This window comes from Erwinia sp. Leaf53, from assembly GCF_001422605.1.
Lineage (GTDB): Bacteria > Pseudomonadota > Gammaproteobacteria > Enterobacterales > Enterobacteriaceae > Erwinia.
In genome coordinates this window covers 172,649-230,319 of the sequence record NZ_LMLK01000012.1, presented here as the reverse complement: position 1 = coordinate 230,319, position 57,671 = coordinate 172,649, and the positions used below count along the sequence as shown (strand labels likewise).

Below are 57,671 nucleotides of genomic sequence, written 5' to 3'. Positions count from 1 at the left end.
CGGATTCGTTTCACCGACCCGCGCGCCATTGCCAGGCGGTGATGCCCGTTCCCCACGTCACTGTTTTTAGGCAGGCTTTCCGTATCAAGATCGAACATCGCGGGGTGCCAGGCAGGAATATCCGCTGCCAGCGCCAGGCCACGCCAGTCGGTCCAGCTGGTGCCACCGGGGGTACGAACAGCCACGCCCGCCAGCCGTTCGCTCAACTCAATCATGCCGAAAGTCTGCCCGACCGGCTGGGGGGAGAACAGCAGATGGCTGCCGACCAGCGCCATGCCACCGCTGCCGCTGAGCGAGACATTTCCCGCCTGTTCGCTGTTCATGCTGGCGGCCAGCGCCATGCGCGTATAGTGCAGGTTGGCGGAAACGCTCCCCTGAACGGACTGCATGCGCGCCTGCATATCCCGGCCGGACGAGAGGTAATAGGTGCCGTTTTTCCCCAGCGCACCGTCGATCTGCGCACCCAACTGCCCACCGCTGCCTGAGCGGCGATAATAGCTGCTGAAATTCTGCCCGCCGAGCGGCAGGCTGAAGTTGACCGAGAGCTGCCGGTTACTGCTGTTGCCGCGGTTGCGGGAGACGTTAACCGACAGCATGGCCTTTCTGAAGGGGAGGCTCCATGACAGCATATCGTAACGGGAAATACCGTTATCCCCGAAGCGACTGCTGGCAGAGTAGCTGTAAGAGAAGTAGCCTGCCGACGGGCTGTTCCAGCCAGCCGAGAGCCTGTACTGCAGATTGTCGTTTTCATATCGCTCAGCAAGGCGGGCGCTGGCCGTGGCGAGGGATACAAATCCTGGCGTATTTTTACTGACGCTGGCATTGAAGGAGAGCGAGGACGTCAGGCTGTAGCTGCCTGACAGCGACAGCTGCATGCTGCTGGTATGCTGCTGCCTGTCATTCGCCGCAACAATTTGCGCGGCCAGCTGCGCCCCCTGTAGCACCGGCCCGGCCAGCGAGGCCCCCAGTGACTGATACATTTTCGTTAACAGCAGCCCGCTTTGCAGCGACAGGCGACGAACCTGCCAGTTCTGATTCAGAGTTAGCAGTGCCGGGACGCCGCTCCCCGACTCCCCGGCCTGGTTCAGCCGCCCGGCGGCGATTGACAGCCCCCGGTTTCCGGAAGGGTTAACCCGCATCGCGCTGGCGGGCACGGTGAAACGCTGCTGATGGCCATCGGTTTCCAGCACCGTGACGTCCAGGTCGCCGTTCAGATTGTGCAGTGGAATGCCGTTTAAATGAAACGGCCCCGCAGGCACCAGCGTGCTGAACACCAGTGCGCCATACTGACGGACCTCAACCCGGGCCTGCGAGGTGCCGGCAATGCCCTCAATGCTGCCGCTTTCGCTGCTGTCCTTTTCCAGCCCCCGATCCGGAATGACCTGGATACCGTCAATCTCTCCCAGCGAGAACAGCGTATTGCTGACGCCGATTTGCCCAAACTGAATCCGCTTGCGCCAGCCGGGAACGGGGCGTTCGGCATACAGCGTTCCCCGGTTAATATTTACCTTTCCCCGATCTTCATTCAACTGCTGACGGCCACGCAGCATCCAGTTGGCCATATTGATGCCATCTTCCAGCATCAGGTAGCTGTAGCGGCTCTGCCTGCCGCGCACGCGGCTGACGCCGCTGTAATAGTTATAGTTAAGCAGCGCGCCATGCCCCCCCATCTCCCCACTGTACTGTGGCTCATCCGCCAGCGCCTGCTGCGGTACCACAATACTGAGCGCCAGCTTTTGCGGGTCGGCTTTGAGGTTAAAACCGGGCTGCTGCGACAAATCAATACAGCCTGGATCAGCCAGCTGTGCGGGTTGCTTCAGCCCAAGCTGGTCAATTAAGTCGGGGGTAAAACAGATCTGCCCCTGTCGGCCAGTCATCACCCGCTGCGAACTTTTCAGCTCTCCGTTCACGCTGATATCCAGCAGGTTTTCACCCGCAGGCAAAGCGTTCGCCTGATTGAGGGAGCTGAGAATGTCAGGATCGATCCCACGGGCTCGCAGGATCTGCGCGGCTCTGGACTGTTTTTTTTCGTTTTCATCTGCAGCAACCTTTGCCGACAACAGCAGGCTCGCGACCAACAGCATCAGCTGACCGAGTCGCTTAAGCTGCCGGCATTGCAGGGCAGGCATCAATCAGCGGCCAGTGGCGATCGGCTGTTCCACCTCTCCGGCCTTAAAGCCATAATCAGACAGCGTTGCAAAGCGCACTTTACTGGCGGCCAGCGGCGCGTTTGCTGCAGCCAGGGAAAGAGTCAGCTTTTGCCCGGGCAGGAGATAGCCCTGCGGCAACTGCACGCTCTTCACGGCGGGCAGCACCGTGATATCCTGCCCCATTCTGACCACGTAAGCGCCGGGGTTGTGCACCGTTAATTGTCCGTTACTCAGGGACCAGTTCAGCGCTTTCCAGGGTTCTGGATTTTCCGGCAAGCCACGCGGATGAATAATCACCGGCAGGTTCTGGCGAATATTGACGTCAACGCGGTTTTGCCCGGCATCATCAACCAGCGGAATCCCCTCAAAGGTGACACGTTTCAGGTGTTCGGTGGTTAATGGCCCTTCGGTGGTCAAAATAAAACGTACCCGCTGTATACCCCCAGCGGCCACACGCACCACCGGCTGAGTCACCACCAGTCGGGGCTTTTTGTCATCCGCCAGGTCAATGACCTTAACGTAAAGTAACGCATCTTTGTCATCGGTATTGGTCACATTGATGCTGCCGCCACCGGCCGACTCATTAATTAACACCATCGACGTTTGCGGTTGCATTACTGCGCTGGCGGGGAACAGGCTGAAGAGGGTCAGCAGTGACAGAATCTGTGAGAGTGAAAAGCCGGGCATCTTATTCCTCCATGAGCGGTAAAAAAACCGGCATGAACTCAGTGAATCATGCCGGTGGTGGGAGTTACATATAAATAACTTCGAACGTGGTGCTGCCATTCAGATTAATACTGCTCTGCACGCCATTTTTGCCCACTGGCGCAATAGAAGGCTTAACCTCAAGCGAATAAACTTTGTTTGATACCGCTTTACGTTCCGTGTCACTGGCTAAGTCCATACCGGAAACAGGAACCAGCTGTGCGTTTTTGAAATAATAGCCGCTCTCATCAGTGACAAATTTCCAGATATTATCGGGCTGCAGCGAATACGCTTTCTGAACCTGCTGATCTTCCACGCTGCTGCTATCCCGGTCAAGCTTGATGGTGTAGACGCCGATAGCTTTACCATTCGCATCGTTACCGAGGCTAAACAGGGTCTCTTTGTTGGCACCCGGCTTTTCAGCCACCGCGCCACTGTTATCCACCGCGCGAATACCATAGTAGGATGCACCATCGCACCCAACGGTGACCCGGGTTTTTTCCGCTTTCAGATCGGTAAATTTGTCTTTACTTAGCGAGCCGGGGTTGATGTTATTGAATGAGAGAGCCCCCTCAAGGCTGATGTTACAGGAAGGCGGCAGAATGGTGCCCTGTACCTTCATGGTCGCTTTAGCACCGGTAACCATTCCCTCGGCCATTGCGGCTCCGGAAGCCATCATCCCGCCCATCAGCACCGCGATTAGCGTAATTTTTTTCATTGCATATTCCTTTATCTGATTAACGACGTAGCTTGCAGGGAAATAATTCCCTGTCAATACAGTCAGCTAAGATCCGGATCGACAACATGATAATATTGTTAACCCTGCTTATGTTCTGACACGTGCCTGCCAATATAAAAAGACAACAGGCATCCGCAGAATCCACAAGAATAATAAACACACCACACCGTAAAGCAATTGGATGTTTTGCTATTTATCAAAAGCAAACTAATAGCACAAAAGTCAGCGTAATTTAATAATTACAAATGTCGCATAAAAATATAATACAGATCAATATTCTGTTTTTTATTTTCAAAAGTAAAAATCTGCACTACTTACGACCGGGAGAGAGCGCCATAAAAAAAACACCGCACAAAGCGGTGTTTCCGTATTGTAACGACGTCTGACTACAGTCAGACGTTTTCCCGATCCCGCTGCAGCCAGTCGCCGCTACCGATGCGTTGCCTGCCCGCTACCGATCGCTGATAGACATACAGCCAGGCGCTGCCGTACGGCGTTTGCAGCAGCTCCCGTTTGTACTCCCCGCCCTTGCTGCGCAGCGCATCCAGCTCGCCCAGCGTTGACGCATCAATCCGGTAAACTTCGCAGTAAACCTGACCGTCCCCGGGAACCACCCCAGGGTAATGGCCCAGACTGTAAAGTTCGTAACCGTCGATCAGATGATCGCCCAGCCACTGCCCGTTCGTCATCCAGTGACTGTTGCCCTGCTTACGTCGCAGGCTGCCATAGACAATTATTCGCATTGCTAGAACTCGAACTGATAGAGCACATCCAGCGCCTGGTCGATACCAGACACGGCTTCCAAATAGAGTTTAGGCATCAGGCGATAACGTAACGTTAAGGTCGCCAGTGAATCAAAGATGCCAACACCGTATTTTACCTGTAGACCCGGCAGCACATAGCCGCTGACCTGCACCTGCTGGCTGTCGCCAACCCCTGCAGTGTCCAGCGCCAGATTGCTGACGCCGAAGGTCTCACCGATTTTACCCACAATCTGCCCACTTTGTGCAACCCCCAATCCCACTAATGCTGAGGTTAATGCATCGCTGTCGCTGCCGGAGGCGTTCAGCCCCTGGCCTCTGAGCAGATAAGAGAGCGCTTCCTGCTGCGACATCGCCGGATCAGAGAAGACTTCCGCCTTCGGCTCGTCGGCCAGCCCGGTGACACGCACCCCGGCGGTGACGTCATCTTCCGTCGCTTCCGGATTACGGATCGCCTCGATATTCAGGTAAGGCTGGTCCGGCGGCCCGGCAAACTGCAGCTCGCCTTTACGCACGATCAGGTCCTGACCGTACGCGTGGAAGCGGCCGGACGGGATGTTGATCTGGCCATTCAGCCCAAGCCCGCGCTTGTCCTGCACCAGCTTCAGGTCGCCGTTCAGCTTCGCTTTCAGGCCGAAAGCGCTCAGGCGTACGTCGTCACCCACATGGATAATCAGGTTGCTGTTGATCGGGATCGCCGTCGACTTCGGTGCGATCGGCTTCAGCTGCGGGTCCAGCAGCACTTCGTCGGCGGAGACGCCCACCGCGCTCTCCGGCACCTCCTGCACGGTGATGCGCGCCCAGGGGATATCCACCCGGCCGTCGAGGTTGAACAGCGACGGCGTGGCCTCAAACACCAGGTCCGGCGACACGTCCATGCGCACCATCGGCGGCACCGTGACGCGGATTTTCTGGCCTTTGGCCGCCACCCGCGCCCGCCAGTTATCCAGCTGGCTCCAGTCGGCGTCGCCGTTCAGCGCAATCTGCCCCTGAGAGGTCTGAATCACTCCTTCGAGCGTCGAGCTCATGCCATTAAACAGCATGCTCAGGTTAGCAGTGGTGAGATCCACCGGCATAAAGCTGCCTTCAACGTCGACGTTGCGCAGCCCCAGCTGGCCGAACACCTGCGGCCGCTGCAGGTTACCGCCCAGCCGCAGGTTGCTGTTCAGTACCCCGGCGACCTTCTCGCCGCGCATCAGCGCCGGATTGAGCATCGCCAGCGACAGGCTGGTGATATTGACGTTGCCGGAAAGGGCGCGCCGCCCCTGCGGATCGGCGATCTGCACGTTGCCGTCGAGCTGGCCGTTACCGGCGATGCGGATCAGCCAGTCGAGCTGCGCCTGGCCATTTTTCAGCGCGGCGTTAAGGTTCAGCGTATTAAAGGCCACCGGCAGCGTATTGCCCTGCACGTCCTGCGCCAGCTTCACGCCGTTGCCTTTCAGCGACACGCGCCCGGTTGGCAGCCTGCCGTCGGCGGTCCAGCTGACGTCGGCATCGCCACTGAAGCCGCCGTTGACCTGGGTGCCTTCCGGCATAAACGGCTTGATCATCGCCAGGTCGAAGCGTTCCAGCACCACGCGGGCGTGGCCGGACGGGCCGGCCTCCACCGTCTGCGGCACGCACAGCTGCGCATTGGGGTTCTGCCAGCAGTGCGGGCCGATCGACACCGTCTGCTTCGCGTTAAGGTAATCCAGCGCGATCGCGCGGGTCAGCCGCCACTCGCCCACCGGCGTATCGAAGCGGGTGTTGTTCAGTTGCCCCTGCCAGCGCTGGGCGGCACGGTCAAAACTGCCGCTTAAGGCCAGCTGACCGGAGACCGGCTCACCCTGCAGGTTCAGCTTCAGCTGGTGCTGTTTCTCGCTGCCGCTGGCGTCGAGGGTCAGCAGGTTCACCGCCAGCGCATCCTGCTTCAGCTGCTCCACGCGCAGTTTGAGCTTGCCCTGGATCTGTTCGCCGGAGCTGACGTCGCCGTCAAGCTTGATGCGGCCGACGCGCAGCGCCTGCCAGCGCAGCCCGCTGGCGGTGAGGTCCGCCAGCAGCTGCGGCGTTTTCAGATCGCCACGGGCGCGGATCGTCCCTTTCGCCACGCCACCAAGGCCCGGCAGCGCGTTATCCAGATGCTGCGCGTCGATGTCGGCGTCCAGATTCAGCTTATCGCCCAGCGAACCTTTCAGGCTGACGTTGTTGCGCCCCAGAATCAGCTTAATGCCGGGAATATCCCACTGGTTATAGCTGTTGCCGTACAGGGTGCCGTCGGCGCTCACCGCGTTATTACGCACGTTGCCGCGCAGCCTGAGCTCCGGGACGCGCATCTGCCAGCTGCCGCCGTACAGGCTGCCGCGGGTGGTGATTTTGCCCTCCAGCTTCGCCGGCCAGTCCGGGTACTGTTTCGCGGTATTGATGCCGTTCAGCTGCAGTTCGCTGCGCCAGCTGATGGCTTTACTCCAGTCCACCAGCGCGCTGAGATCGGCGGTGCCCTGCAGCGCCGCCAGCCGCAGCTTCTCAAGGTTAAACTGTTCGACGTTGCCTTTGCCGTTCAGCGTCACGGTGGCCGGTGGCAGCCCCTGTCCCTGCAGTGCCGCCTTCAGCGACAGCGCATAGTCCGTCACTTTGCCCTTAAAGCTGAAGCTGAAGTTATCCGCCGCCATCTGCGCCTCGCCGGCCAGCGGCCAGCGCAGCTGCGGGCTTTGCAGCGTCATATTCAGCGGCAGACCGGCTTCCGCCAGCCGGGTATCGGCATCCAGCTGCGCGCGCAGCGGGCCGGAGAGATTCAGCGCCAGCGTCAGCGTTTCACGCAGGTTGCCGTCAAGGGCCATTTTGATCTTCTGCCCTTTAATCGGATCAAAATTCAGCGCGCTGTTCAGATTAAAGCTGACCGGCCAGTTCCCGCTCAGCGTCGCCTTACCGCTGGCATTGAGCTGCCCCTGCGGTGAGTCGACGTCAAAGGTTTGCAGCTGCAGCTGGTCGTTAACGGTATCCGCCCTGACCAGCAGGCGGTTAACGGTGATATCGGTGTCGCCGGTCAGGCGCAGCTGCTCGCCGAGGATCTGCTGCACACTGAGATCCAGCGGCAGGCTGAACTGCGGCAGATCGGGCAGCAGCGGTTTGGCAAACATCGCCTGCAGCGTTTCGCCCAGCGGCTTTTCATCCGGCTGCGGGTTCTGCACCTTCGGCTGTACCACCTGCTCATCGGCAACGATCGCCGCCTTCGGCAGTGCGATCAGTAATCCCTGAATATGGGTTGGCGTCAGCGTCAGGGAGCGTCCCTGCCAGCTCATGCCACTGGTAAAATCGGCCAGTGACACCGCGGTATCGTCGATTTTGACGTTGATATTGTGCAGCGCGATGCGCTTCAGGCTCAGCGGGTACGGCGTGCTGAAGTCACCGCTGCTCTGCTGCTCTTCCGGCTGTTCTGCCGCCGGCGACAGCTTGCTGCTGTCCACCACCACGTTGACGTCTTTCAGCGACAGGTCGTTGATGCAGAAAGCGCTGTTCTTCAGGCAGCTGAGCTGCACGGCGAGGTGGAACTCCCCGGCGCTGACCGCCACGCCCGGCATCTCATACTTTACGCCTTTAAGCGTCAGGTTACGCCAGCCGCCGTCCACCTGCTGGATCGCCAGCCCCGGAACCCAGCGCGCCGCGGAATTCAGCACCAGATGTAAGCCACTGGTGGTGCCGATTAAGAACGCCACGCCGCCCAGCAGCAGTACGATAAAAATCAGAATGCCAGTCAGGCCCTTTTTCCACCACTTCATAGTTCAGGCCCCAGTCCAATGTAAAACTGAATGTCACGATCGTCCCTGTCACCGATTGGCCGGGCGATATCGACCTTAATCGGCCCCACCGGTGATTGCCAGCGCACGCCGAAGCCGGCACCGGTCTTAACGTTGCTCTGCTTGATATCGTTTACCGCTTCACCGGAATCGACAAACACCGCCCCCCACCACTTGCCGGTGACGTTGTACTGATACTCCAGCGAGCCGGTAGCCAGTTTGGAGGCACCGGTCAGCTTGCCTTCATCGTCACGCGGGGAGATGCCCTTGTATTTGTAGCCGCGAATGCTGCGATCGCCACCGGCGAAGAAACGCAGGTCCGGCGGCACTTTCTCGAAGTTGTTGGTCTCGATCCAGCCGAGATTGCCGCGCACCACAAAGCGGTGCTTCTCTTCCAGGGTGCGGATCCAGACGTTCTGCGCCTGCATCACCGCGAAATCGACGTCAGAGCCCCAGGTGGTGTCGGAGACGTCCAGCGAGTAGCGCTGCGAATCCCCCCAGTCCGGCATCAGCCCGCCGCGCGAGCGGGTACGGTTAACGCTGACGCCAGGGTAGATCAGCATGGTGGTGTTGGTGACTTTACCCTGGGTAAAGTGGTCGAGGCTCCAGCGCAGGTTAATGGCGCGCTGCCAGCCGCTGGAGCTGTCCCAGTAGCGTGAGCCGGCCAGGGTGGTGGAGTCGGATTTGGTGTCGTTGAGGTCGGTGCGTTTCACCCCGCCCTGCACCAGGTAGTACTGCTCAAGCGGGCTTTTACGCAGCGGCATTTTGTAGCTGAAATCCAGCTGCTGCTCGGGCGCAGAGATATTGGCGCTGGTGGAAAAGCTGTGACCACGATCGTTGACCCAGGGTTTTTTCCAGGTGGCCTTCACCCGCGGGCCGACGTCGGTGGAGTAGCCCACGCCGGTTTCAATGGTATTCTCGGTACGCGGCGACATCACGCCATGTAGCGGCAACACTTTGCTGTTACGCGCTTGTTTAAAGTCCGGTGCCACCACCACCGAGTTAAACCAGCCGGTGGCCGACAGGCGGCGGTTCATCTCCGCCAGATCGCGTGAGTTGTAGTAATCACCCTGCTTGAACGGCACCAGGTTTTGCAGATAGTCTTCGCGGATCTGCGACCCTTCAAAGGTCACTGCGCCAAAGCGGTAACGCTGCCCGCTGTCATAGTCGATATCCCAGAACGCTTCACGCCGTTCCACTGCCACGCCGAGCTGGCTCTTTTTAAAATCGCCGTCAAAGTAACCTTTGCGCAGAGCCATATTACTCAGCGAACTTTTAAACTTATCGTATTTGCCGTGGTTGAGGATGCTGCCGATGGCCGGTTTGCCGTCGCGTACCAGCTGCTGGTAGTCGCTGTCCGTCCGCGCATCACCGCGCAGGATGATGGTTTCTCCGGCGATCTTTACCGGTTCCCCGGCGCTGACTCTGGCCAGCAACACGGGACGGCCGCCTTTGGCCGGAGCGGGCAACAGTTCGAAGTCTATCTGCGGCTCATAGTAGCCCAGCGCCTTCAGCCCCTGTTTGATCGCGTCACTGACCCTTGCGCGAAAGCGACCGTCGGCGTTCACTTCATCGCTGCTGATGGTGGACAAACGTGCCCTGACGTTTTTTTGTAACTCTGCGGATAATCCGGTGACCTGCAAACGCACGTTGGCCGCCTGAGCGGCCGGTGCGGCGATCAGCAGGCCACAGATGCAATAGATTGGAAATCTCGGCACGCGTGCTCCCCTGTGTTATGCCAGCCCGCACTCCGCCGGGCCCACCCTGGTAACTATAAAGTAGCTTAATGTGCGCTACGGATTGGCAAAAATGACGATAAGTGATGAAAAAAAGCTGAGGATCGGCAATCCGGTTAAATTAACGCAAATTAGCTGAATATTGTCGGCGAAACCCCACAGGGTTACAACCCCGGTTAAGGTCAGCGATTAATGCCGCAATTGTAAGCATTCACCGGCAAGGCTATAATCACTGCCGGTGGCTGTTCAACAGCCCCGATAACCCTTCTGCCCCGGCGTTTCAGCCGAACTGGCGCAGACATTTTTGGCACGGATAGCCCTGTAAGCACCATCTATTGCCCGCAGAATCTCGCGCGCTGCCCAGGCCAAAAATGACAAGTACTTAACCCGGCCACGCGTTGCAGCGCAATTTCAATGCAGATTGACGATCGGCGCCGAGCCTTTGTATGGATGTTCTATGTTAGACAGCTTGCTTGTCATCTTACTGCTGATTGCCATCAGCTCATTCTTTTCACTGTCAGAAATCTCTCTGGCGGCCGCGCGTAAAATTAAGCTTAAGCTGCTGGCCGACGAAGGCAACGTCAACGCGCAGCGCGTGATGAAAATGCAGGAAACCCCGGGCATGTTCTTCACCGTGGTGCAGATCGGCCTGAACGCGGTGGCGATCCTTGGCGGTATCGTCGGCGATGCCGCCTTCACTCCGGCTTTTCGTTCCCTGTTTGAGCGCATCGTCGCACCGGAGCTGGCCGAGCGCCTGAGCTTTATCTGCTCATTTACCCTGGTCACCAGCCTGTTTATCCTGTTTGCCGATCTGTTCCCGAAACGTCTGGGCATGATTGCGCCGGAGTCCATGGCGCTGAGGATCATCAACCCGATGCGTTTCTGCCTGTTCCTGTTCACCCCGCTGGTGTGGTTCTTCAACGGCGGCGCCAACATCATCTTCCGCCTGTTTAAGATCCCGCTGGTGCGTAAAGACGATATCACCTCCGACGATATTTACGCGGTGGTGGAAGCCGGCGCGCTGGCCGGCGTGCTGCGTAAACAGGAGCACGCGCTGATTGAGAACGTGTTTGAGCTGGAGTCACGCACCGTGCCGTCGTCGATGACCTCACGCGAGAACGTGGTGTGGTTTGACCTGCATGAAGACGAAACCAGCCTGAAGCAGAAGATTGCCAGCCACCCGCACTCGCGTTTCCTGGTGTGTAACTCAGATATCGATCACGTGGTCGGCTACGTCGATTCAAAAGAGCTGCTGTTACGCGTGCTGGGCAATCAGAGTATGACCCTGAACAGCGGCGTGCAGATCCGTTCGGCGCTGATCGTGCCGGATACGCTGACGCTGTCAGAGGCGCTGGAAAGCTTTAAAGCGGCGGGTGAAGACTTCGCGGTGATTATGAACGAATACGCGCTGGTGGTCGGTATCATCACCCTCAACGACGTGATGACCACGCTGATGGGCGACCTGGTCGGCCCGGGGATGGAAGAGCAGATTGTCGCGCGTGACGAGAACTCGTGGCTGGTTGAGGGAGGAACGCCGATTGAAGACGTGATGCGCGCGCTGGATATCGATCAGTTCCCGCAGTCCGGCAACTATGAAACCATCGGTGGCTTTATGATGTTTATGCTGCGCAAAATCCCGAAGCGTACCGACTTCGTCAAGCTGCAGGGCTATAAGTTTGAGGTGGTGGATATTGATAACTACCGCATCGACCAGCTGCTGGTGACGCGAGTGGATGAGCGTCCGGCCGCGGCAATATTGCCGAAGGCGGCAGAGACCGAAAAGTAAAAGGCGGAAGATTGCGCCCGTAGCCGCACTGAGCGATCGATGCGGCCTGCAGCTGACTCTCTAAAAAGGCACCCACGGGTGCCTTTTTTCACTTTAGTTAAACTCAGACTGCAGACGCAGTACCTGACGGTTAACCTCTGACATCACGCTGTAATGTTGCTTGTCTTTAACACGCGGCACCAGGATTTTGCCCTTATCAAATTCAAATGCCCCGACGTCCTTGATATATAAACGGCCGCGGAACAGGATTTTGACGTACTTTGCCACCTGCAGTGGGTTGTAACGCTGGAAAATTTTCATTCTCTTTCTACTCCTGAATATTGAACGTACGCTTCGTCGCGGCCTAATCGGGCCAGCATCCGTGAAGCGCAAAGTACCTGTACTATAGAACACAGCCAGCGGCGAATGTTCCTAAAATTGAATTTTTTTACTGATTTTACACATCATGACAGAACTCTCTGTTGCCTGACGCTCTGCAACCAGTATAAACCTTCAGTTAAAAGGGATTTGTGCGGCAGCTAGCAAAGCTGACACTTCGCTGCGACAGGCGCATCATCCGCACTTATTATTGCAGTGATATGACCAACTGGTCGGATCACACAAACAGTGGAGCTTCCATGATGAGTGCATCGCGTTTTACCGCCCTTCTCTGCCTGTTACTGCCGCTCGGCGTTGCGGCCCACAACTTCCATACCGGCCAGCGCGTGGCCCCGGTCGGTATCGCCGATCGCGGAGAACTGCTGTGGCAACATGATAAGTTTAGCTATAAAAACTGGAACAGCGCGCAGTTACCCGGAAAAGTTCGCGTGCTTCAACATATTGCCGGCCGCTCTTCCGCTAAAGAGCAGAACGCCGCGTTGATCGAGGCGATTAAAGCGGCAAAGCTGCCGCACGATCGTTATCAGACCACCACCCTGGTCAACACCGATGACGCCATTCCCGGCACCGGCATGTTTGTGCGCAGCAGCATTGAGGGCAATAAGCAGCAGTTCCCCTGGTCACAGTTTATCGTCGACAGCAACGGTGCAGCCAGGCAGGCGTGGCAGCTGAATGAAGGCGGTTCGGCGATCGTGGTGCTGGATAAGCAGGGGCAGGTGCAGTTTGCCAAAGACGGCGCGCTGACTCAGGACGAGGTTAAGCAGGTGATGGCATTACTGCACAAACTGCTGGAATAAGAAGCCGCTGCTCTGAAAAGACGCTACTCCCGGAAGCTGCGGCAGAACGGGCAGGAATTACCCTCTGACGTTTGCTAAAATCAGCCACTGCGCAGAGGCTGCAGGGTGCTTAGCGCCGGGACTGAGTACCGCATCATCTCGCTGGCGATAAAGGCCAGGCGTTTCTGGCAGCCTGAATAAGGCCGCCAGAGGTATCCGATCGGTGCCAGTCAGAAGATCGACACGCGGAAGCCCGGATTGAGGAACGACTCGCGCGGGGTGTAATCCAGCGTGTTGCCCTGCCAGTCGGTGACGTGCGCCCCGGCGGCCAGCGCCACGGCGTGGCCGGCACCGGTATCCCAGATATTGGTCGGTCCGAAGCGCGGATAGAGCTGCGCTTCGCCTTCGGCCACCAGGCAGAACTTCAGAGACGAACCGATGGCGGTGGTCTGATGCTCGCCAAGCTGGCTGAGATACTCCTTCAGCTCCAGATCCTTGTCGGCGTGGGAACGGCTGATGACGACCAGCGGCGGATGCGCCTCACGCACCCGGATGCGCGTCTTCTCACCGTTGGCCTCTTTCCACGCGCTGCCCCCGGCCGCCGAGTACATCACGTCCGTCACCGGCGCATACACCACGCCCAGCACCGGCTTACCGCCCTCGATCAGCGCGATATTGACGGTGAACTCGCCGTTACGCTTGATAAACTCCTTGGTGCCGTCCAGCGGATCGACCAGCCAGTAGCGCTGCCAGTGCTGACGCACCTCCCAGCTCGCCGGATCCTCTTCTGACAGTACCGGCAGCTCCGGGGTCAGCGCCTGCAGCCCGGCCATAATCACCTGATGTGCGGCGATATCGGCGGCGGTTACCGGCGAATCATCCGACTTGTGCGCTACGTCCAGCGGCGCCTGGCCGTTATAGACCTGCATAATCGCCACGCCTGCGTCACGCGCCAGCTGGCAGATGTTATCTAACATGTTGACCTCCCGATAGCCTGATAGGATGCGGCATCATCGCCGTGCGCTCATCGATCGCGGGTGAGCCACTGGCCGGCGCAACGCTGCACGGCCTGCGCTTTGTGATGCCGTTAATTATCAACAGCATAACCCAGAACATGAGGCAGAGACATTTTTTCTGCCGTCATCCGCACTATGGCTTCAGCCGCCCGATGCAGATGAAAAACCTGCATTCCATCACGTTTTCCACTGACGACTCAACACAGTTTCACACTATTCTGCGATGGTTATACCAGTTTGCCGAATCACAAAAAGGGAGAAACCATGTTCAGACCTTGCATCACGCTCAGCGCTCTGCTGGTCAGCAGCACGCTGCACGCCGCCACGGTGGATTTTCGCATTATGGAAACCACCGATCTGCACAGCAATATGATGGATTTTGACTACTACAAGGACACCGCTACCGATAAGTATGGCCTGGTGCGCACCGCCACGCTAATCCACCAGGCGCGCGCGCAGGTGGCTAACAGCGTGCTGGTGGATAACGGCGATATCATCCAGGGCAGCCCGCTGGGCGACTACGTGGCGGCCAAAGGGCTGCATGAGGGTGAGGTGCATCCGGTGTATAAGGCGATGAATACGCTGGACTACCGCGTTGGCAACCTCGGGAATCACGAGTTCAACTACGGGCTGGATTACCTGCAAAAGGCCATTAAAGGCGCGCGCTTCCCCTATATCAACGCCAACGTGATTGATGCCGTCAGTAAAAAACCGCTGTTTACCCCGTATCTGATTGAGCCGCTAACGGTGCGGGACCGCGACGGCAAAACGCATACGTTGAAGGTCGGCTATATCGGCTTTGTGCCGCCGCAGATTATGACGTGGGATAAGGCCAACCTCAGCGGCAAGGTGACCGTTGATGATATCACCGCCACCGCGAAGAAGTGGGTGCCGGTAATGCGTGAACAGGGCGCGGATATCGTGATTGCCATCCCCCACTCCGGACTCTCCAGCGAGCCGTATCACGCGCTGGCGGAAAATTCCGTTTACTACCTGAGCCAGGTGCCAGGCATCGATGCGATTATGTTTGGCCACGCCCACGCGGTGTTCCCCGGTGAGGATTTCGCCGGCATCAAGGGCGCGGACGTTAAACAGGGCACGCTGAACGGCGTACCGGCTGTGATGCCCGGCATGTGGGGCGATCATCTTGGCGTGGTCGATCTGGTGCTGAACGATGACGCGGGCCGCTGGCAGGTCAGCTCGGCGCGGGCCGAAGCGCGGCCGATTTACGATCGCGCGGCGAAAAAATCGCTGGCGGCAGAAGATCCGGCGCTGGTGAAGGTGCTGGCCGCCGACCACGACGCCACGCGCCAGTTCGTCGGCCAGCCGATTGGCCGCTCGGCGGCGGTGATGGCCAGCTATCTGTCGCTGGTGCAGGATGACCCGACCGTGCAGATCGTCAACGATGCCCAGGCGGACTATACCCGCAAGGCTGTTCAGGGCGATCCGGACCTGGCGCGGCTGCCGGTACTTTCTGCCGCAGCGCCGTTCAAGGCCGGTGGCCGTAAAAACGATCCGGCCAGCTACGTTGAGGTCGACAAGGGTGCGCTGACCCTGCGCAACGCTGCCGACCTCTATCTCTACCCGAATACGCTGGTGGTGCTTAAGGTCAGCGGCGCGCAGGTCAAAGAGTGGCTGGAGTGCAGCGCCGGGCAGTTTAATCAGATCGATATTCACAACAGCCAGCCGCAGTCGCTGATTAACTGGGATTACCGCACCTACAACTTCGATACCATCGACGGGGTGAACTACCAGATCGACGTGACCCAGCCCGCACGCTACGATGCGGCGTGTCAGTTACGTGATAAGAACGCCTCGCGCATCCGTAATCTGACCTGGAACGGCAAACCCGTCGATCCGGCGGCCTCCTTCCTCGTTGCCACCAATAATTACCGCGCCTACGGCGGCAGCTTTGCCGGTACCGGCGAGCAGCAGGTGGCGTTTGCCTCGCCGGATGAAAACCGTTCGGTGGTGGCCGCCTATATCAGCGCGCAGACTAAAGCCCACGGCGAGGTAAAACCGCAGGCGGATAATAACTGGAAGCTGGCACCGATCGTCAGCAGCACGCCGCTGGATATCCGCTTTGAGACCGCGCCGGGGGAAAAGGCTGCCACCTTTATTAAGAGCCACGCGCAGTATCCGCTGCAGCAGGTGGGCAGCGATCAAAACGGCTTTGCTATTTACCGCATTACGCTGAACTGAGCCTGCACTCCCCCGGACGGGGTAACAACCGGCCCCGTCCCACCTGAAGCCACAGGCCGGTAACCCGGTCAGGCTGCAGACGTGACCGGATGGGGATCCCGCCGGGGATTATCAGAATGGCAGCCGCCGGTAATAAAAAAGCCATCACCGTGAAGACGGTGATGGCTTTTATTTTGCCCGGGCGGCGATCGCACCGCCCGCCGCAAAGCGGCTTACAGAATTTCCAGCAGCTCGACTTCAAATACCAGGGTGCTGAACGGCGGGATCGAGGCACCGGCGCCGCGCTCGCCGTAGGCGAGGTTGTGTGGGATCACCAGCTGCCATTTAGAACCGACCGGCATCAGGGTCAGCGCTTCGATCCAGCCTGGGATCACGCCGCTCACCGGGAACTCAGCCGGCTCGCCGCGCTGTACGGAACTGTCGAACACGCTGCCGTCGATCAGTTTACCGGTGTAGTGCACGCGCACGCGGTCCTGACGGGACGGGATCGCACCTTCACCCTGGGTCAGCACGCTGAACTGCAGACCGGTTTCGGTGCTGTTCACGCCTTCACGCTGGGCGTTCTCTTCGAGGAATTTCTGACCTTCTACGGCCAGCGCCTGCTGGCGCTCGCTGCGCACCACTTCTGCACGCTCGTGGACTTCGCGCAGCGCACGGTGTACCACGTCAACCGGGACAGCAGGAGCATTCCCTTCCAGCGCGTCGCGCAGGCCCGCTAACAGCGCTTCGGGCTGCAGACCCTGCAGGCCGGATTCCTGTAACTGCTGACCGACCTGTAAGCCGATACCGTAACTTGCTTGCGCTTCAACACTGTCAAAAGAAGGGGTAGACATGAATTTTCCTTTCATCATTGATAAAAACCAGCCCGAAGCATAACAGCGCAGCGAACGGGCGTAAAATCTCATCTTCCGCAGGTGACTTTTGTACCGGAAAAAGAAACAATATCATTACCAATTTTAAGCCTTGCCTGATTGTCGCCGGGCAAAAAATCCGATCTGATGCGAAATGCGTGAAAAAACGCGTCGTGTGAGATGAAGATGACCAACAAAGTTTCCCGGCCAAGAGTGGTTCAGCTACAGTGTACTCAGAGGTATTAATGGGCCAGATTGCCCGCAGGAAACGCAGGAGCCCGCCGCTTGCCGCTTCCTGGTTGAAGATCAGCACGATCAAAAACTCACTGACTGCGCGTTTTTCGCGTCAGAAGGAGAACGACATGCCAGGAGCATTCCGCGCGCTGCGCGCCCCCGAATGGCTGATCCGGCTCTGGCACCTGCCGGATCGGATCAGCTGGATGGATCCGCTGCCACTACCGCACCGTCGCGGCATTATCATTGCCGTGCTGGTGATTTTACTGGCCTTTTTATGGCCGTCCGCCGCACCGCAGCGCGCGGTGGAAACCCCGTTACAGAACGGCTCCGCGCCGCGAGAGGTGCCGCTGCAGGCTACGATCGAAGGCGATTTAAACGCCCCGGCCACCGCCCAGCGTGATACTCAGGGGCAGTGGAGCAGCTACACTATCTCTTCCGGCCAGACGCTGGCACAGCTGTTCCGCGACAATAATCTGCCGGTCAACGACGTGTTTTCGATGGCACAGGTAGAGGGGGCGGATCGTCCGCTGAGTACCTTACGTAGCGGTCAGCAGGTCAAAATTCGTCAGAACGCGCAGGGGGTGGTGAACGGCTTAACGCTGCAGGGGGCCAGCGGTGAGATCCTGTTTACCCGTCAGCCGGACGGCAGTTTTATCCGGGCACAGTAACCGGCGCATCGCCGCCGGCAGCAGGAAGAACGCCCGCTGCCGGCAGAAATAAAAACGCCGGCGCGAGGCCGGCGTTTTTACTGCGCTGGGAGCAATTACGCGCCAGCGACTACTTTCACGATCAGCTTAGCGAAGACTTCGCTGTGAACCTGGAAGTCCACTTCGTGCTCACCGGTAGTACGCAGAACGCCGTTCGGCAGACGAACTTCGCTCTTAGCCACTTCAACGCCAGCTGCAGTTACAGCGTCAGCGATGTCGCGGGTACCGATAGAACCGAACAGCCGGCCTTCGTCGCCTGCTTTAGACACGATGGTAACGGTGCCCAGTGCACTGATGGTCTCAGCACGTGCGTTAGCTGCAGACAGAACGTCAGCCAGTTTGGCTTCCAGTTCTGCACGGCGGCCTTCGAAGAACTCAACGTTTTTCTTGGTAGCAGGAACAGCTTTGCCCTGTGGTACCAGGAAGTTACGAGCGTAGCCCGCTTTAACGTTGACCTGGTCGCCCAGGGTTCCCAGGTTTGCTACTTTATCAAGCAGAATAACTTGCATTACCTTATCCTCTTTAAGTCGTTAATAGACGGCGGCCGTATTACTGATGACGATCAGTATATGGCAGCAGGGACAGGTAGCGGGCGCGCTTGATGCAGCGAGCCAGCTGGCGCTGGTATTTTGCACGAGTACCGGTAATACGGCTCGGGACAATTTTACCGCTTTCGGTAATGTAGTTTTTCAGCGTAGCGATGTCTTTGTAATCAATCTCTACAACGCCTTCCGCGGTGAAACGGCAGAACTTGCGACGACGGAAATAACGTGCCATTAGGCTAGTCTCCAGAATCTATCAATTCAATCTGCTCGGCATGCAGTACCATTTTGTTCAGACCGTTGCGCCCTTGATGGCTGCAAATAAAGCCCTGAACGGTAAGCTGCGTACCGACCGTTATACTTTGAGTAATGGCCTGATGGGCTTTGCCGCTGATAATCACCGGCATCCGGCACCAGGCCTGCCGGTTAAAACCGGCTTCCACCTGTTCAGAACGGTGCTCAAGCACGAACTGACAGTGTGGAATTCCTGACGGGCTTATTTTTCGCACTGGCGTCTTGCACACGGTACCAGACAGCATCAGGCGATTGACCGTCACGGACAATTACTCTTCAGAATCCCCAGCATCTGCATCATCAGAGGTTTCGTTAACGAAATCTTCACGACGCTCACGGCGCTCGTCTTTCGCTTTAACCATCGGAGATGCTTCAGTTACGGCGTGCTTAACGCGCATAACCATGCTGCGGATAACGGCGTCGTTGAAGCGGAAGTTAGTTTCCAGCTCATCGATCGCTTCCTGCGGGGCTTCCACGTTCAGCAGAACGTAGTGAGCTTTGTGCAGTTTGTTGATCGGGTAAGCCAGCTGACGGCGGCCCCAGTCTTCCAGGCGGTGGATCGTACCCTGAGCACCAGTGATGGTTGCAGAGTAACGCTCGATCATGCCAGGAACCTGTTCGCTCTGGTCAGGATGAACCATAAAAACGATTTCGTAATGACGCATCGTATTTTGCTCCTTACGGATTATTCAGCCTCCTGTCAGGGTCAACCGTGGCCCATGGAAGCAAGGAACGTGTTTGTGAACGGCTGAAAAATTGACGCGTAATCATACTGGCGATAGGGGGTTAACTCAAGGTAAAGATCGAAGAAGCCGTAAATAACTCGCGCGCGGCGCAAGGCGAGCGGATGCGAATGCAGATTAACAGGAGATCGCTACGGCAGACCCGCCCGTAACAGGCCCCGGCCAGGCCGGCAGGGGCGCTCAACCGGTTGCGCAAGACAGGGTTAACCCGGCATCACGCAGGCGGGGCCAGTACGCCATCAGATCGGTACTGGCCCCGCCGGACGATTACAGGTGATGCGTAAAGAACGCTGTCAGCGCCGTCAGCGCCGGAGGCGTGATGCGATGCCCGATGCCGGTTTCGGTCAGATACGTCAGGTTATCGTTCAGACCGGCCTCGCGCAGATCTTTCTCCAGCCGCACGCTTTCGGCAACCGGCACCACCTCATCAGCATCGCCGTGCCACACCAGCAGCGGGCGACTGGCAATCTTCGCCAGCTGATGGCTGACCTCGTACTCCGCCAGCGGGGCCAGCCGGGCGGCCAGCTGCGCCTTTTGTTCCGGCGAGCGGGCCACCAGCGGCGGGAACAGCGTCTGCCCCAGCTGGCTGAAGTAGCCGGAGCCCATCAGGCTGGCACCGCTGGTCAGCTGCGGATAACGCGCCAGCGCCCCCAGCGCGGTCATACCGCCCTGCGACGCCCCGGCGACCGCCAGCCGGCTGCCCGCGATCAGCTGCTGCTCACGCAGCGCCTGCTCAATCTGCGGCAGTTCATCGATATTGCTGCGCAGGATCTCCCAGAAATGGCTGAGCCGGTGCTCTGTATCACCGTTATAGCGTGAGCCATGTTGATCGGCATCAGGCAGGATGGCGCGGAAACCGGCCTGCGCCAGCGCCACCGCGAAGTAAGCATAAACCTCTTTGGAGGAGGTAAAACCATGATAAAACAGAACCGTCGGCAGCGGTTGTTCACGCTTACCGGCCGGCGCAGCATGCAGGCACTCGATGCCCGCGAAGGTTTCGGTATTCAACTCAATCATCGGCTCTCCTGGTAAAATCAGCCGCGGCAGCAAGCGGCAATGTAAAACGCGACAACGCGACAACGCGACAACGCGACAACGCGACAACGCGACAACGCGACAACGCGACAACGCGACAACGCGACAACGCTCAACAGTGTAAGCGGGATAAATTAATCCTGCGCACAGAAACGTCCAGGGTAAACCCGATTATTTTTCATATCCATAGCCTAAACTTAAACAAAAGATGAGGAGAGTGGGTCAACTATGCGCAACGTCCTTCTGATTACCGCGCTGCTGCTCGGCGGCTGCAGCGTATTCACCACCACGCCGCAGCCACCGCCGCCGCCAACCGGCCAGCCGCAGGAGATCAACCGTGCGCAGAGCGCTGGCCTGAGCAGAATCGGCAGCACCACCGTCACCGTGCGCGGCTCACCGGATGACGCCGAACGGGCGCTGGCCGCTAAAGCGCAGGCGGCGGGGGCAACGTATTATCAGATTCAGTTAGTAAGAGAGACGGTCGCACCTGGCATGTGGTACGCCTCGGCGCTGCTGTATCGCCCGGCGGAAGGCGTGCAGTAACGCGGGTCGGCAGACAGAGGATAAACGGGGCGCGAACGCGCCCCGGAATACTTATTTCGCGCGCTGACGTACCGCTTCAAACAGACAGACGCCGGTGGCGACCGAAACGTTAAGCGAGGAGACGCTGCCCGCCATCGGAATGCTGATCAGTTCGTCACAGTGCTCGCGGGTCAGGCGACGCATGCCTTCACCCTCGGCACCCATCACCAGCGCCAGCGGGCCGGTCATTTTGCTCTGATAGACGTCGTGATCGGCTTCCCCTGCGGTGCCGACGATCCATACGTTGGCTTCCTGCAGCACGCGCATGGTGCGCGCCAGGTTAGTCACACGGATCAGCGGAATATGCTCCGCCGCGCCGCTGGCCACTTTTTTAGCCGTCGCGTTAAGCGCCGCAGAACGATCCTTCGGCACGATGATCGCGTGTACGCCGGCCGCATCCGCGCTGCGCATGCAGGCGCCGAGGTTGTGCGGATCGGTAACGCCGTCGAGGATCAGCAGGAACGGATTCTCCAGGCTGGCCAGCAGGTCCGGGATATCCCCTTCCTGATACTGACGCCCCGGCTTCACGCGGGCAATGATGCCCTGGTGGGACGCCTCTTCGGATTTGTTATCCAGCACCTGCTTGCTCGCCACCTGGATGACGATGCCCTGCGCTTCCAGCGCCTTTACCAGCGTGGTCAGGCGGCGGTCATCGCGGCCCTTCTGGATAAACACTTCCTGGAAACGCTGCGGATCGCTGTCCAGCAGCGCCTGCACGGCGTGAATACCAAATACAATTTCACTCATCTCATCAATCCGGTGGTTCGTTAATTATGCTGCCGGGGCGCAGACAAGCTGCGCCCCGGACGTTAAGAGCAACGGGCGACACGCGCCGCCCGGCAGGCGCTACTGCTCGCTGCCGCTGTTTTTCTTGCTGCGTTTTGCCCGGGTGGCTGCAGCAATTTTGCGGGTTTTATCAGACGGTTTGCGCGGCTTTTTCTCCGCTTTATCACCCGGCGCGGCTGCCTGCTCTTTCGGCGCACGGGCGCTGCTGTCACGCTCGGCACTGGCACCTTTACGCGGCGCACGACGGCGGCTGCCGCTGTTTTTCGCACCGCCACGCTTCTCACGCTCGCGCTCGGTTTTACCTTCGCCACGTGGTTTACGGGCGCTGGAGATCAGCGCAAAGTCGATTTTGCGCTCGTCCATATGCACCGCGTTAACCCGTACTTCAACCGTATCGCCGAGGCGATAGCTGCGCCCGCCGGATTCGCCGATCAGGCGCTGGCCGACGGCGTCAAACCGGTAGTAGTCATTATCCAGCGAGGAGACGTGCACCAGGCCATCGATAAACAGGTCGTTCAGGCGCACGAAGAAGCCAAAACCGGTCACGCTGGAGATCACGCCGGTAAAGGCTTCGCCGACCTGGTCCTGCATAAAGTCACACTTCAGCCAGTCCGCTACGTCGCGGGTGGCTTCATCCGCCCGGCGTTCGGTCATCGAACAGTGCTGGCCGAAATGCAGCATCTGCTGCAGATCGTAGTGGTAGCCACCGGTCGGCGTGGTGTTGGCCTCACTGCCGTTCTCTTTTGCCAGCAGGTACTTAATCGCACGGTGCAGCAGCAGGTCCGGGTAGCGGCGGATGGGTGAAGTGAAGTGGGCGTAGGAGGCCAGCGCCAGGCCGAAGTGGCCACGGTTTTCCGGATCGTACACCGCCTGCTTCATTGAGCGCAGCAGCATGGTCTGCAGCATTTCGTGATCCGGACGGCCGGCGATCTGCTTCAGCAGGTCGGCGTAGTCCAGCGGCTGTGGCTTCGTTCCACCCGGCAGCGTCAGGCCCAGCTCGTTCAGCACCGAGCGGAAGCTCTTGATGTTCTCATCGCTTGGGCGATCGTGGTCGCGGAACAGCGCCGGTTCGTTGTTCTTCTCAACAAAGCGCGCCGAGGCGATGTTCGCCAGGATCATGCACTCTTCAATCAGCTTGTGGGCATCGTTACGCGCCACCAGCTCAACGCGCTCGATGCGGCGATCGGCGTTGAAGACAAACTTGGCTTCATCCGTTTCGAACGAGATGCCGCCGCGCTGCTCGCGGGATTTCTCCAGCGCCAGGTACATGCGGTGCAGTTCTTCCAGGTCCTGTACCAGCGGCTCGTACTGCTGACGCAGCTCCTGATTGCCCTGCAGGATGTTCCACACCTTGTTGTAGGTCAGGCGGGCAAAGGAGTTCATTACCGCTTCGTAGTGCTTGTAGCCGGTCAGCTTACCGGTAGACGAGATAGTCATCTCGCACACCATACACAGGCGGTCTACTTCCGGGTTCAGCGAGCACAGGCCGTTAGACAGCACTTCCGGCAGCATCGGTACCACCTGTGAAGGGAAGTAGACCGAGGTGCCGCGGTTGACCGCTTCATCATCCAGCGGAGTCCCCGGGCGCACGTAGTAGCTGACGTCAGCAATCGCTACCCACAGCCGCCAGCCGCCGCCGCGTTTACGTTCGCAGAACACTGCGTCATCGAAGTCACGGGCGTCTTCGCCGTCGATGGTCACCAGCGGCAGGTCGCGCAGGTCAACACGACCGCGTTTCGCCTCTTCCGGCACCTCTTCGCTCAGGCCGGCAATCTGTTTTTCCAGCGCTTCCGGCCAGACGTGCGGAATATCATGGGTGCGCAGCGCCATATCGACGGCCATGCTGGTGCCCATATTGTCGCCCAGCACTTCCACCACTTTACCGACGGCTTTGCTGCGGCGGGTCGGACGCTGGGTCAGCTCCACCACCACCACATAACCCATGCGCGCGCCCATCAGCTCTTCGGCCGGCACCAGGATATCGAAGCTCAGGCGGCTGTCGTCCGGGACTACAAAGCCCACACCGCTCTCGGTGAAGTAGCGACCAACGATCTGGCCATTGCGCGGCTCAACCACGCGCACCATACGTGCTTCACGGCGGCCCTTGCGGTCGGCGCCCATCGCCTGCGCGAGGATCACGTCGCCATGCATACACATTTTCATCTGTTCGGCAGAGAGGTAGAGATCGTCCTTGCTGCCTTCAATACGCAGGAAGCCAAAGCCGTCGCGGTGGCCGATCACTTTGCCTTTCAGCAGGTCGAGGCGTTCCGGCAGCGCGTAGCACTGGCGGCGGGTAAACACCAGCTGACCATCGCGTTCCATGGCGCGCAGGCGGCGGCGCAGCGCTTCAGTCTGCTCCTCGCCGCTAATGGCGAGTTCGTCTGCCAGCTCTTCACGGCTGGCCGGGCTCGTCCGTTTATCCAGATGAGCAAGAATAAATTCGCGGCTGGGAATCGGGTTTTCGTATTTCTCAGCTTCGCGGTCCTGAAAAGGATCTTTTGACATCGAGGTTCCTCCGTTGTCAGCTGCTGAGTGAAGGTCGTTCAGTCAGCAAAATTTTGTAGAGCGGATGGTTGTCTTCAACCAGATCGGCCAGAGTGTAATTATCCAGTTCGCGCAGAAAACTCTGCACGGCGTCATACAGCGCCTTCTTCAGGCGGCAGGCGGAGGTAATATGGCAAAACTCCACGCTGCAGTTGACCAGCTGCAGTGGCTCCATATCGCGCACCACCTGGCCGACAACGATATCGCTGGCTGGTTTACCCAGACGAATACCGCCGTTTTTACCCCGCACGGCAGCGACATAACCGTTACGGCTAAGTTGATTGATAACTTTGACCATATGATTACGCGACACGCCGTAGGTGTCGGTAACTTCGCTAATGCTGGTCATCTTCCCCTCCGGCAGAGAGGCAAGGAAGATCAGCGCGCGTAAACCGTAATCGGTGAAGCTGGTTAGCTGCACAGTGACCTCAGAGAGACAGCCTGAACTCATGCCGTCATCCGCTTAAAACAGGAATTAACAATGATAATAAACCAGCCACTGCTAAAGCGGGCTATTTTATTTATTGCGGGAAAAATCATGGTGGCACAGCAGACGGGAACGGCAGGAAACCGGTGCGGGAACGGCAGGAAACCGGTGCGGGAGAATAACTGACCGGGCAATGCCCGGCCAGTATACACGTCATCCTTCAAGCTGCCTCTGCGTTGGCTGCTCTCGTTCACCCCAGTCACATAGTTTTCTATGTTCCCGGGGATTCACTCCTTTGCCGCCTTGATGCATCTTGAATGATTTTGTGTAGAGCATAATTATGCGTCAAACGGGTCGCGCAGAATCATGGTTTCGCTACGGTCAGGTCCGGTTGAGATAATATCAATCGGCACACCGGTCACTTCTTCAACGCGCTTGATGTAGTCCAGCGCAGCCTGCGGCAGACCTTCCAGCGTTTTCACGCCGAAGGTGGTCTCAGACCAGCCAGGCAGGGTTTCGTAAATCGGCTCAATGCCTTCCCAGCCTTCTGCTGCCAGCGGCGTGGTAGTCACTTCACGGCCGTCAGGCATACGGTAAGCCACACAGATCTTAACCTCTTTCAGGCCATCCAGCACGTCCAGTTTGGTCATGCAGAAACCTGACAGGGAGTTGATCTGTACGGCGCGGCGCACGGCAACCGCATCCAGCCAGCCGGTACGACGACGGCGGCCGGTGGTAGCGCCGAACTCGTTACCCTGCTTGCAGAGGAACTCGCCGGTTTCGTCGAACAGTTCGGTCGGGAACGGGCCTGCACCCACGCGGGTAGAGTAGGCTTTGACGATACCCAGCACGTAGTCAACGTAACGCGGACCGATACCGGAACCGGTCGCTACGCCACCGGCGGTGGTGTTAGACGAGGTGACATACGGATAGGTACCGTGGTCGATGTCCAGCAGGGTGCCCTGGGCGCCTTCGAACATGATCAGGTCACCGCGCTGACGCGCACCGTCCAGCACTTCTGAAACGTCAACCACCATACCGGTGAGGATATCGGCAATCGCCAGCGTATCCGCCAGCACTTTGTCGTAATCCACCGCATCGGTTTTGTAGTAGTTAACCAGCGCGAAGTTATGGTATTCCATCACTTCTTTCAGCTTCTGTGCGAAGGTCTCTTTGTTGAACAGATCGCCAACGCGCAGGCCACGACGGGCCACTTTATCTTCGTAAGCCGGGCCGATACCACGACCGGTGGTGCCGATCGCTTTCGCGCCACGCGCTTTCTCACGTGCCACGTCCAGCGCCACGTGATATTCCAGAATCAGCGGGCAGGCTTCAGAAATGAACAGACGCTCACGTACCGGGAAGCCGCGATCTTCCAGACCTTTCATCTCTTTCATCAGCGCAGCCGGAGACAGCACCACACCGTTGCCGATGATGCTGGTGACGTTTTCACGCAGAATGCCTGATGGAATTAAATGGAGGACGGTTTTCTCACCGTTGATGACTAGCGTATGGCCAGCGTTATGGCCGCCCTGATAGCGCACTACGTATTTAGCACGTTCCGTCAGGAGGTCAACGATCTTACCTTTACCTTCGTCACCCCATTGGGTGCCCAGTACGACAACGTTCTTACCCATTTCTCAAAATCACCGATTGCTTAAAAATGGATTCTACCATCGTCATTTTCGTCTTTCAGCTGTTTTAGCATACGATTGCGTACTTTTTTGCCGGAGCCGCGCCACAGCGCGCTACAGCTCACACTTAACCGCCGTTGCCCCGGCTGACCATGTAGAAAATTACGGCCCCGGCCACCGCCAGCCCGCCGCCAATACGCCGCAGTAAACTGTCAGGCAGCTGTGCCATCGACAGGATCATCCGCCGCCACAGGCGCGGTACCAGCATCGGCCCCAGTCCTTCCAGCACCAGTACCAGCCCCACCGCCATCCATACCGCTGTATTCATTGAAATGCGTCTCGTAGGTTCACATGATGAGTGGCGAATGTCGCCCATAAAAAAAGGCCGGAAAATCCGGCCTCTGGCAGTCACAGCAAAGGATTAGCGGGCGGTAGCGGACGGATTCTTCATAAAGCGGAAGAAGTCACTGTCAGGGCTCATCACCATCACGTCCTGATTGCTCTTAAAGCTGTTTTCATAGGCGCGCAGGCTACGGATGAAAGCGTAGAAATCCGGATCCTGGCTAAAGGCGTTGGCAAACAGCTTGGCCGCTTCCGCATCACCTTCACCCTGAGTGATCAGCGCCTGACGACGGGCCTCAGCCAGCGTGCGCTCAACCTCGTAATCGGCCTGAGCACGAACCTTGGCCGCTTCTTCCGCACCCTGGGCGCGCTGACTACGCGCGACGGACTCACGCTCGGCACGCATACGGGCATAGATCGCGTCGGAGACTTCGGTCGGCAGGTTGATCTGCTTGATCCGCACGTCCACCACCTGAATACCCAGCGCGGCCATACTGTTCGGGTTGATCGACGGCTCGTTGCCGGTGGTTTCACGCTCTACGCGCGCCGCCACTGAGGCAATCGCATCATCCGCTGCCGGCGTGGCAACTTCATCATCCTGACCGGCACTACCGGTGTTCAGCGCATCACGCACGTCGGTGGTCAGACGGCCGCGGGAATCGGTGACGATATCCTTCACGTCCAGACGGCCAATCTCAGAACGCAGACGGTCACTGAACTTACGCTTCAGCAGCACTTCGGCCTGAGAAACATCACCACCGCCGGTGGCGAGGTAGTAACGGCTGAAGTCGCTGATCCGCCATTTGATGTAGGAATCGACGATCAGATCTTTCTTCTCTTTGGTCACGAAGCGGTCGGCCTGGTTATCCATGGTCTGGATACGGGCGTCGAGGGTCTTCACTGACTCAAGGAACGGGATCTTGAAGTGCAGGCCCGGTGCATACACCAGCGGCTTGTTCTCATCGTCACGCAGAACTTTGCCGAAGCGCATCACGATGCCACGCTGCCCTTCCTGAACCACAAACAGTGACGCGTACAGCACCACCAGCACAACAATCAATAATACGATTAATGGCTTACGCATCGTTTACTCTCTCCCTTCGCGCTGGGTATCGGTACGCTGAGCGTTCACCCGGCGCTGATCCATAATGTCGTCCGGACTGAACGACGTACTGCCCGTGGCGCGATCGTTACTGCCTGAAGATGTCGGCAGACGAGACAGGGGGTTGCTCCCTTCGCGACTGCTGGTCGCTCCGCCGGCCTGTCCACGCATCAGTTGATCCAGCGGCAGCACCATCAGGCTGTTGCCTTTATCGTTAACCAGCACCTTGCGGGTGTGGCCAAGCACGCGTTCCATGGTCTCGATATAGAGACGCTCACGGGTAATCTGCGGTGCCGCTTTGTATTCCGGCAGAATACGCGCAAAGCTGTCGACTTCACCCTGCGCTTCCAGCGTTACGCGGGACTTGTAAGCACGGGCTTTTTCGAGAATACCCTGCGCATCACCACGCGCACGCGGCAGCTTATCGTTGGCGTAGGCTTCCGCTTCACGGACTGCCTGCTCGCGGTTTTCACGCGCGGCGATCGCATCATCGAAGGAGGCCTTCACATCTTCCGGTGGACGCGCGGTCTGGAAGTTGACGTCCAGCAGGGTGATACCCATATCGTACGGGCGCACGGTCTCTTCCAGCTCACGCTGGGTTTCGCTACGCACCACGGTACGCCCTTCGGTCAGGATACGATCCATCGTTGAGCGGCCAATCACGCCGCGCAGCGCGCTGTCGGTGGCCTGACGCAGGCTGTCGTCTGCGCTGGTGACGGCGAACAGATAGCGTTCCGGGTTAGTGACGCGGTACTGCACGTTCATCTCAACGCGGACCACGTTCTCATCGGAGGTCAGCATGGTGCCGGAAGCTGACAGCTCGCGTACCGCCTCTACGTTCACCGCGCGAACCTGGTCGATAAAGGTCGGCTTCCAGTTAAGGCCCGGCTCAACCAGATGGCTGAACTTACCAAAGCGTGTCACCACGCCACGTTCTGCTTCTTTGATGGTGTAGAAACCGCTGGCGGCCCAAATCACCACCGCCGCAACGCCGACAATCCCGACCAGACGCCCGCCGTTACCCGGCCTGCGCTGACCACCGTCACCGTTATCACTATTCTTGTTACCACCGCCCAGGCCACCGAGCTTGCTGCTCAGCTTACGGAAGATATCATCAAGATCGGGAGGCCCCTTATCGCGCCCTCCCTTATTTCCCCCAGAGTTGCCGCCTTGATTATTGCTGCTTCCCCACGGGTCGCGGTCCTGTCCGTTATTCCCGGGCTGATTCCACGCCATGTTTATACTCCATTAATTGTGTGTGCGGTGGTACCCCAGGCCGGGATACGCGTGTCAGGCAAAATCAGTTAACAATGTAATTCGCCAGCGTCGGTTCCTGTTTACACAGACGTCGCCAGTCGACGATCGGCATACGCACGTGCATTCCCACGCTGCCATCCTCTTCGTTCCACTCTTTTTCTATCGCGTGAAGCTGATAAAAACGGCTGCGCAGCCGCCCCGCTTCCGGCGGCAGACGTAAATCAACCTGAGCGATCTCGCCGGCCAGCCGCTCGGTCAGCGCCTGGAACAGCAGCGGCAACCCGACGCCGGTTTGGGCAGAGAGCCAGACCCGAATGGGCCGGTTCTCTTCATCGCGATCGATACGCGGCTCAAAACCGTCCAGCATATCGATTTTATTCATCACCAGCAGGCTGGGGATCTGATCGGACTCAATCTCTTCCAGCACCACGTTAACCGCCTCGATATTTTCCTCAAGGCGCACGTCGGCGGCGTCAATCACGTGCAACAGCAGCGTTGCCTCGCGCGTCTCCTGCAGCGTGGCCTTAAACGCGGCCACGAGGTCGTGTGGCAAATGGCGAATAAAGCCGACGGTATCGGCCAGCACCACTTCACCGACGTCGGCGACGTCCACCCGGCGCAGGGTCGGGTCGAGGGTGGCAAACAGCTGGTCTGCCGCATAAACGTCGGCAGAGGTTAAGCGGTTAAACAGGGTGGATTTACCGGCGTTGGTATAGCCCACCAGAGACACGGTCGGCACATCGGCCTTGTTACGCGCCTGCCTGCCCTGCTCACGCTGTTTTTCAACGCGGGACAGGCGGGAAAGAATCAGGGTAATGCGGTTACGCAGTAAACGACGGTCGGTTTCCAGCTGAGTTTCCCCTGGGCCACGTAAACCAATACCGCCTTTCTGGCGCTCAAGGTGCGTCCAGCCGCGAACCAGACGGGTGGCAAGGTGGCGCAGCTGCGCGAGCTCTACCTGCAGTTTACCTTCGTGGGTGCGCGCGCGCTGGGCGAAGATATCAAGGATCAGTCCGGTACGGTCAATTACCCGGCACTGACACAGCGCTTCCAGATTACGCTCCTGCGCCGGCGTTAAGGCATGATCGAACAGTACCACCGTGGCACCGCTCTCTTTTACCGCCTCGGCAATTTCAGCCGCTTTACCTTCACCCACAAAATATTTCGGGAGGGGCGCTTTGCGGCTGCCGGTTACGACACGCAACGCTTCCACGCCGGCGGAAGAGACCAGAGATTCAAACTCCTGGAGGTCTTCCATATCCCGATCCTGGGTAAAGTAGATGTGAACCAGTACGGCGTGCTCACCGGCATCATAACGGTCAAACAATATTGCAACCTCTCGGAACCCTGTGAAACCTGATGCGCGATGGCCTTACGGCGTCAAATTCAGATTAATTTGCGCGTTCGGCTCGGCGAACGGCTTGTATGCGCGATTTCGCTCCGCTCCGGGCGAATGAGGAAACCGGCTTAACGTCTTTGCCAGGACGGGGTGTCTGCTGGCTGGCAGAGCCCCGTCATGGTGGGACAGTGACTTACTTACTCAGCGTCGTCATTGTCTTGTGCAGGCTGGGAAGACCCACCCTGATTGCTACCGCCGTGATGATAGTTGCTGCTTCCGCCACCCGCATTGTTGCTGTGGTGGGAGACCGGACGGGACGGGACAACGGTAGAGATCGCGTGCTTATACACCATCTGGCTAACCGTGTTTTTCAGCAAAATAACAAACTGGTCAAACGACTCGATCTGCCCCTGCAGTTTAATGCCGTTGACCAAATAAATTGAAACCGGAACACGTTCGCGACGCAGTGCGTTCAAGAACGGATCTTGCAAAGATTGCCCCTTAGCCATTCTATCTTTTCCTTATATGCTTGTTGTTTATAACTTTAAGAACCTTGCAGTTCGAAATACGACCTAAAAAATTTGCGCACGATAACAAACCAATTGTACACAATCACCCATGCTTAGCACTAAGAACCTGTAGCACGCTGGCATACGCCGCCTCAGGATGTTCGCTGTCAAGCCAGTGAACGTTTTCCCAACCGCGTAACCAGGTTATCTGGCGCTTAGCCAACTGCCGGGTCGCGCAAATTCCCCGATAAACCATTTCATCGTAATCAATTTCGCCCGACAAAAATAACCACATCTGGCGATAACCAACACAACGAATGGAAGGCATATCCGTATGCAAATCACCTCGTGCAAACAGTGCCCGAGCCTCCGCTTCAAACCCTGACGCCAGCATCTGATGAAAGCGCTGCTCAATACGCTGATGGATTAGCTCGCGATTCGCGGGTGCGATAGCAAACTGGGCCACATCATAAGGCAGAGCTTCACCGGATGTTTTCGTCAGTTCCGTTAAAGTTTTACCCGAAATAAAAAAAACTTCCAGTGCTCGCGAGAGTCTCTGGGGATCATTCGGATGAATACGAGCGCCAGCAACGGGATCTATGTCACATAACTGACCGTGCAGCGCTTCCCAGCCCTGCTCACTCGCCATCTGCTCTATACGCTGACGCACTTCAGGATCCGCCGGGGGCAACGGCGACAATCCTTCCAGCAACGCCTTGTAGTAGAGCATGGTGCCACCAACAAGCAGCGGGATGTTGCCCCGCGCGGTAATCTCCGCCATTTCAGCCAGCGCATCACGACGGAATTCGGCGGCGGAATAGCTTTCTGCCGGATCGCGGATGTCCAGCAAACGATGGGGTGCCAACGCCAGCTCATCACTGGTGGGCTTAGCGGTTCCGATATCCATCCCGCGGTAGATCAGCGCAGAGTCCACGCTAATCAGTTCAACCGGCAGGGTCTGGCGTAGCGCCATGGCCAGAGCCGTTTTACCCGAGGCCGTTGGCCCCATCAAAAATATCGCCTTCGGCAGGCCAGCCTTAGATTGTTCACTCATTGCTTCAGGGCGTTCATCGCCATTGTGATATCAACGTCTTGCAATAATCCGGAAGGTGGCGATTTAACCAGCTGCGGGCAGAGACGTTCCACGTCGGCCAGCAGAGCAATCGCCTGCGAGTGATTCCAGTGCGCATGTTCAGAAACCGACTGGCGCGCTAACCACTGCGCCGTCTGGCTGGCTGAAACATCCTCCTGCCGGGCTAAGTAGCCTAACAGTTCTGGAATCAAGTTTTGTAAATTTTGTTGGCGTAATGGTAAAGGCACGGCGCGCAGCATCACCCGCTGCGCGTCGTTGTGCAGATCGATACCCAGCTGGTTGAGCAACCCGGCACAGCGGTTGAGGGTGGCCACTTCGGCCTTATCCAGCTGCAACCGCACCGGGATCAGCAGCGGCTGTGGCTTGAGCCCTTCACTTCCCGGCTCCAGCTGGGCCTGCTTCAGCCAGCGCTCGGCCACGGTCAGCGACAGCAGCGCAAGGTGCTGTTTATTTTCCAGCAGCGCATACTGCTGTTGTACCACCGTCAACACGCGGCCAAAGCTCTGAGAATGGCCGCTTAACGGGGCGTCGACCGCTGCCGTGGTACGCGGCGCAGTGGCGGCGGGCGGGGAAGGAACATCAGCCTGCGGATAAGGCTGCTTCGGCTCTTCTCCACGCCCCGCCGCCGGCGTGGTCATCAGCTGGCGGTACAACGCTCCTTCGCGCTGCTGATACTGCGGCAGCTGGCCGGGCCAGCCCGCCTCCGTGGCGGCGGCAGCCCCGGCGCGGCTGCCGTTGTCTGCATGTGTCGTTGGGTAGGTTCGTGCCTGTATGCCTGCCTCAGCACCTGTGTCTGCGCCTGCATTTGTGCCCGCATCTGAATTTGTGTCTGCAGTTGTGCCTGTACCTGCATTTGTACCGGCACCCACATTTGCGGCTGAACCTGGCCTGGTGTCTGTTCCGGTAGCGGCATCGGGCGCGGGTGCGGCGAACCCGCCCCGTTCTGTATCACCGCGGTTTCGCCCGGCGGCCGGTGATGCAAAGTGATTCTCTCCCGCCGCCTGACGGTTTTCCGGCTGCCAGCGTTCGGACGACTGCGCAGCAACGTCTGGCAGCGTGGGCGCTTCACAGGCCTGCAGCACGCTGATCACGCCCTGGTAAATAAAATCGTGCACCAGCCGCGACTGATGGAAGCGCACCTCATGCTTGGCCGGATGCACGTTGACGTCAACCTGGTGCGGGTCGATCTCCAGATAGAGCACATAGGCCGGTTGATGGCCATCGCCGAGCTTGTCCTGATAGGCCTGGCGAATCGCATGGCCGATGAGCCGGTCGCGCATCATGCGGCCGTTGACATAGCAGTACTGCAGCTCGCTCAGCGCCTTCGACCCGACCGGATCGGCCACCCAGCCCTGCAGGATCAGATCGCCATGCTGCCATTCAATGCGCAGCGCATGGCTGATAAAGGTGGATCCGCAGATCGCCGCCAGCCGCCGTTCACGCTGCGTGGGATCGCTGGCACCGCGATACTGACGCACCAGCTTGCCGTTGTGGCTGAGGGAGAAAGCCACGTCGAAGCGCGCCAGCGCAATACGGCGGATCACTTCATCAATATGGGTAAATTCGGTTTTCTCGGTGCGCATAAACTTGCGCCGCGCCGGGGTGTTGTAGAACAGGTCCAGCACTTCCAGCGTGGTGCCCTGCGGGTGGGCGGCCGGTTTCAGGGTTACCGCCTGGTCACGCCCTTCGGCGTAAGCCTGCCAGGCTTCGCTCTGCTCCGCCGTACGCGAGGTCAGCAGCAGGCGCGACACCGAGCTGATGCTGGCCAGCGCCTCACCGCGAAAACCGAGGCTGGCGATCGCTTCCAGATCGTCGAGAGTGCTGATTTTACTGGTGGCATGACGCGCCAGCGCCATTGCCAGCTCCTCTTTACCGATGCCGCAGCCGTTATCGCGAATGCGGATCAGCTTAGCCCCCCCCTTCTCGATATCGATATCGATGCGGGTCGCGCCGGCATCCAGGCAGTTTTCCACCAGCTCTTTCACCACCGACGCCGGGCGCTCAACCACCTCACCGGCGGCAATCTGATTGGCAAGCTGGGGGGGTAAGATCTGAATGGGCATCATCACTCCTCAATTATTCCATCGCGGCATTGACCGGCAGTACGCGGTGCTTAAGCCAGCGTGCGTCTCCGGCCGGGCGGCTGCAAGGGGGCCAGCCCGGAACCCGGCCAGGAAACCGGCGGCAGAAACCGGCTACCGCCACCTTCAGCCGCTCAGGAGGCCGGAATGGTCAGCGTCTGACCCAGCATCACGTTTTGCGACTTCATCTTATTCGCCTGCTGGATCGACTGCGGGCTGACGCCGTAATGCACCGCGATCGCCGTCAGCGAGTCACCGCGCACCACCTTATGCCGCTGCGCGCGTTTCGGTTTGGCGCGGTTTGCTGCCTGGGTTACCACGGGTTTGGCCACGCGGGCCGTCTGCGCCCCCGCCGGCACCTTCAGCCGCTGACCAACCCATACCACATCTTTCTTCAGCGTATTCATACCGCGCAGGGTGGCCATGCTGGCACCGTACTGCGCGGCGATACCGGACAAGGTTTCCCCGCGCTTAACCACGTGACGCTGCACGGCACCGGTGTAGACGGTGCCAGCCGGGGCCGGTTCAGGCTCTGCGTTAACCGCCGCTGCGGACTGCAACGGTCGGTTTTCCTCCTTTGGGACGGATTGTAGCGGGTGCGCCAGGAAGTAGTTGCGCAAGCCTTTATAGATCGACTCGGCAATCTTCTGCTGGTATGCGCTACTGCCAAGCAGTCGCTCCTCCGAAGGGTTGCTGATAAAGCCGGTTTCCACCAGCAGGGAAGGAATATCCGGCGAGCGCAGGACGCCCAGGCTGGCATGTTCCGGTCGGCGCTTGTGCAGCGCGCCGACGCGCTGCAGCTGAGCAATCACTTTTACCGCCACGTCGTAGCCTACACGCTGTGAGTGGCCGAACTGCAGGTCGAGCACCGCCTGGCTGAGGTACGGGTCTGCCTGGCTGTTGGCCAGCAGGTCGCCGGCACCGCCCAGCAGTTCGGACTGTTTCTCGTGCTGTTCCAGCCAGCCGGCCATTTCGCTGTTGGCGCGACGGTTAGACAGCACCCACACTGAGGCACCTGACGCGCTGCGGCTGGGGGCGGCATCGGCATGGATCGACACCAGAAGATTCGCATTCTGCTTGCGCGCCACGTCGGAACGCCCCATCACCGAGATAAAGTAGTCGCCGTCGCGGGTCATCACCCCCTTAAACATCGGGTCGGCGTTCAGCAGCTCTTTCAGCTTGCGGGCGATGGCGATGGTAACATTTTTCTCTTTTAGCCCGCTGGGCCCGATGGCACCCGGGTCCTGACCGCCGTGGCCGGCATCAATCGCCACGATCGCCACATCGCTGCTGCTGGCACGGGAGGTACGCGGACGTGCAACCTGGTTACCGCTGGTGACGGTGGTCACCGGATTTGCGCCAAACGGATTTTTCGCCGGTTCACTGCTGACCGGTGCCGGACGTGAGGTACCCGCACTGCTGACCGGGGCCGGACGTGCGGCCGGTTTCGCCGGCTGGCGGCTGCTGATGGTAAACACCACGTTATAAGTGCTGCCGTTGCGCTGGGTTACCGCGCGGGTTTTACCGGCTTCCGTCAGCTCAAACACCAGACGGATGCTCTGGCTGTCTTTCGCCTCGCTGGAGCGGATGCGTTTAACCAGGTTCTCGCCGCTAAATTCGAGCGGTAGCCCCTTCACCACGCCGCTCTGGCGGATATCCAGCACCACCCGCTCCGGGTTATGCAACGGGAAAAAGGCGTACACCGGCTGCCCGGCAAAGCTGAGTTTTACCGTGGCTTCGTTGCTGCCGTTAGCCACCTGAATATCCGAAAGATTGGCCGCCAGCGTACTGAAGGTGCAGCACAGCAGCGCCAGCATCAGCCAGGACTTCACCTGCCTCATGCTTCCCCCTCCGCGCGCGCGAACTGCTGCAGCATCTGCTCACCGTTAGCCGAGCGGGCACGCAGCTCGGCCTGCCGCGCGTGGCCCTGGTAGCTGAGATGCAGTTCGAGATCGGGTTCAGGCAGCACGCCGGTGCCCTGCTGCGGCCACTCGACCAGACAGATACTGTCGTCACCGAAGTAGTCACGGATACCCATAAATTCCAGCTCTTCCGGATCGGCAAGGCGGTACAGGTCAAAATGATAGACGCGGCGATCGGGCAGCACGTAGGGCTCCACCAGCGTATAGGTCGGGCTTTTTACGTTGCCCTGATGCCCCAGCGCCTGCAGGAATCCACGGCTGAAGGTGGTTTTTCCTGCACCGAGATCGCCATAAAGATAGAGGGTCGCCGCGCCATCACAGGCGCGGGCCAGCCGGGCACCCATTGCGAGAGTTGCTGCCTCATCGGGCAACGCGATTACACAGGTCATCATTCTTTTATATTCGACATCTCAGGATTAACAAACAGATACAGCCAGGAGAACAGATCGGTTGCCAGCATACCACGCGTACCATAGCGCCGTGCTACCGCGTCTGCCGCTGCGCCGTGCGCGACACAGCCCGCGCAGGCTGCGTCAAACAGTGAGAGCCCTTGCCCCGCCAGGCTGGCAATAATACCGGATAACACATCGCCCATGCCGCCGCTGGCCATGCCGGCATTGCCGACATCGGCAATCGCCAGCGCCCCCTGCGGCCCGGCAATCAGTGTGCCGGCACCTTTCAGCACCACCACGCCGCCATAGCGTTTTGCCAGGCGCTGTGCCGCAAGTAAGCGGTCACTCTCAATTTCGCTAACGTTACTGTTCAGCAAACGCGCCGCTTCACCCGGATGTGGCGTAATAATGCGATTTTGACGTTTATCGGGGCTGATTGCCAGCAGGTTAAGCGCATCGGCATCCCAAAGCATCGGTTTGTTTGAGTTTTCGACCTTCTTTAAGGCCTTTTTACCCCAGTCGCGCTGTCCCAGTCCCGGACCGATGACGATCGTATCGGCCCATTCCAGGCCGTCATCCAGCGTCTGTGCGTCCAGCTCCTGCACCATCAGCTCCGGGCGGGCGGTCAGCAGCGGCGCCACATTATCTTTGTGAGTAAGTACTCGCACCAGGCCTGATCCTGCGCGCAGCGCCGCTTCAGCGGCCATACGTATAGCACCCGCCGTACCGTGATCGCCGCCGATTACCAGCAGCTTACCGTGATCGCCTTTGTGTGAGGTGGCTTTGCGCGGCTGCAGCCAGCGCGTGAGGTGCGTTGCGTCAAAGCGGGCGATGGCGGGAGGCTGACTGGCCAGGAATGCTTCCAGTCCCAGCGCGTGATAATGCAGCCGGCCCCGGTAGTCGCGCGCTTTTCCGGTCAGTAGCCCGGGCTTAAGGGCGATAAAGCTTAGCGTATGCGTAGCGATAATCGCCGCACCGGGCGTTGTACCGGTAGTGGCCGCTAACCCTGAGGGCACATCCACGGCAAATACCGGGGCCGGATGGCCGTTTGCCCGCTCAATCAGCCGCGCGTAAGGTTCAGCAGGGGCGCGGTTCAGCCCACTACCGAGCAGCGCATCGACGATAACGTCCACACTCTGCGGCCAGGCCGCCGATGCTGCGTGGATCACACCGCCCGCCGCCCGCCAGGCTTCCCGTGCCTGCCGGGCTTCCTCGGGCTGCGACGTATCACTCTCCACCGCCAGCAGCGTCACGCTGATGCCCGCTGCCTGCGCCAGCCGCGCCACCACATAGCCGTCGCCACCGTTATTACCGTGGCCACACAGCACCAGCCAGTGACGGCTATCGGGCCACAGGCGCTGCAGTGCGCTGAACGCCGCCTGCCCGGCGCGCTGCATCAGTTCATACAGCGTCAAACCCTGGCTGTCCGCCCCTTCGCGCTCCAGCCGGGCAATCGCCTCCACAGGCCAGACAGATTCAGGTAAACTTAACGGGTCTTCCAGCTGGTTCAGGTTATTCATGTCGCATCCTCTCGATCTCCATCAACTCGCCCGGGATATTAAACAGTGGGGGCTTGAACTCGGCTTTCAGCAGGTCGGTATCACCGATACCGATTTAACGCTGGAGGAGCCGCGCCTGCAGGCGTGGCTGGATAAACAATACCACGGCGAGATGGACTGGATGGCGCGCCACGGTATGATGCGCGCCCGCCCCCACGAACTGCTGCCCGGCACCCTGCGGGTGATCAGCGTTCGTATGAACTATCTGCCGGCCAAAGCCGCCTTTGCCAGCACGCTGAAAAACCCCCGTCTGGGCTACGTCAGCCGCTACGCGCTGGGCCGCGACTACCACAAAGTATTGCGCAATCGCCTGAAAAAGCTCGGTGATATGATCCTTGAGCGCTGCGGCGACGCGCAGTTCCGGCCGTTTGTTGACTCGGCCCCGCTGCTGGAGCGCCCGCTGGCGGCCAAAGCCGGGCTGGGCTGGACCGGTAAACACTCGCTGATCTTAAACCGTGAAGCCGGATCGTGGTTTTTCTTAGGGGAACTGCTGATCGACCTGCCGCTGCCGATTGACAGTCCGGTGGAGGAAAACTGCGGTCGCTGCGTCGCCTGCATCACTACCTGTCCGACCGGTGCCATCGTCGAACCTTACACGGTAGACGCGCGTCGCTGCATCTCCTATCTGACCATTGAGCTGGAAGGGGCGATCCCGGAAGAGTTTCGCCCGCTGATTGGCAACCGCATCTACGGCTGCGACGACTGCCAGCTGATCTGCCCGTGGAACCGTTACGGCCAGCTGACCGATGAGGATGATTTCAGCCCGCGCGCGGTGCTGCACGCGCCACCGCTGACCGAGCTGTTTGCCTGGGATGAGGCCAAATTTCTGCGCATCACCGAAGGCTCGGCCATTCGCCGGATTGGTCATCTGCGCTGGTTGCGCAATATTGCCGTCGCCCTGGGTAACGCACCGTGGGATGAACACCACCTGCAGGCGCTGGAAAACCGCCGCGGCGAAAACACGCTGCTGGATGAGCATATTGCGTGGGCTATCGCCCAACAGCTGGCCCGCCGGGAGGAAAATGCGGTAGAGGTGCAAACCAGCCAGCAAAAACGCCTGGTACGGGTAATAGAGAAAGGATTACCCCGTGATGCTTAATTGCGCAAGGTGACGAATTTCAGCCACGCGAAAACTATCCACACGCTGTGAATAAAATTAAAAAAGCGTTGTCATTCAACCGGGACAAAAAGCACAAGCGATCTGCATAACAGAATGAAACATTAACAATAATAATAAAAACAGTATGTTACGCAGAATATGTAAGAATTTACTGAGATCGTGGAAAAAACCACTGCCAGCGTAAGCTGTGGATAACTCTGTTTACGATTTTTCACTATCCGGATCGACAAGACCACCGCACGGCGCCCGGCGCTGTGGATAATTATGCTGCGTATTGAGAAAGTTTATTATCTGGAGCGGGAAACGAGACTCGAACTCGCGACCCCGACCTTGGCAAGGTCGTGCTCTACCAACTGAGCTATTCCCGCTTAGAAGTGATGCTGCTTTACTGCGCAAATCAACGTGTAACTTATTGATTTTTATAACTTTTACCTCTCCATTCCGGAGAGGAGGTCGCTATTATGGACCTCTTTGGCTGGAGTGGCAAGCGGAGTTTTGAAAAAATATCGTGTTGCGCAAAAATCTGGCGATCCAGGGCAACAGTTTGCTCATCAGAGTTAGATGATTCCACATTTTCTCCGCATCTGTCTCTGCAATCGGCTCGCGTAAAGCACCACTCAGTGCCCGGCTTCACGAAAACACAGCAGGCCGGGGAATGTCGGCAGCAAAGAGAATGAGGCGAAGGATAAGCATCATGCAGAAACGAAAAAAGGACCCGAAGGTCCTTTTTTCACTCGCCTGCCGGCGTAACCGACGGCGAAAAATTTGGAGCGGGAAACGAGACTCGAACTCGCGACCCCGACCTTGGCAAGGTCGTGCTCTACCAACTGAGCTATTCCCGCTTGGGTGGTGCAATCAAACATTTGGTAATTCTTTGATTCGATTCATCTTTTAATTCCTGAATCAGGAATGGGCGCTATTATGGCGTGCCGGGGCGGCGCTGGCAAGCCCTGATAACGGCTTTTTTCACCGATCCGTGCTGACTGCTATAAAAACCTCCAGTTTCGCCATGTTACGGCGAAAATCTCGCCATTTTCGCCCGGTTTACCTGGGCGCTGTACATCCTGAATGAAATCCGTATTATTTATTGAGAACGATTATCAATTACACTTACATAGGATGTGACTATATGCCTCTCTCACGTTTGACCCGTGCCTGTCTCGCCAGCTGCCTGTTACTGACCGCCGGTGCCGGTTTCACCACTATCGCCACCGCCGCCACTCCTTCTGCTGCTTCCGACAGCGTAGCAATTACCGACAGCATCAATACCCAGACCATTAAGAAGAACCCGAAGAACGTGGTGGTCTACGATCTGGCAATACTGGAGATCCTCGATGTGCTGGACGTGAAGGTTTCCGGCCTGTCGCTGCCACAGAAAAAAGGCAGCTTCCCGCCGTTCCTCAGCCAGTATGAGTCCGGCCCTTACTACAACGCCGGTAATCCGTTTAAGCCGGACTTCGAGGCGTTGCGTAAAGAGAAGCCGGACCTGATCATCGGCGGTGAGCGCGCCTTTGAGTCAACCGACAAGTTCCGTGAAATTGCGCCGACGCTGGATCTGACCATCGACCACCCGCATCTGCTGCAGAGCCTCTCACAGCGCACTCGCTCGCTGGGTGAACTGTTTGATAAGCAACCGCAGGCTACAGCTGCGATTAAGGCGCTGGAAGACGATGTGAATAAGGTGCGCCCGCTGGCGGAGAAGGCCGGGACCGCGATGACCATCCTCACCACCGGCGATAAGCTGATGGGCTACGGCAGCGGCGGCAAGTATGGCTTTATCGCCGACTTTATCGGCTTTAAGGATGCGACGCCGTTAACCCATAACAGCCGCTTCGGCGAAGTGATCGACAGCGCCCGTATCGCCAAAGCCAATCCGCAGTGGATCTTCGTTATTGACCGCGACTCGGTGCTCGGCAAAAGCCCGGACTACAGCAACGCGAAAAAGCTGCTGGATAATGCCGATGTTAAAGGCACCGATGCCGCCAAAAACAACCGCATCATCTACCTGAACGCGCAGGAAATTTACGGCTCCGGCGGTATCACCACCTACCGCAACCAGGCGCAGCGGATTTACCAGCTGCTGAAAGACGCGAAATAAGCGCAGGCGTTACAGAAAGGGCGGTGGCAGCATCGCCCGCTTAGCCACGTCATGACCTGAATGCGTCGTTACGCCAGTGCCTGATGCACGCAGATAGCGGATGGCACAGCGCTGTGGCTGAGAAACAAAAAAAGGCCCCCGAAGGGACCTTCTTTCGCATCCGGCAGACTACAATCTACCGGATTAATCTGGAGCGGGAAACGAGACTCGAACTCGCGACCCCGACCTTGGCAAGGTCGTGCTCTACCAACTGAGCTATTCCCGCAGGGGTCGTAACGATGAATTTTCTCACCGGTACGGGGAGCGCATTATACGGAGTTTCCTTACCCCTGCAACCCCTCGTGCAAAAAAAATTTCATAAAACCGTTCGGTCGGCTGTTTTTCCACCATCCTGAGTCATTTTCTGACTCAGGATGAATGAAGCGCGGCACGCGCCAGTCAGTCCGGGCCTTACGCCGCCACCTCCCTCGCTACGCGCGCCCGTCAGCCTTGCGCTGCACGGCCGCTTACAGCTGAATAAAGTGCTCGCGGTAGTAAGCCAGTTCGGCCACCGACTCGCGGATGTCGTCCATCGCCTGGTGGCTGCCCTGCTTTTTAAAACCGGGCAGGATCTCCGGCTTCCAGCGGCGCGCCAGCTCTTTCAGCGTGCTCACGTCCAGATAGCGATAATGGAAGTACGCTTCCAGCTCCGGCATATATTTGAACAGGAAACGGCGATCCTGGCCGATGCTGTTGCCACAGATCGGGGAGGTATTGGCCGGTGCCCACTGTTTGAGGAACTCAATGGTCGCCAGCTCGGCGGCGCGGTCGTCAAACTGGCTGGCCTTAACCCGCTCAACCAGGCCGCTGTTGGTGTGGGTACGTACGTTCCACTCGTCCATCAGCGCCAGCTGAGCGTCCGACTGATGCACGGCAAACACCGGCCCCTCCGCGAGAATGTTCAGGTCGGCATCGGTCACCAGAGTGGCGATCTCAATAATACGATCCTGCTCCGGGTCCAGCCCGGTCATCTCAAGATCGATCCAAATCAGATTATTTGCATTAGCAGTCATAGTGCGTCTCACGGTAGCCAGAGCGGCATTGTCTCAATTTAGCGTGTATGATAGACGTTTTGCCCGCGAAGGGCGAAATATGCCGTAACCGTGTGAGGAACAGTGACTAAAAACAAACTATCCAAAGGTCAGCAACGTCGCGTGAGTGCCAACCACGATCGTCGCCTGAAGCAGCGTGCCGATAAACCCGAGCCGGATGACAGCCTGTTTGGTGAAGCACGTGATGGCGTGGTGATCAGCCGTTTTGGTATGCATGCCGACGTTGAAGACGCGGACGGTTCGGTGCACCGCTGTAATATCCGCCGGACCATTCGTTCGCTGGTCACCGGCGACCGCGTGCTGTGGCGCCCCGGCGTTGAGGGCGGTGCCACGGTCAAAGGCATTGTTGAAGCCGTACACGAGCGCACCTCGGTGCTGACCCGCCCCGACTTCTACGACGGCGTAAAACCGATTGCCGCCAACATTAACCAGATTGTGGTGGTGTCGGCGATTCTGCCGGAGCTGTCGCTGAACATTATCGACAGGTATCTGGTGGCCTGCGAAACGCTGGGCGTCGAACCGCTGCTGGTGCTGAATAAAACCGACCTGCTGGACGACGAAGCCCGCGCCTTTGTCGACGAGCAGATGAATATCTACCGCCATATCGGCTACCCGGTGCTGATGGTATCGAGCTACCGCAAAGAGGGCCTGGCCGAGCTGGAGCAGGCGCTGGCTGGCCGTATCAGCATCTTTGCCGGCCAGTCCGGCGTCGGTAAATCCAGCCTGCTGAACGCGCTGCTGGGGCTGGAGCTGGGTAACAATGAGATCCTGACCAACGACGTGTCAGACGTCTCCGGCCTCGGCCAGCACACCACCACCGCTTCGCGCCTGTATCACTTCCCGCACGGTGGTGACGTGATCGACTCCCCTGGCGTGCGTGAATTCGGTTTATGGCACCTGGAGCCGGAACAAATCACCCGTGGATTTGTCGAATTCCGTGACTATCTGGGTGGTTGTAAATTCCGCGACTGCAAGCACGACACCGATCCAGGCTGTGCCATTCGCGAAGCGGTGGATAAAGGCGAGATCGACGAGTCCCGCTTCGTCAACTATCACCAGATTCTGGAAACGATGGCTGAAGTGCAGGCAAAAACCCGCCGCAATTTCACCAGCGACAAAGACTGACGGCGCTGCCGGGGCGACCATAGCCTTAACCCCCCGGCGCTGCTACAATCCGCCCCCTTTTCTCTTTTGCTGTCTTAAGCCAGGAGGCTCACGTGTTAGATCGTATTAAACTCGGCCTGAATAACTTACTGCCGAAACAAGCCCTGACTGAACTGGCCGGCTGGGGAGCCAGCAAACGCGCCGGCTGGCTGACGAAAGCGGTGATCGACGCTTTCGTCTGGTTCTATAAGGTCGATATGAAAGAGGCGCAGAAGCCGGATACCGCCAGCTATCGCACGTTTAACGACTTTTTCGTCCGCCCGCTGCGCGACGATGCCCGCCCGCTGAATACCGATCCTAACCAGCTGATCCTGCCGGCAGACGGTGCCATCAGCCAGCTGGGCCGCATTGAAGGCGACCAGATTTTCCAGGCCAAAGGCCATACCTACTCGCTGGAAGCGCTGCTGGCCGGTCAGGCCGCGATGGTGGATCTGTTCCGTGACGGCGAGTTCGTTACCACCTATCTGGCACCGCGCGACTACCACCGCGTGCATATGCCGTGCAACGGCATCCTGCGCGAGATGATCTACGTGCCGGGCGATCTCTACTCGGTGAATCCGTTGACCGCGCAGAACATCCCGAACCTGTTTGCCCGTAACGAGCGTGTCATCTGCCTGTTCGATACTGAGTTCGGTCCGCTGGCGCAGATCCTGGTCGGTGCCACCATCGTCGGCAGCATTGAGACCGTCTGGGCCGGTACCGTCACCCCACCGCGTGAAGGCGTGATCAAACGCTGGAGCTGGCCGGGTGCCGAAGAAGAGGGCTCCGTGGTGCTGCTGAAAGGCCAGGAGATGGGCCGCTTCAAGCTCGGTTCTACGGTGATTAACCTGTTCGCCGCGGGCAAAGTCCAGCTGGCAGAAAGCCTGGCGGCGGAGAGCAAAACCCGCCTCGGCGAACCGCTGGCCATTGCACTGCAAAAAGAGAGTGCGGAAGATGTTCTCCACCACCCATAGCAGGCCGCCATGTTACGTCTGATCCCTGCCCTGTTACTCGGCTGGAGCCTGCTCCAGCCGGTGTACGCCGCCAGCCTGCCCGATGCTACACAGGTCGGGCAGCAGCTTGAAGAAGCCAAAGCCGATAAATCCGCCGCCGGCCAGACCGATCGGGTCGAAGCGCTGCAGTCCACCCTTAACGCGCTGGACGAGCGTAAGCAGTCGCTGGCGCGTACTGCCGAATACCAGCAGGTTATCGACGACTTCCCGAAACTGACCCGCGAACTGCGTCAGCAGATTGCCGGACTGACCGACGGCAGTAAAGCGCCCCGCGCCAGTATGAGCGCCGCCGAGCTGGATCAGGAGATCCTGCAGGTGAGCAGCCAGCTGCTGGAGGAGCGCCGCCAGGCGCAGCAGGAGCAGGATCGCGCCCGGGAAATCAGCGATTCGCTTTCGCAGCTGCCGCAGCAGCAGAGCGAAGCCCGCCGCAGCCTGAACGAGATCGAACGCCGCCTGCAGGGGCAGCCCACAGCCAACACGCCGCTGGGCCAGGCTCAGTTAGCCGCCCGTCAGGCGGAATCTGCCGCACAGAAGGCGCGGGTGGATGAGCTGGAGCTGGCGCAGCTCTCCGCCAACAACCGTCAGGAGCTGGCGCGTATGCGTGCCGAGGTGCACCAGCGCACCGCCAGCCAGATGGACAGCTACCTGCAGGATCTGCGTAACCTGCAGAACAGCCAGCGCCAGCGGGAAGCCGAAACCGCGCTGGCCCGCACCGAACAGCTGGCGGAGAACAGCGGCGACCTGCCTGCCGGGATTGCCGAGCAGTTCCGCGTCAACCGCGAGCTCTCCGCCGCGCTGAACCAACAGGCGCAGCGGCTGGACCTGGTGGCCTCGCAGCAGCGCACCGCCGCCAACCAGACCCTGCAGGTGCGCCAGGCGCTGAGCACCATTCGTGAACAGTCGCAGTGGCTGGGCGTCTCTAACGTGCTCGGTGAAGCGCTGCGCGCGCAGGTCGCGCGCCTGCCGGATATACCGAAACCGCAGCAGCTGGACAGCGAAATGGGTGAGCTGCGCGTCCAGCGTCTGAAGTATGAGGATCTGCTGGAACACCAGCAGACGCTGCGCCAGCTGCGCCAGGACGACAACAGTAACCTGACCACAGAGCAGCGGCGCATTCTTGACGCGCAGCTGAAAACCCAGCGCGAGCTGCTGACCTCGCTGCTCTCCGGCTGCGACAATCTGATTCTGGAAGTGACCAAGCTGAAGGTCGGCAACACCCAGCTGGTGGACGCGCTGAACGAAGTGAAAGAGGCCGCCCACCGCTACCTGTTCTGGACCGCCGACGTCAGCGCTATCGGCTTCAGCTTCCCGCTGGATCTGGCGCGCGACCTGCAGAAGCTGCTGTCGCTGGATACGCTGGGCCAGCTGGGCGGTGCGCTGGTGATGATGGTCACCAGCCGGGAGACGGTGCTGCCGCTGCTCGGAGCCGTGCTGCTGGTCGGCTTCAGCCTCAGCTCACGCCGCCACTTCCGCCGCTTCCTCGAACGGGCCTCCGGCAAGGTCGGCAAGGTGACGCTGGACCACTTCAGCCTGACGCTGCGCACCGTCTTCTGGTCGATCCTCGTGGCGCTGCCGCTGCCGGTGCTGTGGGCGGCGCTGGGCTACGGCTTACAGCACGCCTGGCCCTACCCGCTGGCGGTAGCGATTGGCGACGGCGTCACCGCCAGCGTCCCGCTGCTGTGGGCATTTATGATCAGCGCCACCTTTGCCCGTTCGCAGGGGCTGTTTATCGTCCACTTCCGCTGGCCGCAGGCCCGCGTGGCGCGGGCGATGCGCTTCTACACGCTGTGCGTCGGGCTGGTCGTGCCGTTGATCATGCTGCTGATCGCCTTCGACAACCTCGAAGAGCGCCAGTTCTCACCGACGCTCGGCCGCGTCTGCTTTATTCTGATCTGCGGCGCGCTTAGCCTGGTGACCGTCAGCCTGAAACGCGCCGGCATCCCGCTGCACCTTGATAAAGAGGGCAACGGCGAGAACGTGATCAATAACATCCTGTGGAACGTGATGATCGCCATTCCGCTGGTGGCGGCACTGGCCTCGTGCATCGGCTATCTGGCTACCGCCCAGGCGCTGCTGGCGCGGTTAGAGACCTCGGTGGCGATCTGGTTCCTGCTGCTGGTGATCTACCACATTATCCGCCGCTGGATGCTGATCCAGCGGCGTAAAATCGCCTTTGACCGCGCCCGCCAGCGCCGTGCAGAGATCCTCGCCCAGCGCGCGCGCGGCGAAGAGGATCTGGCCGCCCAGCAGAGCGCGGCGGACAGCATCGATGTTGAAGAGCCGGTGATCGACCTCGATGCGATCAGCGCCCAGTCGCTGCGGCTGGTGCGTTCGATCCTGACGTTAATCGCGCTGGTGTCGGTGATCGTGCTGTGGTCAGAGATCCATTCGGCGTTTGGCTTCCTCGAAAACATCCGCCTGTGGGACGTCAGCACCACCGTGCAGGGCGTTGAGAGCCTGCAACCGATCACCCTCGGTTCGGTGCTGATCGCGATTCTGGTGCTGATTATCACCACTCAGCTGGTGCGCAATATGCCCGCCCTGCTTGAGCTGGCGCTGCTGCAGCACATCAGCCTGACGCCGGGCACCGGCTACGCTATCACCACCATCACCAAATATGTGCTGGTGCTGGTGGGCGGGCTGGTCGGCTTCTCGATGATCGGCGTTGACTGGTCGAAGCTGCAGTGGCTGGTGGCGGGTTTAACGCTGGGGCTGGGCTTCGGGCTGCAGGAGATCTTCGCTAACTTCGTCTCCGGCCTGATTATCCTGTTTGAGAAACCGATCCGTATCGGCGATACCGTGACCATCCGCGATCTGACCGGCAGCATCACCCGCATCAACACCCGTGCCACCACCATCACCGACTGGGACCGCAAAGAGATTATCGTGCCGAACAAGGCCTTTATCACCGAGCAGTTCGTCAACTGGTCGCTGTCGGACTCGGTGACCCGCGTGGTGCTGACCATTCCGGCGTCTGCCGAGGCCAACAGTGAGGAAGTGACCAACGTGCTGATGACGGCGGCACAGCGCTGCTCGTACGTGCTGGACACGCCGCCGCCGGAAGCCTTCCTGGTGGACCTGCAGCAGGGTATTCAGCTGTTTGAGCTGCGTATTCACGCCGCCGAGATGGGCCACCGCATGCCGCTGCGCCATGAGCTGCATCAGCTGATCCTGCGCGGCTATCAGGAGCACAATCTGGAAATGCCGTTCCCACCGTTCCAGGTGCGTATGGAGACGCTGGGTCGCAAAACGCCGGCCAGCAACGGTGCGCCGGCGGCACGCAACTACAAATCAGGTGGACTGTAACCGGGATGGCCGCAATGCTGCCGCGGCATAGCCACCGCTGAGCAGCGCCCGTCGGGCGTTTTGGGCAGGTGTTTTAGTGAGGCGCGATTGTCCGCGCCTCACTTATTTCTGCTGGCGTCAGCTGCGATCGACGCTGAACGCAATCACTTCACTGAGTTGTTCGGCCTTCAGCGCCAGCATCACGATACGATCGACGCCCAGCGCCACGCCGGAGCTCTCCGGCATGCCGTGGCTCAGCGCATCCAGCAGATTGGTATCCACCGGCTGCACCGGCAGGCCGGCGGCGGCGCGCTTGCGGTTATCCTGCTCAAAGCGCATACGCTGTTCGCGACTGTCGGTCAGTTCGCGGAAGCCGTTGGCCAGCTCCATTCCCCTGAAGTAGACCTCAAAACGTTCCGCCACCCGGTGATCTTCGGTACTGATCTCCGCCAGCGACGCCTGGGTAGCCGGGAAGTGATAGACAAACGCCGGCTTATCCAGGCCAATCTGCGGCTCCACGCCGAGCATAAACAGCAGCTGCAGCAGCGTATCGCGATCCTCTTCGCGGTGGGCCAGATCCCCTGCTCCCAGCTTCTCCGCCGCTTCACGCAGCTGCGCCTTATCGGCAGAGAGCGGGTCAAGCTCCAGATGGCGCAAAAACGCCTGCTGATAGGAGAGCGTTTCCGCCGGCGCGCACTCCAGCACCTGCTGCAGCAGGTCGTCCACCTCGTTCATCAGGCGGTACATATCGTAGTGCGGGCGATACCACTCCAGCATGGTGAATTCCGGGTTGTGGTGACGCCCCATCTCTTCATTACGAAAACTGCGGCACAGCTGATAGATCGGGCCGCTGCCCGCCGCCAGCAGGCGCTTCATATGGTATTCCGGGCTGGTCATCAGGTAGAGATCGAGCCCGTCGGAGGCACCCGGCCCGACAAATCGCGTCTGGAACGGGAACAGATGAACGTCGGTCACCGTCGCCTGGCTCATCGCCGGGGTTTCTACTTCCAGCACGCCACGATCGGCAAAGAAGCGCCGGATTTCAGCCATAATCGCCGCACGCTTTAATAAATTGGCGATGGGTGCACTTGGCATCCAGCTGGCCGTATCGCTCATCTTTTCTACTCCGGAATCAGTCAGGGGCAGGAAGTCTACCTGTCCGTGCTGCAACACACAATTCTGCGCAACATATAAAGCGCCGCCGCCGTGCGCGGTGCGGACAGCTGTTTTTGCCATCAGCCGCTATACTCAAAAAAATAATCAGGAAAAGGAAGGATTTATGTCACTGTGGAAAATGCTTACCGCGGGCGCCGGTGCGCTGCTGTCGGTGGCCTGCGCCCCCACCCCGCCGCAGGGCGTCACGCCGGTCAATAACTTTGACAGCGAGCGCTACCTCGGACGCTGGTATGAGATCGCCCGGCTGGATCACCGTTTTGAGCGCGGGCTGGAGCAGGTCACCGCCAGCTACAGCAAGCGTGATGACGGCGGGCTGAAGGTGGTTAACCGCGGTTATAATGTGAAGAAACAGCGCTGGCAGGAGAGTGAAGGCAAAGCCTACTTCACCGGGCCGACGGACCGGGCTGCACTGAAGGTGTCGTTCTTTGGGCCGTTTTACGGCGGCTATAACGTCATCGCACTGGATAAAAACTATCAGCATGCGCTGATCTGTGGGCCAAACCGTGACTATCTGTGGATTTTATCGCGTACGCCGCAGCTGGATGCCGGGGTAAAAGCGGAGCTGGTGGCTAAGGCACGCGGAGCAGGATTCGAGGTGGATAAACTGATCTGGGTTCGCCAGCTCTAGCCAGCATGGCCGGTGCCCAGGCACCGGCCCGTCAAACTGTTTACTGGGTGCTTTTCTGAATGGCTTTGCCACCGGCCTCAACGTCTTCACCCACACCACGCGTGGTGTTACAGGCGGTTAATACCGATGAGAGCAGCAGCACAGAAATTACGGCAAGAATACTTTTCTTCATAACAATGTCCTTTTATTCAGAGTTAAAGTACAGCAGTTAAAGCATAGCCGTAATTTTCCCGTGCGCCTGGCGGAGCGGGAGGAAATGTGAACAGGATGATGAAACCGGGCGGGAACAGAGCAGGACTCAAAGCCCGGCGACGCCGGGCTCTGCGAATTCAGGCTTATTTAACGCGTGAAACGTATTCGCCAGAACGGGTATCAACTTTAATCACTTCACCAATCTGCACGAACAGTGGCACTTTAACCACGGCGCCGGTACTCAGGGTGGCTGGCTTGCCGCCGGTACCGGCAGTATCGCCTTTCAGGCCTGGGTCAGTATCGGTGATTTCCAGCTCAACGAAGTTCGGTGGCTGCACGGCAATAGGACGGCCGTTCCACAGGGTCACGATGCACTCGGCGTTGTCCAGCAGCCATTTTGCCGCTTCGCCAACGGTTTTCTCTTCAACAGGGTGCTGTTCGAAGGTTTCCGGGTGCATAAAGTGGAAGAACTCACCGTCGTTGTACAGGTAGTTCAGGTTGGTATCAACCACGTCAGCGCCTTCAGCAGAGTCGGTAGACTTGAAGGTTTTCTCAACGCGGGTACCGGTCAGCAGGCGACGCATTTTAACGCGAGCGAATGCCTGGCCTTTGCCTGGCTTAACGAACTCGCTTGATTCGATCGCATAAGGCTCGCTTTCGAACATGATTTTAAGACCGGGACGGAAATCGTTGCTAGAATAAGTCGCCATAAAGGCCCTCTAAAATTTATTACTGGTACTAAGCCAAAAAAATGGCACACATTGTAACCCTAAAACCCCCCGTCCGAGAAGATTGGTTACATCAACTTGCCGATGTAATCACCGATCCCGATGAATTATTGCAGCTTTTAGCGCTGCAAAACCACCCGGAGCTGGCTTCTGGTGCCGGTGCCCGTCGTCTTTTCGCACTCAGGGTGCCGCGCGCGTTTGCGGCACGCATGCAAAGGGGCGATCCGCACGATCCTTTACTGCTGCAGGTGATCACCTCACAGCAGGAGTTTGTCGACGCGCCGGGTTACAGTACCGATCCGCTCGATGAGCAGAGCAGCGTGGTGCCGGGTCTGTTACATAAATATCGCAATCGTGCGCTGTTACTGGTTAAGGGCGGCTGCGCCGTTAACTGTCGTTACTGCTTCCGCCGCCATTTTCCCTATGCGGATAATCAGGGCAACAAGCGTAACTGGCAGCAGGCGCTAGAGTATATCCGACAGCAGCCGGAACTGGATGAGATTATTTTCTCCGGCGGTGACCCGCTGATGGCGAAAGATCACGAGCTGGACTGGTTGATCGGCGAACTGGAGCAGATCCCGCACCTGAAACGGCTGCGCATTCACAGCCGCCTGCCGGTGGTTATTCCAAAACGCATCACCGAAGCGCTGTGCCAGCGGCTGGCGCAGTCGCGGCTGCAGGTGCTGATGGTCACCCATATCAACCACGCCAACGAGATCGACGACGATCTGCGCGACGGTATGCGCATGCTGAAGCGCGCCGGGGTCACGCTGCTCAACCAGAGCGTTCTGCTGCGCGGCATCAATGACGATGCCACCACGCTGGCGGCACTGAGCAATGCGCTGTTTGACGCCGGCATCCTGCCTTACTACCTGCACGTACTGGATAAAGTACAGGGAGCCGCGCACTTTTATGTGCCCGACGTGCAGGCGCGGGCCATCGTGCGTGAGCTGCTGGCAAAGGTGTCCGGCTATATGGTGCCGAAGCTGGCGCGGGAGATTGGCGGAGAGCCGAGTAAAACGCCGTTAGATTTGCAGCTGCGCCAGGAATAGTGCCCGTGCTCTAAGCAAGCAGACACGCGGTACCCAGCGAGAAGTTGCTGCCGGTTCCGGTGCCCGGCGTATCGGGTATATCCGGAACGCGGACACGCCACGAGTCCGTCCATGGAGGCTCGGCGCCGGCCATCCATGGCCGTCGACGGTCCGCTAACCCGGATATACCCGATTGCCCGATAGTTGGGGTGTGGCTGCCTCAGAATGTCACCCCACAAGCGCCAACAGGCCACCAGCAGAGCCGACGACGCAGAACGCAAGACGATGGGAGCCTGTCACCGTGCCAGCAGGCGACCAGCAGACAACACAGAACGTTAAGCGATGGGAGCCTGTACACGTAGCACAGCATCGCGGGCCAGGGAAGGCCCGCGCTGAGCTGTCAGGGATGACGTTTTTTGCGTCTTTGCGCAGTGTACAGGCTCCCTGAGCCAGCCCCCCAGTTNAGCATCGCGGGCCAGGGAAGGCCCGCGCTGAGCTGTCAGGGATGACGTTTTTTGCGTCTTTGCGCAGTGTACAGGCTCCCTGAGCCAGCCCCCCAGTTAACAGGCGACCAGCAGGCAACTCAGAACGTAAAGCGATGGGAGCCTGTACACGAAGCAAAGCATCGCGGGCCAGGGAAGGCCCGCGCTGAGCTGTCAGGGATGACGTTTTTTGCGTCTTTGCGCAGTGTACAGGCTCCCTGAGCCAGCCCCCCAGTTANCCCGCGCTGAGCTGTCAGGGATGACGTTTTTTGCGTCTTTGCGCAGTGTACAGGCTCCCTGAGCCAGCCCCCCAGTTAACAGGCGACCAGCAGGCAACGCTGAACGTGAAGCGAAGGGAGCCTGTCACAGCGTCAACAGGCGAGAAGACAACCTGACAGTCTTCAGATGAGTGCCGTTACGGGCACTTATACACCTGGCCGCTCATCTTGCTGTCCAGCGGGGCGAAGCTTGACCAGATGTTCTGGGTTGGGCTGGTTGCGCCGTAAATCACGTTACCGCCCAGCTCTGCCGCACGGTTACGCAGATCGTTGGCCGCGCCGCGCAGCGAGCTGCCTTCACCACCGGTGCCGGTAAACCAGTTGCTCTGGCTGCCGGTAACGTTACCCAACAGCTGGCACTGGCTGGACGGCTGCTGATCGACAAAGCTGACCTGCTGCCCGGCGGCCGACAGACCGTTGGACGAACTGCTGCAACCCGCCAGCATCACGGCGGCAAACGAGAGTCCCAGAACCTTGATACGCATTTTAATCCCCATGTTTTTTCATCTGAGTCAGGCCGAAGCGTAACAGAAATCTAAGAAAAGTCCTGTTCATTCTTTGCCTTACGCTGGCCGCTATTGGTCAGGTGGTAATCTGTGCTCTTACTTATACCTTTTTAGCCGGTAAAAGAGAAACAGAGCTTATCGGCATCCGGCGCACAAAAGCAAACGGCCTGCCAGTCATAGACTGGCAGGCCGTTCAGGTGTATTCCCGGCACACGACCGGGAACAGGGCGATTACATCATGCCGCCCATGCCACCCATGCCGCCCATACCACCGCCTGCGCCCAGGTCTGGTGCATCACCCTTCGGCAGGTCGGTAACCATGCACTCGGTGGTGATCATCAGGCCAGCCACAGAGGCCGCGTACTGCAGGGCAGAACGGGTCACTTTGGTTGGATCCAGGATACCGAAAGCGATCATATCGCCGTACTCTTCGGTCTGCGCGTTGTAGCCGTAGTTGCCTTCACCCGCTTTCACGGTGTTAGCCACAACAGATGGCTCTTCACCGGCGTTAGATACGATCTGACGCAGTGGAGATTCCATTGCACGCAGTGCAACTTTGATACCGACGTTCTGGTCTTCGTTCTGACCACGCAGTTCGCCCAGTTTAGAGGCTACGCGCACCAGCGCCACGCCACCACCGGCAACCACGCCTTCTTCTACCGCTGCACGGGTTGCGTGCAGGGCATCTTCAACGCGGGCTTTCTTCTCTTTCATCTCAACTTCAGTTGCTGCGCCAACTTTCAGTACGGCTACGCCGCCTGCCAGTTTCGCTACGCGCTCCTGCAGTTTTTCACGATCGTAGTCAGAGGTCGCTTCTTCGATCTGCTGACGGATCTGGGTAACGCGGCCAGAGATGTTCGCCTGGTCGCCGGTACCGTCGATGATGGTGGTGTTGTCTTTGTTGATCACCACACGTTTAGCCTGACCCAGATCTTCCAGGGTGGCTTTTTCCAGCTCCATGCCGATCTCTTCAGAGATCACGGTACCACCGGTCAGCACAGCGATATCCTGCAGCATCGCTTTACGACGATCGCCGAAGCCAGGGGCTTTAACCGCAGCCACTTTCACGATGCCGCGCATGGTGTTCACGACCAGAGTCGCCAGCGCTTCGCCTTCCACGTCTTCTGCGATGATCAGCAGTGGTTTACCGGCTTTAGCAACGGCTTCCAGCACTGGCAGCATTTCACGGATGTTGGAGATCTTCTTGTCAGCCAGCAGGATGAACGGAGATTCCAGCTCAACTGCACCGGTTTCTGGCTTGTTGATGAAGTACGGGGACAGGTAGCCACGGTCGAACTGCATACCTTCAACCACGTCCAGCTCGTCCTGCAGGCCGGTGCCTTCTTCAACGGTGATCACGCCTTCTTTGCCAACTTTTTCCATAGCCTGAGCAATCAGTTCGCCCACGGTTTCGTCGGAGTTAGCAGAGATGGTACCTACCTGAGCAATGGCTTTAGAGTCAGAGCAAGGGACAGACAGTTTTTTCAGCTCTTCAACCGCAGCGATAACCGCTTTATCGATGCCGCGCTTCAGGTCCATCGGGTTCATGCCGGCGGCAACTGCGCGCAGGCCTTCAGTGATGATTGACTGAGCCAGTACGGTCGCGGTGGTGGTGCCGTCACCGGCAGCATCGTTCGCTTTAGAGGCGACTTCCTTCACCATCTGTGCGCCCATGTTTTCGAACTTGTCTTCCAGCTCGATTTCACGCGCTACAGACACACCATCTTTGGTGATGGTCGGTGCACCAAAAGATTTATCCAGGACCACGTTACGGCCTTTCGGACCCAGGGTAACTTTTACTGCATCTGCCAGTACGTTCACACCGCGCAGCATTTTTACGCGCGCGTCATTACCGAATTTTACGTCTTTAGCTGCCATTTTCTCTCTTCCCTTAAATTTTTATGTTCAGTGAGTTACGCGTTAATTACGCTTCAACGATCGCCAGGATGTCGTTTTCAGAGATGATCAGCACTTCTTCGCCGTCGATCTTCTCAGTCTTCGCGCCGTAACCTTCGCTGAAGATCACCACGTCGCCAACCTTAACGTCCAGCGGCTTCACTTCGCCATTTTCCAGGATGCGGCCGTTACCGACTGCCAGAACTTCCGCACGGGTTGATTTACCCGCAGCAGAACCGGTCAGCACGATGCCGCCAGCAGATTTAGATTCAACTTCTTTACGCTTAACAATCACACGGTCGTGTAATGGACGAATTTTCATTGATAGCTCTCCTTTGAGAAGTCCAATCAGGCATTGTTGGGATGAACCGGGCAACGGGCAACCGGCCTCGTGACGAATGAGATAGGGCCGGGGGGGGCGGCTTTCAAGGGCCGGCGATAAAAATTTTTACCGTTACGGCAAAACGGCGTTTTTCTGGTCTATTTGCGCACAACTACACAAAAAAAGACGGCGCGCCGGTTGAGGGGCGCGCCGCAGCAGAACGACTGAGAGATTTAGCGTGGTTTATCGTCGCTGTCGTCATGCTCAATCAGGCGGGTCTCTTTACGCTGATACTCACCGTCAACGGTAAAGCCGGCACTGCGGGTGCCCGCCCCGCCCCACACCCGCAGGTGTGGCATCAGCCGTAAGGTCAGGATCTTCTGCACCGGCGGCAGCAGCAGCAACAGCCCGATAAAGTCGGTGAAGAAGCCCGGCAGCAGCAGCAGGAACCCCGCCAGCACCAGCGAGACGCTTTTAATCATCTCGGCGGCCGGGCTCTCACCGGCGTTCATCTTCTGCTGCATCAGCATGAAATTCTTCATGCCCTGGTTCTTCACCAGCGAGATACCGATGCAGGAGGTGAAAATCACCAGCAGCATGGTCAGCAGTACGCCCAGCACGTGGGCGACCTGGATAAAGAGCGAAATCTCGATCCACACCAGGGCAAAAATAACTAACAACGGTAACCAGCGCACCGGTCTCTCCTGTATTTGTTGCCGCTCCGCCTGAGGCAGAACAGCATAAAATGGCGATCGTCACGATCCTGAGTATAAGAGATGGGCACGACCGGTGCCGTTTTCAACCGGATATGTGGAAATTCATTCGCCGGATCCTTTTGTCGCGGCTATCACCTATGATGGTAACGGGTTCACGCGCGCCATCATTTAAGTGATCTGCGTTACGCTTTTGCACTGTAGCCGAATATGATCGTGCTGGCGTGCTGGCAAACGGATAAAATGTTGCTACCGGTGTTCCACGGCCCGGTAATACCCCGTAACGCAGCAGAAATATGGTGATTGTTGCTGACATTTTAGACAAGGGGGGTGCGCAGGATGGGCATTGCCCTGGCCGTCAGCCGGTGACTGAGATTTTGCGTTGCAGGCGCTTAAATTGTGATGATTTTCCGGCAGTTCTGACAAGAAGGTTCTCATGGCTAATAACATTCGTATCGAAGAAGACCTGTTAGGTATCCGCGAAGTACCGGCCGATGCCTACTACGGTGTTCATACTCTGCGTGCGATTGAAAATTTCTACATCAGTAACAGCAAGATCAGTGACATCCCCGAGTTCGTTCGCGGCATGGTGATGGTGAAAAAAGCGGCTGCGCTGGCCAATAAAGAATTACAAACCATCCCGCGCAACGTGGCTAACGCCATTATCAGCGCCTGCGATGAAGTGCTGCTGAACGGCAAATGCATGGACCAGTTCCCCATCGACGTCTATCAGGGCGGCGCAGGCACCTCGGTCAACATGAACACCAATGAAGTGCTGGCTAACATCGGCCTGGAGCTGATGGGTCACCAGAAAGGGGAATACCAGTTCCTCAACCCGAATGACCACGTCAATAAATGCCAGTCCACCAACGATGCCTACCCGACCGGTTTCCGCATCGCGGTCTACAGCTCGATCCTGACGCTGCTGGAGGCGATTGGCAAACTGAGCGAAGGCTTCCAGCGTAAAGCGGTGGAGTTCGACACCATCCTTAAGATGGGCCGTACCCAGCTGCAGGACGCGGTACCGATGACCCTCGGCCAGGAGTTCCACGCGTTCAACGTGCTGCTGAACGAAGAGATCCGCAGCATTCTGCGCACCGGCGAACTGCTGCTGGAAGTGAACCTCGGCGCCACCGCTATCGGTACCCGCCTGAACACCCCGGATGGCTATCAGCAGCTGGCGGTGCAGAAGCTGGCGGAAGTCAGCGGCCTGGCGTGCGTGCCGGCGGAAGATCTGATCGAAGCCACTTCCGACTGCGGTGCCTACGTGATGGTGCACAGCTCGCTGAAACGCCTGGCGGTGAAACTGTCGAAAATCTGTAACGACCTGCGCCTGCTCTCCTCCGGCCCGCGCGCTGGCCTGAACGAAATCAACCTGCCTGAGCTGCAGGCAGGTTCCTCGATCATGCCCGCCAAGGTTAACCCGGTGGTGCCGGAAGTGGTCAATCAGGTGTGCTTCAAGGTGATCGGCAACGACATCACCGTCACCATGGCCTCCGAAGCCGGTCAGCTGCAGCTGAACGTAATGGAACCGGTGATTGGTCAGGCGCTGTTTGAGTCGATCCATATCCTGACCAACGCCTGCCACAACCTGCTGGAGAAATGCATCGACGGCATCACCGCCAACCGTGCGGTGTGTGAAGCCTACGTGTTTAACTCGATCGGCATCGTGACTTACCTTAACCCGTATATCGGCCACCACAACGGTGACATCGTCGGTAAAATTTGTGCGGAAACCGGTAAGAGCGTGCGGGAAGTGGTGCTGGAGCGCGGTCTGCTGACCGAAAGCGAGCTGGACGACATCTTCTCCACCCAGAACCTGATGTTCCCGGTGTACAAAGCCAAACGCTACACCGATGACAACGAATAACAGTCAGCGCGAATAATGCTCAAGGGCACGTAGGTTTATCACCACGTGCCCTTTTTCTTTTTGCCCGATACAGATTTTTAACCTTTTATTTTCAATATT

Annotated in this window: 50 protein-coding genes and 3 tRNA genes (1 of these 53 cut by a window edge); 13 read left to right on the top strand and 40 right to left on the bottom strand. The window is 58.6% G+C overall.

The genetic code is table 11. The annotated features are described in order from the left end of the window. From ASF13_RS09815 to ASF13_RS09790, 6 genes are all read right to left on the bottom strand, one after another. Positions 1–2,084 carry the 5' portion of a fimbria/pilus outer membrane usher protein gene (locus ASF13_RS09815; protein WP_158239897.1) on the bottom strand. The gene continues 322 nt to the left of window position 1, outside the view, so only the first 2,084 of its 2,406 coding nucleotides appear in the window; its start codon is at positions 2,082–2,084; its stop codon lies off the left edge, out of view. Positions 2,085–2,132: 48 nt separating this feature from the next. Beyond that, positions 2,133–2,837, bottom strand: coding sequence for a fimbria/pilus chaperone family protein (locus ASF13_RS09810; protein ID WP_072166342.1), 705 nt, complete (start codon positions 2,835–2,837; stop codon positions 2,133–2,135). A 64-nt stretch (positions 2,838–2,901) separates the two neighbouring features. Continuing rightward, on the bottom strand, positions 2,902–3,573 hold the full coding sequence (locus ASF13_RS09805) for a type 1 fimbrial protein (protein ID WP_056235469.1): 672 nt from the start codon (positions 3,571–3,573) through the stop codon (positions 2,902–2,904). Between the two features lie 413 nt (positions 3,574–3,986). Beyond that, positions 3,987–4,337, bottom strand: coding sequence for a gamma-glutamylcyclotransferase (locus tag ASF13_RS09800; protein WP_056235466.1), 351 nt, complete (start codon positions 4,335–4,337; stop codon positions 3,987–3,989). A 2-nt stretch (positions 4,338–4,339) separates the two neighbouring features. After that, positions 4,340–8,110: a translocation/assembly module TamB domain-containing protein gene (locus ASF13_RS09795; protein WP_056235463.1), complete on the bottom strand. Its 3,771-nt coding sequence runs from the start codon at positions 8,108–8,110 to the stop codon at positions 4,340–4,342. Continuing rightward, positions 8,107–9,846 (bottom strand): autotransporter assembly complex family protein, encoded by a 1,740-nt coding sequence (locus tag ASF13_RS09790; protein WP_056235460.1) that lies wholly within the window; start codon positions 9,844–9,846, stop codon positions 8,107–8,109. Before ASF13_RS09790 ends, ASF13_RS09795 begins: the two co-directional genes overlap by 4 nt. A gap of 475 nt (positions 9,847–10,321) precedes the next feature. Here ASF13_RS09790 and ASF13_RS09785 point away from each other — a divergent pair, with 475 nt between their 5' ends. Continuing rightward, a complete protein-coding gene (locus ASF13_RS09785) occupies positions 10,322–11,650 on the top strand; it encodes a hemolysin family protein (RefSeq protein WP_056235456.1) in 1,329 nt (442 codons plus the stop codon). A 93-nt stretch (positions 11,651–11,743) separates the two neighbouring features. Here the strand turns inward: ASF13_RS09785 and ASF13_RS09780 are convergent, their stop codons facing one another. Further along, positions 11,744–11,950: a DUF1107 domain-containing protein gene (locus tag ASF13_RS09780; protein WP_056235452.1), complete on the bottom strand. Its 207-nt coding sequence runs from the start codon at positions 11,948–11,950 to the stop codon at positions 11,744–11,746. 320 nt (positions 11,951–12,270) lie between these two features. Between ASF13_RS09780 and ASF13_RS09775 the strand changes: the two genes are divergently transcribed. Then, positions 12,271–12,825 (top strand): YtfJ family protein, encoded by a 555-nt coding sequence (locus ASF13_RS09775; RefSeq protein WP_056236368.1) that lies wholly within the window; start codon positions 12,271–12,273, stop codon positions 12,823–12,825. 209 nt (positions 12,826–13,034) lie between these two features. Here ASF13_RS09775 and cysQ read toward each other — a convergent pair whose 3' ends face one another. After that, positions 13,035–13,781, bottom strand: a complete 747-nt coding sequence (cysQ, locus tag ASF13_RS09770) for a 3'(2'),5'-bisphosphate nucleotidase CysQ (protein ID WP_056235449.1) — start codon at positions 13,779–13,781, stop codon at positions 13,035–13,037. Between the two features lie 303 nt (positions 13,782–14,084). On the opposite strand from cysQ, the gene ASF13_RS09765 reads away from it, so the two are divergent. Beyond that, entirely contained in the window at positions 14,085–16,022 is a 1,938-nt protein-coding gene (locus tag ASF13_RS09765; protein ID WP_056235446.1) for a bifunctional 2',3'-cyclic-nucleotide 2'-phosphodiesterase/3'-nucleotidase, read from the top strand. Between the two features lie 212 nt (positions 16,023–16,234). Here the strand turns inward: ASF13_RS09765 and fklB are convergent, their stop codons facing one another. Beyond that, positions 16,235–16,855: an FKBP-type peptidyl-prolyl cis-trans isomerase gene (fklB, locus tag ASF13_RS09760; RefSeq protein ID WP_056235443.1), complete on the bottom strand. Its 621-nt coding sequence runs from the start codon at positions 16,853–16,855 to the stop codon at positions 16,235–16,237. Beyond that, on the bottom strand, positions 16,836–17,186 hold the full coding sequence (locus ASF13_RS24655; protein ID WP_162237188.1) for a hypothetical protein: 351 nt from the start codon (positions 17,184–17,186) through the stop codon (positions 16,836–16,838). The genes fklB and ASF13_RS24655 overlap by 20 nt, the downstream gene beginning before the upstream one ends. Before the next feature lie 49 nt (positions 17,187–17,235). Here ASF13_RS24655 and ASF13_RS09755 point away from each other — a divergent pair, with 49 nt between their 5' ends. Further along, positions 17,236–17,778: a LysM-like peptidoglycan-binding domain-containing protein gene (locus ASF13_RS09755; RefSeq protein WP_056236366.1), complete on the top strand. Its 543-nt coding sequence runs from the start codon at positions 17,236–17,238 to the stop codon at positions 17,776–17,778. A gap of 95 nt (positions 17,779–17,873) precedes the next feature. Here the strand turns inward: ASF13_RS09755 and rplI are convergent, their stop codons facing one another. From rplI to yjfP, 5 genes are all read right to left on the bottom strand, one after another. Beyond that, on the bottom strand, positions 17,874–18,326 hold the full coding sequence (gene rplI, locus ASF13_RS09750; protein ID WP_056235441.1) for a 50S ribosomal protein L9: 453 nt from the start codon (positions 18,324–18,326) through the stop codon (positions 17,874–17,876). A gap of 40 nt (positions 18,327–18,366) precedes the next feature. Beyond that, the gene (rpsR, locus tag ASF13_RS09745) at positions 18,367–18,594 is read right to left on the bottom strand and encodes a 30S ribosomal protein S18 (protein ID WP_002210155.1); all 228 of its coding nucleotides are present in this window, start codon (positions 18,592–18,594) and stop codon (positions 18,367–18,369) included. Positions 18,595–18,598: 4 nt separating this feature from the next. Next, positions 18,599–18,916, bottom strand: coding sequence for a primosomal replication protein N (gene priB / locus ASF13_RS09740; RefSeq protein WP_056236364.1), 318 nt, complete (start codon positions 18,914–18,916; stop codon positions 18,599–18,601). A 6-nt stretch (positions 18,917–18,922) separates the two neighbouring features. After that, complete coding sequence (gene rpsF, locus ASF13_RS09735) at positions 18,923–19,318, bottom strand: 30S ribosomal protein S6 (protein WP_056235438.1); 396 nt, start codon at positions 19,316–19,318, stop codon at positions 18,923–18,925. 345 nt (positions 19,319–19,663) lie between these two features. Continuing rightward, positions 19,664–20,413: an esterase gene (gene yjfP, locus ASF13_RS09730; RefSeq protein ID WP_056235435.1), complete on the bottom strand. Its 750-nt coding sequence runs from the start codon at positions 20,411–20,413 to the stop codon at positions 19,664–19,666. Positions 20,414–20,659: 246 nt separating this feature from the next. Between yjfP and bsmA the strand changes: the two genes are divergently transcribed. Further along, positions 20,660–20,974 (top strand): biofilm peroxide resistance protein BsmA, encoded by a 315-nt coding sequence (gene bsmA, locus ASF13_RS09725; RefSeq protein ID WP_056235432.1) that lies wholly within the window; start codon positions 20,660–20,662, stop codon positions 20,972–20,974. A 51-nt stretch (positions 20,975–21,025) separates the two neighbouring features. On the opposite strand, the gene rlmB is transcribed toward bsmA, so the two are convergent. From rlmB to nnr, 14 genes are all read right to left on the bottom strand, one after another. Further along, the gene (gene rlmB, locus ASF13_RS09720) at positions 21,026–21,760 is read right to left on the bottom strand and encodes a 23S rRNA (guanosine(2251)-2'-O)-methyltransferase RlmB (protein WP_056235428.1); all 735 of its coding nucleotides are present in this window, start codon (positions 21,758–21,760) and stop codon (positions 21,026–21,028) included. Positions 21,761–21,859: 99 nt separating this feature from the next. Continuing rightward, the gene (gene rnr / locus ASF13_RS09715; protein WP_056235425.1) at positions 21,860–24,304 is read right to left on the bottom strand and encodes a ribonuclease R; all 2,445 of its coding nucleotides are present in this window, start codon (positions 24,302–24,304) and stop codon (positions 21,860–21,862) included. A gap of 16 nt (positions 24,305–24,320) precedes the next feature. Then, the gene (nsrR, locus tag ASF13_RS09710) at positions 24,321–24,764 is read right to left on the bottom strand and encodes a nitric oxide-sensing transcriptional repressor NsrR (protein WP_056235422.1); all 444 of its coding nucleotides are present in this window, start codon (positions 24,762–24,764) and stop codon (positions 24,321–24,323) included. Between the two features lie 344 nt (positions 24,765–25,108). Next, positions 25,109–26,407, bottom strand: a complete 1,299-nt coding sequence (locus tag ASF13_RS09705; RefSeq protein WP_056235418.1) for an adenylosuccinate synthase — start codon at positions 26,405–26,407, stop codon at positions 25,109–25,111. Positions 26,408–26,531: 124 nt separating this feature from the next. Next, positions 26,532–26,732 carry a DUF2065 domain-containing protein gene (locus ASF13_RS09700; protein ID WP_056235415.1) on the bottom strand — a complete coding sequence of 67 codons (201 nt, stop codon included), beginning with the start codon at positions 26,730–26,732 and terminating at the stop codon, positions 26,532–26,534. Positions 26,733–26,825: 93 nt separating this feature from the next. Beyond that, positions 26,826–27,830 (bottom strand): protease modulator HflC, encoded by a 1,005-nt coding sequence (gene hflC / locus ASF13_RS09695; RefSeq protein WP_056235413.1) that lies wholly within the window; start codon positions 27,828–27,830, stop codon positions 26,826–26,828. 3 nt (positions 27,831–27,833) lie between these two features. Further along, positions 27,834–29,084, bottom strand: a complete 1,251-nt coding sequence (gene hflK, locus ASF13_RS09690; protein ID WP_056235410.1) for an FtsH protease activity modulator HflK — start codon at positions 29,082–29,084, stop codon at positions 27,834–27,836. 64 nt (positions 29,085–29,148) lie between these two features. Next, entirely contained in the window at positions 29,149–30,432 is a 1,284-nt protein-coding gene (gene hflX / locus ASF13_RS09685) for a ribosome rescue GTPase HflX (RefSeq protein WP_056235407.1), read from the bottom strand. 209 nt (positions 30,433–30,641) lie between these two features. Beyond that, complete coding sequence (gene hfq / locus ASF13_RS09680; protein WP_056235404.1) at positions 30,642–30,953, bottom strand: RNA chaperone Hfq; 312 nt, start codon at positions 30,951–30,953, stop codon at positions 30,642–30,644. Positions 30,954–31,056: 103 nt separating this feature from the next. Beyond that, the gene (gene miaA / locus ASF13_RS09675) at positions 31,057–32,007 is read right to left on the bottom strand and encodes a tRNA (adenosine(37)-N6)-dimethylallyltransferase MiaA (RefSeq protein WP_056235401.1); all 951 of its coding nucleotides are present in this window, start codon (positions 32,005–32,007) and stop codon (positions 31,057–31,059) included. Further along, the gene (gene mutL, locus ASF13_RS09670) at positions 32,004–34,109 is read right to left on the bottom strand and encodes a DNA mismatch repair endonuclease MutL (RefSeq protein WP_056235400.1); all 2,106 of its coding nucleotides are present in this window, start codon (positions 34,107–34,109) and stop codon (positions 32,004–32,006) included. Before mutL ends, miaA begins: the two co-directional genes overlap by 4 nt. A 152-nt stretch (positions 34,110–34,261) precedes the next feature. Further along, on the bottom strand, positions 34,262–35,968 hold the full coding sequence (gene amiB, locus ASF13_RS09665; RefSeq protein WP_056235397.1) for an N-acetylmuramoyl-L-alanine amidase AmiB: 1,707 nt from the start codon (positions 35,966–35,968) through the stop codon (positions 34,262–34,264). Continuing rightward, positions 35,965–36,441 carry a tRNA (adenosine(37)-N6)-threonylcarbamoyltransferase complex ATPase subunit type 1 TsaE gene (tsaE, locus tag ASF13_RS09660; protein WP_056235394.1) on the bottom strand — a complete coding sequence of 159 codons (477 nt, stop codon included), beginning with the start codon at positions 36,439–36,441 and terminating at the stop codon, positions 35,965–35,967. Before tsaE ends, amiB begins: the two co-directional genes overlap by 4 nt. Continuing rightward, a complete protein-coding gene (gene nnr, locus ASF13_RS09655) occupies positions 36,438–37,961 on the bottom strand; it encodes a bifunctional ADP-dependent NAD(P)H-hydrate dehydratase/NAD(P)H-hydrate epimerase (protein WP_056235391.1) in 1,524 nt (507 codons plus the stop codon). Before nnr ends, tsaE begins: the two co-directional genes overlap by 4 nt. On the opposite strand from nnr, the gene queG reads away from it, so the two are divergent. Continuing rightward, a complete protein-coding gene (gene queG / locus ASF13_RS09650) occupies positions 37,960–39,099 on the top strand; it encodes a tRNA epoxyqueuosine(34) reductase QueG (RefSeq protein WP_056235389.1) in 1,140 nt (379 codons plus the stop codon). The genes nnr and queG overlap by 2 nt on opposite strands. Positions 39,100–39,412: 313 nt before the next feature. On the opposite strand, the gene ASF13_RS09645 is transcribed toward queG, so the two are convergent. Further along, positions 39,413–39,488 (bottom strand) — tRNA-Gly (locus ASF13_RS09645). A gap of 398 nt (positions 39,489–39,886) precedes the next feature. Next, positions 39,887–39,962: transfer RNA gene (locus ASF13_RS09640), tRNA-Gly, on the bottom strand. Between the two features lie 287 nt (positions 39,963–40,249). Between ASF13_RS09640 and ASF13_RS09635 the strand changes: the two genes are divergently transcribed. Further along, complete coding sequence (locus tag ASF13_RS09635) at positions 40,250–41,218, top strand: siderophore ABC transporter substrate-binding protein (protein ID WP_082502327.1); 969 nt, start codon at positions 40,250–40,252, stop codon at positions 41,216–41,218. A gap of 189 nt (positions 41,219–41,407) precedes the next feature. Here ASF13_RS09635 and ASF13_RS09630 read toward each other — a convergent pair. Together ASF13_RS09630 and orn are read right to left on the bottom strand one after the other, a co-directional pair. After that, a tRNA-Gly gene (locus ASF13_RS09630) sits at positions 41,408–41,483 on the bottom strand. Positions 41,484–41,724: 241 nt separating this feature from the next. Continuing rightward, on the bottom strand, positions 41,725–42,270 hold the full coding sequence (gene orn / locus ASF13_RS09625; protein ID WP_056235383.1) for an oligoribonuclease: 546 nt from the start codon (positions 42,268–42,270) through the stop codon (positions 41,725–41,727). Positions 42,271–42,372: 102 nt separating this feature from the next. On the opposite strand from orn, the gene rsgA reads away from it, so the two are divergent. From rsgA to mscM, 3 genes are all read left to right on the top strand, one after another. Then, complete coding sequence (gene rsgA, locus ASF13_RS09620) at positions 42,373–43,434, top strand: small ribosomal subunit biogenesis GTPase RsgA (RefSeq protein ID WP_056235380.1); 1,062 nt, start codon at positions 42,373–42,375, stop codon at positions 43,432–43,434. 92 nt (positions 43,435–43,526) lie between these two features. Then, entirely contained in the window at positions 43,527–44,426 is a 900-nt protein-coding gene (asd, locus tag ASF13_RS09615; RefSeq protein ID WP_056235377.1) for an archaetidylserine decarboxylase, read from the top strand. A 9-nt stretch (positions 44,427–44,435) separates the two neighbouring features. Beyond that, positions 44,436–47,771, top strand: coding sequence for a miniconductance mechanosensitive channel MscM (mscM, locus tag ASF13_RS09610; protein ID WP_056235374.1), 3,336 nt, complete (start codon positions 44,436–44,438; stop codon positions 47,769–47,771). A 117-nt stretch (positions 47,772–47,888) separates the two neighbouring features. Here mscM and epmA read toward each other — a convergent pair whose 3' ends face one another. Further along, positions 47,889–48,866 (bottom strand): elongation factor P--(R)-beta-lysine ligase, encoded by a 978-nt coding sequence (gene epmA, locus ASF13_RS09605; protein WP_056235370.1) that lies wholly within the window; start codon positions 48,864–48,866, stop codon positions 47,889–47,891. Positions 48,867–49,029: 163 nt separating this feature from the next. Here epmA and ASF13_RS09600 point away from each other — a divergent pair, with 163 nt between their 5' ends. Next, entirely contained in the window at positions 49,030–49,554 is a 525-nt protein-coding gene (locus ASF13_RS09600; RefSeq protein WP_056235367.1) for a lipocalin family protein, read from the top strand. Positions 49,555–49,594: 40 nt separating this feature from the next. Here ASF13_RS09600 and ASF13_RS09595 read toward each other — a convergent pair whose 3' ends face one another. Together ASF13_RS09595 and efp are read right to left on the bottom strand one after the other, a co-directional pair. Next, positions 49,595–49,726 carry an entericidin A/B family lipoprotein gene (locus ASF13_RS09595; protein WP_056235364.1) on the bottom strand — a complete coding sequence of 44 codons (132 nt, stop codon included), beginning with the start codon at positions 49,724–49,726 and terminating at the stop codon, positions 49,595–49,597. A 163-nt stretch (positions 49,727–49,889) separates the two neighbouring features. Next, positions 49,890–50,456: an elongation factor P gene (gene efp, locus ASF13_RS09590; RefSeq protein WP_056235362.1), complete on the bottom strand. Its 567-nt coding sequence runs from the start codon at positions 50,454–50,456 to the stop codon at positions 49,890–49,892. 41 nt (positions 50,457–50,497) lie between these two features. Here efp and epmB point away from each other — a divergent pair, with 41 nt between their 5' ends. After that, positions 50,498–51,526 (top strand): EF-P beta-lysylation protein EpmB, encoded by a 1,029-nt coding sequence (epmB, locus tag ASF13_RS09585; RefSeq protein ID WP_056235358.1) that lies wholly within the window; start codon positions 50,498–50,500, stop codon positions 51,524–51,526. Between the two features lie 876 nt (positions 51,527–52,402). On the opposite strand, the gene ASF13_RS09580 is transcribed toward epmB, so the two are convergent. The 4 genes from ASF13_RS09580 to ASF13_RS09565 all read right to left on the bottom strand — a co-directional run bounded on the left by ASF13_RS09580 (position 52,403) and on the right by ASF13_RS09565 (position 55,684). Beyond that, the gene (locus ASF13_RS09580; protein WP_056236363.1) at positions 52,403–52,750 is read right to left on the bottom strand and encodes a DUF4156 domain-containing protein; all 348 of its coding nucleotides are present in this window, start codon (positions 52,748–52,750) and stop codon (positions 52,403–52,405) included. 252 nt (positions 52,751–53,002) lie between these two features. After that, positions 53,003–54,649 carry a chaperonin GroEL gene (groL, locus tag ASF13_RS09575; RefSeq protein WP_056235355.1) on the bottom strand — a complete coding sequence of 549 codons (1,647 nt, stop codon included), beginning with the start codon at positions 54,647–54,649 and terminating at the stop codon, positions 53,003–53,005. 46 nt (positions 54,650–54,695) lie between these two features. Beyond that, on the bottom strand, positions 54,696–54,989 hold the full coding sequence (locus tag ASF13_RS09570) for a co-chaperone GroES (RefSeq protein ID WP_056235352.1): 294 nt from the start codon (positions 54,987–54,989) through the stop codon (positions 54,696–54,698). Positions 54,990–55,222: 233 nt separating this feature from the next. After that, the gene (locus tag ASF13_RS09565) at positions 55,223–55,684 is read right to left on the bottom strand and encodes an FxsA family protein (protein ID WP_056235350.1); all 462 of its coding nucleotides are present in this window, start codon (positions 55,682–55,684) and stop codon (positions 55,223–55,225) included. 454 nt (positions 55,685–56,138) lie between these two features. On the opposite strand from ASF13_RS09565, the gene aspA reads away from it, so the two are divergent. Continuing rightward, a complete protein-coding gene (gene aspA / locus ASF13_RS09560) occupies positions 56,139–57,572 on the top strand; it encodes an aspartate ammonia-lyase (RefSeq protein ID WP_056235347.1) in 1,434 nt (477 codons plus the stop codon). Positions 57,573–57,671: the final 99 nt, after the last annotated feature.

What these genes read in the sequence shown, in the direction of transcription:
- ASF13_RS09810 (WP_072166342.1), bottom strand. Translation starts at nt 2,837, where the DNA reads ATGCCCGGCTTTTCACTCTCACAGATTCTGTCACTGCTGACCCTCTTC.
- ASF13_RS09805 (WP_056235469.1), bottom strand. Translation starts at nt 3,573, where the DNA reads ATGAAAAAAATTACGCTAATCGCGGTGCTGATGGGCGGGATGATGGCT.
- ASF13_RS09800 (WP_056235466.1), bottom strand. Translation starts at nt 4,337, where the DNA reads ATGCGAATAATTGTCTATGGCAGCCTGCGACGTAAGCAGGGCAACAGT.
- ASF13_RS09795 (WP_056235463.1), bottom strand. Translation starts at nt 8,110, where the DNA reads ATGAAGTGGTGGAAAAAGGGCCTGACTGGCATTCTGATTTTTATCGTA.
- ASF13_RS09785 (WP_056235456.1), top strand. Translation starts at nt 10,322, where the DNA reads ATGTTAGACAGCTTGCTTGTCATCTTACTGCTGATTGCCATCAGCTCA.
- ASF13_RS09780 (WP_056235452.1), bottom strand. Translation starts at nt 11,950, where the DNA reads ATGAAAATTTTCCAGCGTTACAACCCACTGCAGGTGGCAAAGTACGTC.
- ASF13_RS09775 (WP_056236368.1), top strand. Translation starts at nt 12,271, where the DNA reads ATGAGTGCATCGCGTTTTACCGCCCTTCTCTGCCTGTTACTGCCGCTC.
- cysQ (WP_056235449.1), bottom strand. Translation starts at nt 13,781, where the DNA reads ATGTTAGATAACATCTGCCAGCTGGCGCGTGACGCAGGCGTGGCGATT.
- ASF13_RS09765 (WP_056235446.1), top strand. Translation starts at nt 14,085, where the DNA reads ATGTTCAGACCTTGCATCACGCTCAGCGCTCTGCTGGTCAGCAGCACG.
- fklB (WP_056235443.1), bottom strand. Translation starts at nt 16,855, where the DNA reads ATGTCTACCCCTTCTTTTGACAGTGTTGAAGCGCAAGCAAGTTACGGT.
- ASF13_RS09755 (WP_056236366.1), top strand. Translation starts at nt 17,236, where the DNA reads ATGCCAGGAGCATTCCGCGCGCTGCGCGCCCCCGAATGGCTGATCCGG.
- rplI (WP_056235441.1), bottom strand. Translation starts at nt 18,326, where the DNA reads ATGCAAGTTATTCTGCTTGATAAAGTAGCAAACCTGGGAACCCTGGGC.
- rpsR (WP_002210155.1), bottom strand. Translation starts at nt 18,594, where the DNA reads ATGGCACGTTATTTCCGTCGTCGCAAGTTCTGCCGTTTCACCGCGGAA.
- rpsF (WP_056235438.1), bottom strand. Translation starts at nt 19,318, where the DNA reads ATGCGTCATTACGAAATCGTTTTTATGGTTCATCCTGACCAGAGCGAA.
- yjfP (WP_056235435.1), bottom strand. Translation starts at nt 20,413, where the DNA reads ATGATTGAGTTGAATACCGAAACCTTCGCGGGCATCGAGTGCCTGCAT.
- bsmA (WP_056235432.1), top strand. Translation starts at nt 20,660, where the DNA reads ATGCGCAACGTCCTTCTGATTACCGCGCTGCTGCTCGGCGGCTGCAGC.
- rlmB (WP_056235428.1), bottom strand. Translation starts at nt 21,760, where the DNA reads ATGAGTGAAATTGTATTTGGTATTCACGCCGTGCAGGCGCTGCTGGAC.
- rnr (WP_056235425.1), bottom strand. Translation starts at nt 24,304, where the DNA reads ATGTCAAAAGATCCTTTTCAGGACCGCGAAGCTGAGAAATACGAAAAC.
- ASF13_RS09705 (WP_056235418.1), bottom strand. Translation starts at nt 26,407, where the DNA reads ATGGGTAAGAACGTTGTCGTACTGGGCACCCAATGGGGTGACGAAGGT.
- ASF13_RS09700 (WP_056235415.1), bottom strand. Translation starts at nt 26,732, where the DNA reads ATGAATACAGCGGTATGGATGGCGGTGGGGCTGGTACTGGTGCTGGAA.
- hflC (WP_056235413.1), bottom strand. Translation starts at nt 27,830, where the DNA reads ATGCGTAAGCCATTAATCGTATTATTGATTGTTGTGCTGGTGGTGCTG.
- hflK (WP_056235410.1), bottom strand. Translation starts at nt 29,084, where the DNA reads ATGGCGTGGAATCAGCCCGGGAATAACGGACAGGACCGCGACCCGTGG.
- hfq (WP_056235404.1), bottom strand. Translation starts at nt 30,953, where the DNA reads ATGGCTAAGGGGCAATCTTTGCAAGATCCGTTCTTGAACGCACTGCGT.
- miaA (WP_056235401.1), bottom strand. Translation starts at nt 32,007, where the DNA reads ATGAGTGAACAATCTAAGGCTGGCCTGCCGAAGGCGATATTTTTGATG.
- mutL (WP_056235400.1), bottom strand. Translation starts at nt 34,109, where the DNA reads ATGCCCATTCAGATCTTACCCCCCCAGCTTGCCAATCAGATTGCCGCC.
- amiB (WP_056235397.1), bottom strand. Translation starts at nt 35,968, where the DNA reads ATGAGGCAGGTGAAGTCCTGGCTGATGCTGGCGCTGCTGTGCTGCACC.
- tsaE (WP_056235394.1), bottom strand. Translation starts at nt 36,441, where the DNA reads ATGATGACCTGTGTAATCGCGTTGCCCGATGAGGCAGCAACTCTCGCA.
- queG (WP_056235389.1), top strand. Translation starts at nt 37,960, where the DNA reads ATGTCGCATCCTCTCGATCTCCATCAACTCGCCCGGGATATTAAACAG.
- nnr (WP_056235391.1), bottom strand. Translation starts at nt 37,961, where the DNA reads ATGAATAACCTGAACCAGCTGGAAGACCCGTTAAGTTTACCTGAATCT.
- ASF13_RS09635 (WP_082502327.1), top strand. Translation starts at nt 40,250, where the DNA reads ATGCCTCTCTCACGTTTGACCCGTGCCTGTCTCGCCAGCTGCCTGTTA.
- orn (WP_056235383.1), bottom strand. Translation starts at nt 42,270, where the DNA reads ATGACTGCTAATGCAAATAATCTGATTTGGATCGATCTTGAGATGACC.
- mscM (WP_056235374.1), top strand. Translation starts at nt 44,436, where the DNA reads ATGTTACGTCTGATCCCTGCCCTGTTACTCGGCTGGAGCCTGCTCCAG.
- epmA (WP_056235370.1), bottom strand. Translation starts at nt 48,866, where the DNA reads ATGAGCGATACGGCCAGCTGGATGCCAAGTGCACCCATCGCCAATTTA.
- ASF13_RS09600 (WP_056235367.1), top strand. Translation starts at nt 49,030, where the DNA reads ATGTCACTGTGGAAAATGCTTACCGCGGGCGCCGGTGCGCTGCTGTCG.
- ASF13_RS09595 (WP_056235364.1), bottom strand. Translation starts at nt 49,726, where the DNA reads ATGAAGAAAAGTATTCTTGCCGTAATTTCTGTGCTGCTGCTCTCATCG.
- efp (WP_056235362.1), bottom strand. Translation starts at nt 50,456, where the DNA reads ATGGCGACTTATTCTAGCAACGATTTCCGTCCCGGTCTTAAAATCATG.
- epmB (WP_056235358.1), top strand. Translation starts at nt 50,498, where the DNA reads ATGGCACACATTGTAACCCTAAAACCCCCCGTCCGAGAAGATTGGTTA.
- ASF13_RS09580 (WP_056236363.1), bottom strand. Translation starts at nt 52,750, where the DNA reads ATGCGTATCAAGGTTCTGGGACTCTCGTTTGCCGCCGTGATGCTGGCG.
- groL (WP_056235355.1), bottom strand. Translation starts at nt 54,649, where the DNA reads ATGGCAGCTAAAGACGTAAAATTCGGTAATGACGCGCGCGTAAAAATG.
- ASF13_RS09570 (WP_056235352.1), bottom strand. Translation starts at nt 54,989, where the DNA reads ATGAAAATTCGTCCATTACACGACCGTGTGATTGTTAAGCGTAAAGAA.
- aspA (WP_056235347.1), top strand. Translation starts at nt 56,139, where the DNA reads ATGGCTAATAACATTCGTATCGAAGAAGACCTGTTAGGTATCCGCGAA.